This window comes from Pseudomonas sp. MF6755 (assembly GCF_016405635.1).
Classification (GTDB): Bacteria; Pseudomonadota; Gammaproteobacteria; order Pseudomonadales; family Pseudomonadaceae; genus Aquipseudomonas; species Aquipseudomonas haemolytica.
Map to the genome: position 1 here is coordinate 111703 of NZ_JAEKDA010000010.1, position 55446 is coordinate 167148.

Genomic DNA, 55446 nt, shown 5'->3' on the forward strand with positions numbered 1-55446 from the left:
CTTCGGAACAACCGAACGACACGCGATCTGCACGGGAGGCGGTCATGATCAGGGTGCGCTCATCCTTCAGTGCCGGGATGAACCCCCCGGAGTAGCAGGCGGAAATCACGATGATCTTGTCGCGGTTTTTCAACGGTGCCAACACGGCGGCCAGCTCATCGGCGGGCAGGTCGGCCAGTTCCATGCGCGGCTGGTCGAGCACCAGTTCGTGTTCGTGGGTGCCATGGCTGGTCATATAGATGAACACCAGGTCTTCCGGCCCGGTACGTTCGGCCAGGGTTTGTACGGAGCGCCGCAGGCTTTCACGGGTGGCCAGGGGGCGGTCGGCGATATGATCGCGGTGGTTGACCAGGCGCACCTGCCCGCGCGCGCCGAAGCGGGTAGCGAGCAGGTTGCTGACGTAATCGGCTTCGCGCAGGAACACGCTTTGCTTGCCATCACCAGCCAGCACCAAGGTGTACAGCTCGACGGCCGGGGTGGACGGGGGCACGCCGGCCAGGGCGTCATTGAGTAAGCGGCCTTGGTCAAGCACGCCGATTTCCAGTGGGTCTGGCAGCAGCTTGCCATCGGCGTCGCGCACCCGCAGGCCATTGACCCAGGTGCCAGCCTGTACGGCGCCGTCGGCGAGGACGAGTGTGCCGCGGCCCTGGTAGTTGTCGCTGTCGAAGCCACCGATATAGAAGCTGCCATCGGTGAGGTTCAGGCGGCCTTCGCCGGTAAAGCGCCAATCGCTGAACTGGCCGACATAGTGGCTGCCATCGACACCGATCAATTCGCCTTGGCCGGTCAGGGCGCCTTCCTTGAACTGGCCGATCCATACGTCGCCGTCGGCGTTTTCGTAGCGGCCTTTGCCGTTGAGCTGGTTCTGCTTGAATTGGCCGACATAGATATCGCCCTCAGCGCTGTTGAAGGTGCCGTTGCCTTCCAACTGCCCATCGACAAAGCGGCCGCTGAACTGATTGCCGCTGTCGTCATTGCGCTGGCCTTCGCCGTTGGGCTTGCCGTGGGCGAATTGGCCCTGGTATTGGCTGCCATCGGGGAGTTCCAGGCGGCCGAGGCCGGAGTACTGGTCGTCCTTGAATTCACCGCGATAGGTCATCTGCCCCTCTTTGAGGGTGCCTTCGCCGTTGCGTCGACCGTTCTTGAAACCGCCGACGTAGCTGCTGCCCGCGGTAGTCAGGCTGCCCTGGCCATCAAACAGGCCCTGCTGGAACTCGCCTTTATAGACTTCGCCATTACTGCCATGCCATTCGCCCTGGCCGTGCCACTGGCCTTTGTCGAACTGGCCGGCGTACCAACTGCCGTTGGGGTAGTCCACGCGACCCTGGCCTTGCAGCAGGCCGTTGACCACATCGCCCCGATAGCGGCCGCCATCGGGCAGGCGCGCATCGGGCGGCAACAGCGATTCACCGTCTCCGCAAGCGGTGAGCAACAGGGCAAGGGCGAGGGGGGCGAGTGGGCGCATAGCGGGATCCGGGTAATTGAGCGCCGAGTATGCCGCAGCCGCAGGATTCATACATAAATTTACATACACTGTGGCAAGGTTTATCGCCTCACCACAGTCGGGGCCTTACACGAAGCAGAGTGATAACGACTCGGCAATGTAAGCAGGTTTCTCCTGGCCTTCGATTTCCAGGGTAGCGGTGGCTTTGAACAGCCATTGCCCCGGTTTTTTCTCAGTGACGTCGGTAAGGGTGACGTTCAGGCGGACCTTGGAGTCAACCTTCACCGGCTGGATAAAGCGCACGCTGTCCAGGCCGTAGTTGACTGCCATCTTCAAGCCTTCGGGCATGATCAGGATGTCTTCCATCAGCTTGGGCATCAGCGACAGCGACAGGAAACCGTGGGCGATGGTGCTGCCGAAGGGCGTCTTGGCGGCTTTGACCGGGTCGACGTGGATGAACTGATGATCGCCAGTGGCCTCTGCGAACAGGTTGATACGGGCCTGATCGATGGTGAGCCATTCGGAACGTCCCAGTTCCTTGCCGACATAATCTTTGAGCTGCGCTACGGGTACATAGGGCATTGCGTCTCTCCTTGGTTCATCGTTTCTTATCCGCCCGGGCAGGGGCGTTTTTTATGGGTTACAGAGAACCAATGTAGATCATCATGAGCGCCCCGCACGGTCAAGTGACCCTGCGGCTGGCGAATGCCGGAGCATAGCGCTGGCGTGTTTATAATGCCGGCGAGCTTTGAGGGGGGAGAGAACGCATGCTGTTACGGGGCCTGACCTGGCTGGTGCTGTTTCAACTGATCGGTACGGCGATCAATCATTTGCTGTTGCCGGTGCTGCCGGGGCCGATCATCGGCCTGTTGCTGATGCTGGGCTTTTTGGTCTGGCGCGGTGAGGTCGGCGAGCCTCTGAGCCTGGCGGCGGGCAGCCTGTTGCGTTATCTGCCGCTTCTGCTGGTACCGCCGGCCGTGGGCGTGATGGTGTACGCCAAGGATATCGCCGCGGACTTCTGGGCCATCGTCGGTGCCCTGGTGTTGTCATTGGTGATCGCCATGGGCTTTGTCGGCGTGTTGATGCAGCAGATGGTCAAGCGCAAGGAGAAGGATCAATGATCCTCGACTGGCAGGGCGCCTGGACGGCGGTCATTCACCATCCGTTGTTCGGCATCGGTGTCACATTGGGCGCCTATCAGTTGGTGTTGGCGGGGTTCGAGAAAACCCGCTGGATTTTCCTGCAGCCGGTGCTGGTGTCCATGTTGCTGGTGATTGGCGTACTGCTCACCTGTGGCCTGAGCTACGCCGAATACCGTAAGAGCACCGAGATCATGGGCATCCTGCTCGGCCCCGCGACCGTGGCCCTGGCGGTGCCGCTTTATCTCAACCTGCGACGAATTCGCCAATTGTTCTGGCCGATTTTTACTACGCTGGTGGTAGGCGGGGTGTTGGCCACTGGCCTGTGTGTATTGCTGGGGTGGTGGTTCGGGGCCGAGCACATGATGCTGATGACCATGGCGCCCAAGTCGGTGACGTCGCCGATTGCCATGCTGGTCGCCGAGCAGATCGGAGGCGTGGCGGCGCTGGCGGCGGTGTTTGTGCTGATCACCGGGGTGGTCGGCGCGATGATCGGCCCGGCGTACTTGTCGCGCCTGGGTGTGCACAGCCCCGAGGCACGCGGTATGGCATTGGGCATGACCGCACACGCCGTCGGCACCTCGGTGGCCCTGCAGGAAAGCGAAGAATGTGGCGCCTTTGCGGCGCTGGCCATGAGTCTGATGGGCGTGGCCACGGCGGTCTTCCTGCCGCTGGCCGTGTCGGTAATTGTTTAACCCAGGTTTAAGGAAACCTTTATGAGTCTGGCGCTGTTCCCGCTCAATACTGTGCTGTTCCCAGGCTGCACCCTCGATTTGCAACTGTTCGAGGCGCGTTACCTGGACATGATCAGCCGCTGTATGAAAAAGGGCGAAAGCTTCGGCGTGGTGTGCATCCTCGACGGCAAGGAAGTCGGCATGGCCCCGGACGGCTACGCGTTGATTGGCTGTGAAGCGCTGATTCGCGACTTCAAGCAACAGGACAACGGCCTGCTCGGGATTCGTGTCGAAGGCGGGCGGCGTTTCCGCGTGCGTGACGCCGGCGTGCAGAAGGACCAACTGCTGGTGGCTGAAGTGCAGTGGCTGGAAGAGCCGCCGGACCGCGCGCTGGAAGAAGAGGACGCCGACCTGCTCGCGTTGCTCCAGGCCCTGGCCGAGCACCCGATGGTCGCTTCGCTGGACATGGGCGCCCATGCCGACGGCCAGCGAGTCCTGGGCAATCAGTTGGCCTATTTGCTGCCCTTCACCGAGGCCGACAAGATCGACTTGCTGCAACTCGATGATCCGCAGCAACGGCTGGATGCGATCCAAATGTTGCTCGATGAGTTGCAGGGCGAGCTGTTCACCTAGATTCGGATTTGCCTGACGGAGTTTTCAGACTTTGCTTGGTCGTCTCAGCTGCGCCACCTGCAATATTTTCTGATCACACAACAATGATCGGGGATGACCATGATTCGTCTGACACCATCGGAGCAAGTCGCCTGGGACGCGTACTTTGTCAGCGTGACCACGCAATTACTCCAGCAGGATGCAAAACGGGGCCCGGAATACATCGCCGAGCGCGCCGCCGAAGTGGCCGATGAGATGCTCCTGGAGCGACGCGAACGCTGTGTTGAGCGCCGCTCCGCTACCGTGGATTGGATCGGCCCGGCCAAGGGTCAATAGGCGTACCTGAGCAGTGCGTGGGGCGTGCCGGTAAAGGCGATAAAGCCGAGCACGGCTACCACGGCGGGCAACACCAGCCACCAGGCTTTTTGCGACATCGCCGGCAATGGGCTGCGGTATTCGCTCGCCCTCAGGCTGAACGCACACACGGTCATCGCCAGCAGCGTGCCGGCCAGGATGTCCGTGGGCCAATGAGCACCCAGGTAGACCCGCGACAGCGCAATGAAGGCGGCGGGAATACAGCCCAGCAACATCCAGGTCAGGCGTAGGCGCGTGGGTTGGCCGCGGCCGGCCAATACCGCGAGCGCCAGGAAGAACGCAAAGGCACCGGAGGCATGGCCGCTGGGCATGCTGAAGCTGGTCAGCGGGTCTGTGAGGATTTCCGGGCGGCCACGGGCGAAAAACAGCTTGGTGCCTGTGTTGATCACCGCCGCGCCGGCGAGCGTGGCGCCGACAAACACCGCATGGCGCCATTGCCGTGCCACTAGCAGCAAGCCAGTGAATATCGCGCTGGCGAAAAACATCTTCTTGAACTCACCCAGTTGGGTGACTCGCACCATCACCTCGTCCAGCCACGGGCTGCGATGTTCCTGCACCAGTGCGCTCAGGCCCTGGTCGAAGTCGTTGAGGTGGGGATAGCCGATAAACAGCGCAATCAATAAGACCAGGCTGGCACAACCGATCCACAGGGTGGCGCGACGATGGCCGCGTAGGCTGCTGTGCAGGCTCAGCCCCAGCAGGACCGCGAGGCAGGCCGCGACAATGGCTGCTTCCGGCCAGAAACCTTCTGGCAGTGGCAGGCGCAAAGCGGCACCGGCGGCCCAGCCTGGCATCAGGTAAGCCACCGACCAGCCTGCTGCGGCAATGATGCTCACGGCGGCAAAACGCGGGAAGGGCATGTCGCACATGCCGGCGACCATTGGCAGCATGGGGCGCAACGGGCCGATGAAACGCCCGACCAGCAGGCTGGCGATCCCGTACTTGTGGAAGTAGGTTTCCGCTCCATTCATCCATTCAGGATGGTGGCGAAGGCCGGGCAGGCGCCGGATGTTCTGATGGAAATGCCGGCCCAGATAGTAGGAAACCCCATCGCCCAATAAGCCGCCGAGGAAACCCAGCAAAAGGGTTTCACTCAGTGACAGCGCACCGCTGCCGGCCAGCGCGGCAATCGCAAACAGCAATACCGTGCCGGGTACGATCAGCCCGGCAATGGCCAGGCACTCCACGCACGCGACGATAAACACCGCCACTGCCAGCCATTGCGGGTTCAGGGTCAGCCAGCCGGTGATGCTATCGAGCCATTGGCCCATACAATCCACTCCATGTATGCAATACATAATCTGAAACGGTGAAGATCAACTGTGGGAGCAGCCGTCTCAATCAATTCAACGTAAGAAATAATCGCGGCCTTCGACCTGCCCCCGGCGCAGCGGGTTCCGTGTGCAATAGGGCGCATAGCCCGCATCGACAAAGCGGTACATCAGGTGCTCATCACGCCCACTGGGGATGCCCAGCCGTGTGGTCTGGATGATCTGTGTAGGCTGCTGGCCCACATCTTCGACATACAGCCGCTCCTGGTCGAAGCGCTTGGCGTCCCACATCGGCACCTTCAGGCCCAGCGCCTTGCACAGCAAGGTCTGGCCGGCGCACAGCTTTTGCGTGGGGCGTGGGCTGCCATCAGCGTTCGGGTTGTTCAACAGCATCTGGGCCAGGCTGGCCGGGCCGGAGATTTCATCAACCCACGGGTAGGCCGATTTGATCAAGACGGTAGCGTTTAACCTGTGATTTTCTGAGGTTCGTTTCATCACTGGGATCATACCGAAAGCTCCGGCTTTTCTCACAGCGTATGCGGCATGCGATGGATCATGACGGCTCCACTTGACCAACTACTCCGATCAATGACAATGACCGAAATATTAGGAGTGGTCATGAAATCAAATCGGATTTTGGTAGGGGTCTGGGCCGCCGTTGGTGTGGGGGTTGTCGTTGCGATTGGGGTGCTCGGTGCTTATGGGCACTACCTTGGCCCAGTTTCTCGGAACGCAACAGACTGGGGAAGCTTCGGATCAGTGATGGCGGGGGCGTTCACCCTACTCAGTTCGTTCGCGACCATTGGAACGTTACTATTTCTTTACCTTCAACAATTGAAGGGTGAAGAACGCCAGATTTTACTGGACATAGAAAATCAGGATAAACAGCAAAAGCACGACATTGTTGTCGAAAAGCAGTTGGCTGCTTTGACATTTGAACAATATCTTAATCATCGAAAGGTTTTTATTGAAAGGCTAAATGAACAATCCGTATTTTTTAGGGGGGATATAGGCTTCGCTGATCCTGATAGGGTCTACACGGCAATGTTTGCTAAAAACAGCCCTAGCCATTGTGAGTATAAGGTAGAGATCGGCAAACCGGAAAATGCCAAAGCCTATGATCTTACGGACTGTCTAGCAATTTACGCCTCCATTAGCGAGCTATTAGAAAATTACCGCGACATGGAAAAACACCTAGTTCTTGTCCAGAAAATTGTTCACCTGCAAGGCTGTCTCGGAATTACTTATGTCGGGGCACATAAAGAAGGTGATATTTTCTTTATGGGTCTGAATGCAGGGCTGAATATATACGACATATCAAAAACATTGCAGAGAATAGAAAGGGTTCTCAACTCAATTCTTTTTTTTACTGGGAACGAAAAGGCTGCCTCAATTCAGCATAAAGGGCAAAGCTCACTTATTCGTGATGGGCTTTATAAAACTCTAACGGAATATCACCGGGCGAAAGGCGGGATTGAACTGCGATTTCGAATTGAGGCTTTACCTTATCTTCACGAACTTTATGAGATTAGCCAGATCCACTTCATAGTTACGGAAAGAATTCTCGAGAAAACCTATTTTGCACTGGCGACCATGCTTGGCAATTATTGCGAAATAGAAAAACTTGCAGATTTCGACTACGCGGATGAATTAACAACTATTATCCTTCGCGAAATTGAAACGGCAAAAAAGCAATACGCTGATAACCCTGATGAAATGAGAATTTTAAACAGAGCCGACAGTTGTCTCTGGGCGGCAATGAACCACCTTGGAGTAACTGAATAAAAAATATCGGGTAACGCTATTTACGGATTTGATCAAGACGGTAGCGTTTAACCTGTGATTTTTTGGGTGTCGTTTCATCACTGGCATCATACCGGGAGTAATCGCGGCAAGACATGGAAACAGGGCTTGAAAGTCGGGCACTATGCCACCATGTAGGCTTGATCACTCAGTCAAGGGATACGACCAGCATGTCTAGTAGAATTGACGAAATTCTCGCCAAGTTACTGAAGGCGAACCCTACGTCTATCAAAGATATCAATGACCAATACGATTACGAGGATGCAAAGGGTGGAGGTAAGCGAGACGCTTCCCTCGTCTCGTGCGGTCAATGTGGTGATTACAATGAGCTTCAATACATATACGACACTAAGCTAAAACCGCTGGTCAACAGGTTCAAAATCACCGAAACGCAAGCCCTCATCGCCTTGGAAGAGTGCTGCTCAGAACTGAAAAAACCCCGTAATCGTGAGGATTTCTACGAACTGCTGGGCAAAAAACTAAATCTGGAAATCAAGTAATAGGGAAACGGCCCGTCTATGCGACTGATCATGTGTGGATGGGCTTTAATCATAGGGAGAATAGTATGGCTTACGTTCAGCTAAATCACGACTTTACAAAGTTCATTGATCCGGAATTATACGCAAGTGTTTTGGATAAAAAAGACGATGGAGATTGTGTTCTTCGACTTCAACTGATTTGCGAGCGATTTTTAAACGTATATTTAAAAGAGCGGATTGCACCCGAAAATATTGAATTCTTCACCAGTGGGCAAGGCAAGGGAGCTGAAATCCTCCGACATTTTAACGAAAGACTTACAACTGCTGTCGCATCTGGGCTACCCGCCGAACTGGCCCGACCGCTGAAACACCTGAACAAAATAAGAAATAATTTCGCACACAATCTTGATTATGAAATCAAGGATGTGGACATGAATAAATATTTTGAACTAGTAGACTTATTCACAGTTGACGTTGGGACGCCCCATGGGTTTGAAGGCAACGTAAAAGACTTTCAAATCCACGGCGATGGGAAAATCACAAAAGCCACCGATAACTTCCAAGCCGGATTTACGGCGGCAACCTATGCCTTGATGACAAAAGCGGGGATCTGGCTAGTCAATGATTTGAATAGACGCGGACAGTTGAACGTTGGCGGTCCACTGCAATAGCGTTTGCAGTCAAGACGGTAGCGTTTAACCTGTGATTTTCTGGGTGTCGTTTCATCACTGGGATCATACCTAACCCCCCGGCTTTTCTCACTCCGTGAGTATTGGCCCGGTTGCGAACGCCCGGCCAATGATGCGTTAAAAGCTCCTAGGCTTCGATCAGGGTGGTTTGATGTGCGGGGACTTGTACCCGTGCAGAAAATCGCCGGGATACGCGATGTGTGGCACGGCATCCGTAGGGTTGGGTAGAATCAACGCAAGGTGCCATTGCAGGGCCACTACTCAACGATCTCTAAGGATGGCGAATGAAAAAAATAATTTTTGTGCTGGTTGCTGGATCACTACTGACTGGCTGCGTAACGCAAAAGCCACCGCTTTCTGATAGCCAATACACTGCATTTGCTACTCAATTGATAGGCATCCATAAATGCGTTGCCAGCGGAAACATGCCACCAGATACAGGTGCCCGTGGTCAGCAATATTCGATGGCAAATCTTAACACTTGGCAATTCGACCAAAATTATTTCATGAGCCGAGCTAAGCAGATAGCGGATTCGGTCAACCCGTCGCAAGGTGATTGCAACACATTGGCGATGAATATCATGCAAAGAAAAAATCAGATCGAGGCACAAAATCAGCAGGCCGCACAGGAAGCACAAGCGTGGCAAAACCTGCAAAATCAACAGGAACAGAATAAAACCACTTATTGCAATCAAATAGGCACGCAGACTATTTGCAATCGATACTAAAACAAGGCGTGCAGCGGCTCGCCTATTCTGGTGGTCGCTTTGCTTGGAAAGTCAAAATAAAGGGCCTAACACCTAATAAAGTAAATGTCGTAAAAATGGGGAATTTCAATAATCTATTGCCCTGTTATTTCCTAATAACGGGTTATTGACATTTGAAATTTAAAAAGCCGATTTGATCAAGATCAATGATCTCTTAAAACGGACCACGGAAAACGTAAAAAGCCCATGAATGAGCCTTTTTTTGTTTTTTCTCTTTAAATCAAGGTTTTTAAATTTTCATCATATCGACCATATCTCGATAGTCCTTTTTACGGTCGTTAAATGTAGCCATAAACTCAATACCATCATCTTTATAAACCGGATTAGATAATGATGGCCTAGTGGCCTTTTTCTGCTTGCTGTCTTCTTCTTGATAGTCATATGGCTTTGAACCAACGATCAACGTGAAATAGCCAATATTGACAGTCATTTTTTTGATCAACTTTCTATTTTTTACAAGTGAAATCGAAACCCTAAACTCTGTGCGGACTTCTTGAAATTTGAAAAAGTCGTCAGGCTCTAACATTCCTTCAAAAACTATTCTCAATACTGGATCAATCTCTATGCCGTTTGATGACGGTGTTTTACGGGTTATTATTCTCGTAAGCTTCTGGCATTTGGACAAAGATGAAACCGGCTTAAATTTATGTGTCCTAGTGAGCTTTATAGATGCCGCATCGTAATCATACTGATCAAGATCAATGATGTGAAATTTCTTATGGGTAGCGTCTTGATATTGAGAAGATGCGAAATAGTCTTTCAATAAATATTGCACATTAGACAACGTAGATTTGTTATCTGTGATCAATAGGTGTTTTGTGCTTATATCAACTACATGAACACCAATAACCGCTTTTGCATGACCGTGTTGAAACGTTTTATCTTTACCAAAAGTCGCATTCATGCAAAAAGCTTGGCTACCTAATTCGACCGGGTTAAATTTAGTATTATTCATAAATCTCCTTTTCTAATTTGTTACTTAAAATTAGAACACAGAAAAAGATAATGTCAAATTAAAGGGCCACACTATTTTCATGAATGGGCTTTATTGTCTAACCCTATTTTTAAATAATATTCGACCTTAAATATATTTTCAATTTACTATTGACACGCAATTAATGGCTTATCTAAGCCAAAATACAACCATCACAAAAATGACAAAACTTAAAAATTTGCAAGATATTCCAAAATAAAATTGTCGATATTTTATTGAAAAATAAATTGTCAAAATAAAGGGCCTAACATCATCAGGCACAAAAAAGCCCCGGTTAGGGGGCTTCATGGTGTCGCTAGATTTTAAATCTTTTCGGCTTTGAGTTTGTCGATCAAAGCTTCGAACGTATCAACCTCGTTTTTCTGCATCAGGTCAGCCAAAAACAAAGCGTAGGTTTTAAATCCTTTATCTTTCATGGCTTGACTGGCAATGCCTTGCTTCGCCTTCTTCAAGATAAATTCAACGCCGTCAATCTGCACTTTCCATTTATCGCTAGGCTCCTTGGGTGCCTTTGGTACGTCCTCGCTCACGCTTTTAGGTGTTTTAGCGGGGGTTTTGATTTGGTGAAGGGAATGCACCACATCAACAAATTCAGCCACTGAATAGCCGTATTTGTCGCGAAGGGTTTCAAGCTCTTCAACAAATTCGATGACTTTTGCTTCTTCTTCATTTTCTCTTAGGTTCTTGATTTGTTCTTCAAGCTGTTTTTGCTGTGCGAGTAGATCAAGCAATTTCGACATTTTTCTTTTTTCCTTCAAGAATAAGATTGATCATCGGAGGACAAATAAACCAGAAAACGGCTGAACTCTATATTGATACGCTCGTAAAATTCTTGCCAATTGGCATCAACCAATTCAGCGATGGAACTACGACCATGTTCAAGGTTTTCTTGATCTTCAATTTCAGACGCTTCAAGTTGAAGGGTGTAAAGAATGACATAAAGGACATAGGGCTTTAATGCTGCCTTCAAAGCTGCTTCAACGCCGAATAAGCCAAGATCAACCGGCTTCTTAATCTCCAATATGTCGATGCAATATCGATCAAAATAAAGACAGTCTGATGGCTTGTCGGCCTTCGATCCTCTCCACCACTCATCACTTAAAGCACTATGGATAAGTTGTGTATTTACAAAAATCTCACCAATTTTCAAAATATTGTCCATTGCACATGGTTATGGAAAATGGATTTTAAAATCAATCCTTGAAAATGTCAAAATAAAGGGCCTAAGCTCTTACCAGAAAGGTTTTTGATTTTAGATCCACCAGATGAGCTTTTGACGTTCTGCCCTACATCTTATATATAGATTTACGAAGTAAATATCTTTTCTTTTGTGAAAACGTTCGAATAAGCCCGCAAGAATAAGGAAATCTTAAAAACCCCAGTTAACGCTCCTTATTTATTTACCCCCTTTCGGTTAACGCTCCTTATTTTTTAAAGTGGTTTATCTTTTAAAATATGGATAATTTCAAAGCATGATAATACGGTTAACAGCATTTGTTATTTTTTTACTGCCTTAATCTTGTAATTAGTTTTTTTTGTGGTTAATTATAAGTATAACAAGGGTGAAAAATAACCATGAAATACATTTTAAAGGAAAGCGGTAAAGAAAAAGAGGTGTTCAAACTTAAAGGTTATGTATCAGTTCCACGCGTTTTCCTAGCTCTTCCATTGTTCAACACAATAAACGCTCACAAAGAGCCGAGAGGCTTTGAAATAGCTAAAAACCACAATGCTAAAAACATTCATATTGCTTCAACGTCGCTGACTATATTCAATGATTTTGAAGTATTTCTTTTTATTTTGCGAAAAGTATACAACAGCAAAATCAATGAATTTGAATTTACTCTTGATGAAATAATGAATGACTTTGATGTTAAAACATCACATAGAACAATGTATTTTTCGATCTTCAAGCAGTCAATTAGAAAACTCAATAAGATCAATATTGAGTATGAAGAAGAAACAGAAGATGGAACGAAAACTGTTTTTCTAAACTTCATTACCGGCGAGCTGACTAAAAAAGGCGGAAAGATTGAAGTATCAAAACGTTTTATTGATTTTTTTGGTAGCCTAAAAGAGTTGTACGAGATCGACACGAAGATGCTGAGCTTATTAACTAATGAGTATCAGCGAATTCTTTATGTGTTGTACGTTTGTAATAGACGCAACAAAACAAACTATTTCAGCGTTGACATGTTAAAAGAACGTTTCCGCATCAGCGATAAAATGCCTTGTAAAACGTTCATAATGAAAATAAGAAAGGCCAATGAAGCACTCCAAGAAATGGGCCTAATTGAAGGTTTTAAAGAAGATAAAACTAATCGAGTAACTACAAGATTTTTAGTCGACTACAGTTATAAGTCGCTCTACAAAGATTTTAAAGAAAAAAAGGCAATTGCTGAAAAAAAGAAAGCGGCAAGCATCGAAAAGAAAGCCATTAAAGGGTCGAATTCAGACGATTTTGATCGTGAGCTGAGTGAAGATTTTTACGAAGAAATTGAAGAGCCAAAAGCACCAAATGAATTAACAGATGATGGAGACGAAGAATGGAGATGAAAAAAGAAGAACAGAAACCGCAATTGCCCGGCTTTATAGTAGAAGCTTTGATAATGAGAATTGAGGCACTTATTCACCTAATAAAAAGCGACGTGATTAGATCGTCTATATCTGCAAAATTGGGCGAAATAAAGGACATTAAAGCTTTGTATCAATTGTTATCGTTAGCACAAACATCTATTGAAAATAGTGAACTGATCGAAAATAAGATCAAGGGGGGTCTAGTTTTCAATCCGTTTACTGGTGAGTTAATAAGTGAGCTTGATTACCACTACGCCATGGAAGATATGATCGAAATGATGAAAGGAGTTGTTAACAATCCAGCACCAAAAATGAACCCAAAACCGCCAACGGTTTAACATCGATCAGAGGGCAAATGAATGTAAGAAATTTAATCACCGCTTTAACGCTTTTATTATCAGTCAACGCTTCTTTTGCTGATGACCCTGCATGGTGGAGCGATAGCAAATGCAGAGAGCAAAGAAACAAGGATTACGCTTCGCTAATGTTGCACGGTTTTAAATCTCACGATGCTATTAAAAAGATAGATGAACAATTCAAAATTTGTGTTTGTTCGTCGGGCGATGAAACGAGGGTCGCAGTTCAGTCACTTGCGGATAATCATGAAATTGAAATGATGAGTAACGATGGAGTTATAACCGTCCCTATTAAGTATGATCGAGATTTCGGAATGATGGCCTATAAAGGCCAATGTTATCTCAATATTGGAAAGCCGGGACTATGCAAAAATTCGGCGTTTATGGGTGAAGCAAAACAGTCATTTAATGTATATGAAACATACGACGAAAAAAATAATGTATGTGCTTTTGATTTCGACAAACAAAATAAATCAACGAGGGGATAATATGAACGAAGAATATTGCAGAGCAATGCTTGAACATTTCAGCATTAGAATATATTCATTACAAAAAGAATTCGACGCTTACAAGAATGACCAGATGATCCCAAGCGATGAAAGAAAAGCCGCAATGTTCGACCGCTATCACCGCATTAGGGCGTTAAAATTAGAGTTGCTTTACTTGAAATTGATTTGAAATAAGCAACGATCCCAGTTGGTGAATGTTCATGATGAAATCTAAGAAAAAACAAACGCCATAAGGCGTTTTTTTAATCTGGTCTTAACTGCTGCCTTCTTCTTTTTTCGTTTTGATAAGCTTCGTTTTCGGAACTGCTTTGACTGTTTTTAGCTTGTGCAGCAAGAACACGCATCTCAGAAAGTTTTTCATTCATCGAACCTGCGGCGTCATGCACTGCGAATACATCAGCAGTCTTAACAAGTCCATCGGCTATACCAACGGCCCCGATTTTTCCAAGCCTTTTGGCTTTCGTATCATCGTCAGCATTTACAGGACGTATAAAGCTTTTTAATTTAGGATCTTCAAGATGATCCACCGCTTTTTTAACAGGTGTTGTAGGATGTGGCTTTTTAGCTGGCTTATTAGTCGGTGAAGATGTAACGCTAATCGCTTCAATCGGCTTCTTAAACGCTGGATTTTCAAGCTTCAATTTTTCAAGCTCTGCTTTATCGTTGGCGTTAGGTGTAAAACCACTTAATGAATACCCTTTTTGGTCTAGTCCCATCATCTGGAATTGTAGCCACGCATTACGCTTAAAATCGTGCGTTCCTGTTAAGTGCAGGGTTTGGGGTTTGCCGCTCTCTGTGAGCTTCTGCAAGCCCGCTTTGATCGCCATTGGGCTGGTGGTGTTGAAAGTGGCCGTGCCATCGCTGTATTCAAAAGCTTTCTTGTTCGTCCCTTTATAATAGAAATCATGACCATCAGGGGTATCGAAGCGAGTATCTAGGACGCGATTAGATTTCTTGATCCTTTTTTCGGTGATGCTTGATTGCTCATCATGAAAATCCCCGCCGATGCTTCCATAATCACGCACAGGAGCCGTTTTTACTCCAAGACGTGCAAGCGTGTCACCAAACTGGGGATCGTCGCCAAAACGGGCTTTTAGAGCTTTGTAGGACGCTCCCACCTCGGAGGCTTTGAAGATCTGGCCGTCCTTCTCCAGGGAATAGGCATTGTTGCCGTTGGTGATCAAGGTGAAGCCATCAGCATCGAGAAATTCGAGGAACTCGCCAGCGGTCATAGCCTTGTCAGTTACAGCGTTTACGGCCTCTTTAAATTTTTTCTTCTCGGATTTAATGCCGCGATTTTCAAGCCTGTATTCGTTCGATGGTTTTGGACTTGTAGGCATTCCGGGATTTAAAGACTTTCTATTTTCAACGACTTTTAACCCGTATTCTTCTTCAATTTCCTGACAGGCTTTTTCAAAGAAAGCATAATCATTATGCTGATTGTAAAGATTTCCTTTGTTGTCTCTCTTATTCCATACAAGATGAACGTGAATTTCATCGGTGTCAGTATGAACAGCCCAGCGGTGTTTTCGATTATCTAAATCAAGAACGTTCCGCCAAACGGTTAAAGCCAAATCACGGGCCATTTCAGGCGAAACTTTATCATCAGTGTGAAAGCTGATGATTTCATGTACTGCTTCTATTTCCTGAGTTCGGCCAGTTTTAGATTGGTACTTGTTGTTAATCTGTCTGAATTTCTTCGCTCCGAATTCCGCATATTCTTTCATGCTGGTGTTATCGAATTTTGCTTCACTACCGCCAACCAACTCAGCCTTTTCTAAAATGTAATTCATTGTGCGAGTGGTCGCCGCATTGTCAGGGAGTTTGCTTTTTACGTCCCTGATCATTTTGAACCTCTTTTTTTGATTACTGCTTTTTTCGTTTTAGTTGCAACGAAGTCATAGAGCTTTTCAAAGCGGTCAGATACTTGTTCAAGTGTTTTTCTGTCTTGCTCTGTGAACCTGCCGCCAGCGTTCACCTTCCTCGCCATCTGGTTAACATTGTTCCCAATGCTTTCGAGCATTTTTTCGATTTTTGAAAAAGAAGCGAGAAGATCGTCGTTAGTGATTTCGATTGTTTGACCAAAGCCATCGTTAACGATTTTTTTGATTACTGCTGTTTTAGTCATTGAAAGACTAGAAGCGAGTTCGTTGAATTTTTGCATGTCTTCTTTTGAAATTCTTATCGATACTTTATCTTGTGCCATGTGTCTCCTGATCGGGGTTTATTTTAATTTGGTGAACAAAGGCCGTGGCCTATTGCTCATGTGCTGCGTTTAACTCTCTGTTGTTTCATCGTCGAATTCACCAAAATCAAATTCGTCGTCTTCGTATAATTCACCTTTAATCACATCCGTAAGGTGCTTGCAAAACTCTTCAGCAAAATACGCACTATCAGCATAAAGCGTATTCTTGTGGACGTAGTGTTCTGGTCTGGTAATTTCTTTAAGCATTTCCATCAAGACGAATGCAATGTCGCGGGCATCTCTATGCTTAATAACTTCTTCAATTAGTTTGTAACTGGCTGGTGATTTTCCTGAATGGATCACATAGCTATAAATACTTTCCATTATTTTTGTTCGTGTTGTCATACTTTCCTTATGTTAAGTTTATTTTGAATAATGGGCCATTGCCCATTGTTCAGGGTGCTACTGTTTTAATCTTCGAGGTTGTCCCATCTTCTTTGTATCTCGTCAGTCTCTCTGCAATTTCTGCAAAGCGAATGGCCGTTCCAAGTGTCTTCATCGCAACGAACACAATTTCCTACATCATCACCTTTATATTCGTAGCTGCTTTCATTGTCGTCATCATTCATAATATTCCTCATGGTTAGGTTTTTGATTTTTCTTTAATGTCCGAAGGCATTAAAGGGGGCTTGCTTTTGCTTTTACATTTTCAAACGAAGTGCGAAAATCAAGTAGGAAACGGAATGAAAAAGCATGAAGTGTTTTTCATGACCGACAAATTTAACGAAGTTAAATGTCGGACGTTTCCATTGCTTGCCTATCTTTTATCGAACTCATATAAATGTTGTATCATATATTTTAATGTTTTCAATAGTGTCCGACATATCTGTATGACAAAAAAGTGTCCGACAATTTTTAAAAGTGTCCGACATAATACGTTTGATGATCAGACCTTTTATGTTCTCTTTTACCGTTTGATTTTTAGACTTCATAAAAAAAGGCCATCAAATAAATGACAGCCTCTTGAATACGTTTGATGGTTAGATTTTTTCGGGCGGCTTATGATTTAGGATTTCTTCAAATTCTCTAAATGATTGCTCGCTGAAGCTTTTGGCGATATATACATTTTGAATAATTCCATCATTTATAAATCGCTTCACGCCATTTTTAAAGATGATGGCATAATCTAAAAGCTCGAAATCAATATTGATGGTTTTTATAATGTCATGTAGCAAAAGGTTTATTTTTGCACGGGTTTCATAGGTGCCATTTTCTTTAAGTTCTTCAATGGCATTATCTACGTTAGTGTTATAGGCGTTTAATTGTGAGATCTGAGCTTGTAGCTCAGTGCGTTCAATTTCTAGGGCTTTATTGGCTGTTTCTGCGTTCTTAGCGGCTTCGATCATAAAAGCGGGAAGATCGCCAGTTTCAATAAATGATTTTTGAAAGCTTTCAAGAAGCTTTTGATTTTTCTCGATCTTGGTTTCAATCGCTCGGATCTGCTTGATTAGCTGTTCAAGCGGATTATTTTCGTTCAATACGTCCGCAAGATTGATTTCTTGAATAGCGTTCAACATGACAGCTTCGAAATCGTCATAACGCAAACGCTTCAAAATACATTCGCGTGTAAATTTTCCTTTTTTACAAACAATGTAATTGATCGACTTCGGAACCTTTGCACGTTTATCAATACCGGGATTGAGTAAATGAACGGGGCCACCACAATCGACACATTTTAAAAGGCCGGTGAATAGGTTTGTGAATAGCTTCCCCTTGCGACCTTTACGGGTCGAATTTGCAGCGGTGATGCGTTGGCATTGCTCAAAGGTTTCAACGCTCACAATCGCTGGAAAATAGTCGTGGATTGGATCACCTGCAGGGATTAGATCACGTTTCCCGATGCCTTGTTTTTGTGGTTGGTAAAATCCGAAAGTTGCCGGGTTTCTCAATATTTTTGAAATGATTGAGGGTTCCCAGTATTCCGCACCTTTGAAGGTCGGAATATTTCGCTCATTCAAGATGTTTTTTATTTTTAGCGAACCATTACCATTTTGGAAAAGTTCGAAAATTAGGCGGACGGTTTCAGCTTTTTCAGGATTTAGGACGTATCGACGGCGTTTAATCTGTTTACCCTTGGTTTCGTCCATTAGGTAAAAGGTTTCCGTATCAAGCCACGCCGGGGCCTGTGCGGTCATTGCTACGCCATGACTGGCGGCTAGTTTTCTTTTTTCTTCCCAGTTCGACAGACCTTTGTCGCTTTTGTTTTTACTTTCACCATGCGAACGGGCTGCATCAATGGACAAATTGATGATGGTGAAAACGTCATTTACATCTTCAATTATTTTTTGTTCATTGTTGCTGATGATCGCCAGCTTCAACCCTTTTGAAATGATCGCATTGACCTTCAAGATGGCATCAATGGGGCCGCGACGGGTCAGCCGGTCGATGTTTTCCAGTGCGAACACATCACCGGGCGAAAACTTCCCGGCGTCTAGGTCAGTGAAAAACCGAGCAAGCTGCCTTTGCTCCGCATCGTCGGAGAACGACGAACGCCCAATGTCTTCAATTGAATGACTTTCATCGAGCGAAAGCCCATATCTTAGGGCAAAATCAGCGATCAGCTTTCGCTGACGTTCAAGCGAAAAGCCCTTCAATTGCTCGCTTGTGGACATACGAAGGTAGGAGATTAAACGTGCCATTTGCTGCCGCCTGTAAGATCCGATCTTGCAGGTATTATACGTCCGACTTGATCAATACGGCATTGCCCGGGCCATGGGCGCTGAAGTTCAGCGAATCACCACCACGGGCGTAGTACATGTAGATATGGCCGCCATCCAGAAACAAAGCCTTACGCTTTTCTGTGTAGCCGAGGGACGCATGGCTGCCTTTTTCGGCCACGTAATAGGCTTCTGTTTCAATAATGCGTGCCGAAAGCCAACTATCGCCGACACGATGGCGTATGACTTTTCCAAGCAACTCGCGCGCGAGCAGTTGTGCATCACGGTCGAAGAAGCAGTCAGGCAGGGCGCTCGCGGGGAACTGGGGGTTAAAACCGGACATGGCGTTCAGGGTTATTACGGCTAAATGTGACGGAATAATAACAACTCCCACCTTAATTACGCCTGAACCTCAGGTTTTTACAGTTCATTTCGACCATCCGCCCCTCACCGCTGTCAGTCGGGCGGCGTCACAGCTATAATCTGCCGCTTTCCTCTTTGCCAAGACTCCCTGACCATGACTGAGTCCGTTCTTGACTATATGACCCGCCTGGGTCGCGCTGCCCGTCAGGCCTCGCGGTTGATCGCCCGTGCGAGCACTGCGCAGAAGAACCGTGCGCTGCTGGCGGCTGCCGATGCTCTGGATGCTTCGCGCTCCGAGTTGACTGCTGCCAACGAACTGGACTTGGCCAACGGCCGCGCCAATGGCCTGGAGCCAGCGCTGCTGGATCGCCTGGCGCTGACCCCTGCACGTATCGACGACATGATCGAAGGCCTGCGTCAGGTGGCCAAGCTGCCTGACCCCATCGGTGAAATCCGCGATATGCGCTACCTGCCGTCCGGCATCCAGGTAGGCAAGATGCGCGTGCCCCTGGGCGTAATCGGCATCATCTATGAGTCGCGTCCGAACGTGACCATCGACGCTGCGAGCCTGTGCCTCAAGTCTGGCAACGCCACCATCCTGCGTGGCGGTTCCGAGGCGATCAATTCCAACCGCGCCATCGCCGCCTGCATCCAGCAAGGCTTGGCGGTGGCCGAGTTGCCGGCCGAAGTGGTGCAAGTGGTGGAAACCACCGACCGCGCCGCCGTGGGTGCCTTGATCACCCTGCCGGAATTTGTCGACGTTATCGTTCCCCGTGGCGGCAAGAGCCTGATCGAGCGCGTCAGCCGCGATGCCAAGGTGCCGGTTATCAAGCACCTGGACGGCGTGTGCCACGTGTTTATCGACATCGCCGCCGACCTCGACAAGGCGATCCGCATCGCCGACAACGCCAAGACCCATCGCTACGCACCGTGCAACACCATGGAAACCCTGTTGGTGCACGTCGGCATTGCCGAGCGCGTGCTGCCGCCGCTGGCTGCCATCTACCGTGACAAGGGCGTGGAACTGCGCGGCTGCGAGCGTACCCGTGCATTGCTCGGTGCCGACGTGATCGAGGCGACGGAGCAAGACTGGTACACCGAGTACACGGCGCCGATCCTGTCGATTCGCATTGTCGACGACCTGGACCAGGCCATCGAACACATCAACACGTACGGCTCCAAGCATACCGACGCCATTGTTTCCGAGCATTTCAGCGATGCCCGGCGTTTCCTCAACGAGGTAGATTCTGCTTCGGTGATGGTCAACGCCTCGACGCGTTTTGCCGACGGCTTCGAGTACGGCCTCGGGGCGGAGATCGGTATCTCCACCGACAAGCTCCACGCACGCGGCCCGGTTGGCCTCGAAGGCTTGACCAGCGAGAAGTACGTGGTGTTCGGTGACGGGCATGTGCGCACTTGATGGCTAAACGCATCGGGCTGCTCGGTGGCACCTTCGACCCCGTGCACATCGGCCATTTGCGCAGCGCCCTGGAAGTCGCGGATGCGCTCGGGCTGGATGAGGTGCGCATGATGCCCAACGCGCGGCCGCCCCATCGCGACACGCCGCAGGTGTCTGCGCAACAGCGCCTGGAAATGGTACGCCTGGCTGTAGACGGTATAGCGCCGCTGGTGGTGGATGATCACGAGTTCAAGCGCGATAAACCGTCCTACACTGTCGACACCCTGGAACTGATGCGCGCCGAGTTGGCCGCAGATGACCAGTTGTTTCTGCTTTTGGGCTGGGACGCATTTTGCGGCCTGCCCTCTTGGCACCGCTGGGAAGAACTCCTCCAGCATTGCCACATCCTGGTTTTGCAACGCCCGGATGCTGACAGCGAACCGCCGGATGCCTTGCGCAACCTGCTGGCTGCGCGGTCGGTAAGTGACCCCTTGGCCCTGACCGGGCCGAACGGGAATATTGCATTCGTCTGGCAGACCCCGCTTGCGGTGTCCGCCACCCAGATCCGTCAACTGCTGGCCAGCGGGAAGTCGGTACGTTTCCTGGTGCCTGACGCGGTCCTGGCCTACATCGATGCGCACGGGCTTTACCGTGCGTCGAACTGAAAAGGCGCGCTTGAACGCACGACTCGTGCAGCAAGCGCCCGAACATACGAGCAAAACGAGTTTTATATGACGAACAAAGACGTAAGCAAAGTTAAGCGCAAAGGCACCTTCAAAAGCGCGCCGCTGCCGGTTGAAGCCCACGTTGGCCCGGAACTGGCTGGCGAAGAGCTGGTAAAAGTGGCCGTGGCCGCCCTGGAAGACGTTAAAGCCCAGGACATCCAGGTGCTGGACGTACGCGACAAGCAAAGCATCACCGACTTCATGATCATCGCCACCGGTACCTCCAACCGCCAGATCGGCGCGATGCTGGACAAGGTTCGCGAAGCCGTCAAAGCCCAAGGCGTCAAGCCACTGGGTGAAGAAGGCAAGGGCGACAGCGACTGGGTGCTGCTGGACATGGACGACGTGATCGTTCACATGATGACTTCCAACGCTCGCCAGTTCTATGACCTGGAGCGTCTGTGGAAAGGCGCCGAGCAGAGCCGTGCCGCCGATGGCAAGCACCACAGCCCGGAAGTGGGCCACGCGCACTTCGACAAGCTCAACAAAGACCAGGAATAAGGAACGGCTGTGCGCCTGCGTCTGATTGCAGTCGGTTCACGCATGCCCAAGTGGGTGGAAGAAGGCTGGCACGAGTATGCCAAGCGTCTGCCCGCCGAGCTGTCGTTGGAACTGGTGGAGATACCGCTCAATACCCGGGGCAAGAATGCCGACGTGGCGCGCTTTATCCGTCAGGAAGGCGAAGCCATGTTGGCGAAGGTCGGCCCCAACGAGCGCATCGTCACCCTCGAGGTGCACGGCAAACCCTGGAGCACCGAGCAACTGGCGGTGGAACTGGACCGCTGGCGCCTGGATTCGCGCACGGTCAATTTCATGGTCGGTGGCCCGGAAGGGCTGGCGCCGGAAGTCTGCGCGCGGGCCGACCAGCGCTGGTCGCTGTCGGCCCTGACGTTGCCGCACCCGTTGGTAAGGATTCTGATCGGTGAACAGCTGTATCGCGCCTGGACAGTCCTGTCCGGGCACCCTTACCACAAATAGTCTGCGCCGCCCCCGATGACCCAGCCGATCCGCATCAAGGACCACGAGAAAGACGCACGTCTGGTACGCGCGCGGGTCGTGTTCGGTGCCATTTTGGTGGTGGTGTTGCTGGGCGTGCTGATTGCGCGCCTGTATTTCCTTCAGGTGATCCAGTACGACTATCACTCCACGCTGTCGGAAAACAACCGGGTGCATGTGCAGCCGATTCCGCCGACACGCGGGCTGATCTTCGACCGCAATGGCGTGGTGGTTGCGGATAACCGTCCCAGTTTCAGCCTGAGCATGACCCGCGAGCGTTCCGGCGAATGGCAGCAGGTGCTCGATGTGATCGTCGAGGTGTTGCAACTGACGCCGGAAGACCGGGTGATCTTCGAGAAACGCATGAAGCAGGGGCGCCGGCCATTCGAGCCGGTGCCGATCCTGTTCGAGCTGACCGAAGAGCAGATTGCCCGTATTGCAGTAAACCAATTCCGCTTGCCGGGTGTGGAGGTGGTGGCGCAGTTGGTGCGGCACTATCCGCAAGGGCCACACTTTGCCCACTCGGTCGGTTATATGGGGCGGATCAACGAGAAAGAGCTGAAAACCCTCGACCCGGTCAATTACAGCGGCACCCATCATATCGGCAAGACCGGCATCGAGCGTTTCTACGAGCCCGAGCTGCACGGCCAGGTGGGTTACGAAGAGGTCGAGACCAATGCGCGCGGCCGCGTATTGCGCGTGCTCAAGCGCACCGACCCGGTACCGGGCAAGGACATCGTGCTGAGCCTGGACATCAAGTTGCAGGAAGCGGCCGAGATGGCTCTGGGTGGGCGGCGCGGCGCGGTAGTGGCTTTGGACCCGAAGACCGGCGAAGTGCTGGCGATGGTCAGCCAGCCGAGTTTCGACCCTAACCTGTTCGTCACCGGGATCAGCTTCAAGGCCTATGCCGAGCTGCGCGATTCCATCGACAGGCCGCTGTTCAACCGGGTGCTGCGTGGCTTGTACCCGCCAGGTTCGACCATCAAGCCGGCGGTGGCGATTGCCGGCCTGGACTCCGGCGTGGTCACCGCCTCCAGCCGTGTCTATGACCCGGGCTACTACATGCTGCCCAACTATGACCACAAATACCGTAACTGGAACCGCTCCGGTGACGGCTATGTCGACCTGGATACCGCGATCATGCGCTCCAACGACACCTACTTTTACGACCTGGCCCATAAGCTTGGGATTGATCGCCTGTCTGCCTACATGGGCAAGTTCGGCCTCGGTCAGAAAGTCTCCCTGGACATGTTCGAAGAATCCCCCGGCTTGATGCCGTCGCGGGAATGGAAGCGTGCGACCCGCCGTCAGGCGTGGTTCCCGGGCGAAACCCTGATTCTCGGGATCGGCCAGGGCTATATGCAGGCCACGCCGCTGCAACTGGCCCAGGCCACGGCGCTGGTGGCCAACAAGGGCATCTGGAACCGTCCGCACCTGGCCAAGACCATCGAAGGCGAGAAACCGCTGGATGAAAACCCGATTCCCGACATTGTGCTGCGCGACCCGTCCGACTGGGCCAAGGTCAACCACGGTATGCAGCAAGTGATGCACGGCGCGCGCGGTACCGCACGCAAAGCAGCAGCCGGCGCGCAATACCGCATTGCCGGCAAGAGTGGTACGGCCCAGGTGGTCGCGATCAAGCAGGGCGAGAAATATGACCGTTCCAAGGTTCAGGAGCGTCATCGTGACCACGCCTTGTTCGTCGGCTTTGCCCCGGCCGAGGACCCGAAAATCGTGGTGGCGGTGATGGTCGAGAACGGTGAGTCCGGCTCCGGCGTCGCCGCGCCTGTGGTGCGTCAGATCATGGATGCCTGGCTGCTGGCTGACGATGGCAAGCTAAAGCCCGAGTATGGCGGCCCCCCTTCAAGCCCCGAGGTTACGGCCCGTGAAGAGTAATTTTGACCGCATCCTCTCCAGTGAGGACGTGATGCGTCGCCGTGCGACGTTACTGCAACGCCTGCACATTGATGGGCCGTTGCTGATCCTGTTGCTGACCCTGGCGGCCGGCAGCCTGTTCGTGCTGTATTCGGCCAGCGGCAAGAACTGGGACCTGCTGATCAAGCAAGCGTCTTCGTTCGGCCTGGGCCTGTTGTCGATGGTGGTCATCGCCCAGCTTGAGCCGCGCTTCATGGCCCGCTGGGTGCCCCTGGGTTATGTCGCCGGCGTGTTACTGCTGGTGGTGGTGGATGTCATGGGCCACAACGCCATGGGCGCGACGCGCTGGATCAACATCCCCGGGGTGATTCGCTTCCAGCCGTCGGAATTCATGAAGATCCTCATGCCGGCGACCATTGCCTGGTACCTGTCCAAGCGCACCTTGCCGCCCCAACTCAAGCATGTGGGCATCAGCCTGATCCTGATCGGCGTGCCCTTTATTCTGATTGTGCGCCAGCCTGACCTCGGCACCTCGTTGCTGATTCTCGCCGGCGGCGCTTTCGTGCTGTTTATGGGCGGCTTGCGCTGGCGCTGGATCCTCAGCGTGCTGGCGGCCGCCGTGCCTGTAGCCGTGGCCATGTGGTTCTTCTTCATGCACGACTACCAGAAACAACGGATCTTGACCTTCCTCGATCCGGAGAGCGACCCGTTGGGCACCGGCTGGAACATTATCCAGTCCAAGGCGGCCATCGGTTCCGGCGGCGTATTTGGTAAGGGTTGGTTACTGGGTACCCAGTCGCACCTGGACTTTTTGCCTGAAAGCCACACCGACTTCATCATCGCGGTGATGGGCGAAGAGTTCGGCCTGGTGGGCATTTGCGCACTGTTGCTGATTTACCTGCTGTTGATTGGTCGCGGCCTGGTGATCACTGCCCAGGCGCAGACGTTGTTCGGCAAATTGCTCGCCGGCAGCCTGACCATGACTTTTTTTGTTTACGTTTTCGTCAACATCGGTATGGTCAGTGGCCTGCTACCGGTGGTTGGGGTGCCGTTGCCATTCATTAGCTACGGCGGAACTTCGCTGGTGACATTGCTGTCAGCGTTTGGGGTTTTGATGTCGATTCATACGCATCGCAAATGGATCGCACAAGTTTGAATAAGGTGAAGATGTCAATGCAAGTAATGCGCGGCTGGGCGACTCGGCATGCGACCTGGATGGGCCTGATTGGGCTCCTGGGGGCAACGCAAGAGGCGCAGGCCGGTGACTACGATGGTTCACCCCAGGTCGCCGAATTTGTCGGTGAGCTGACCCGCGACTACGGTTTTGCCGGTGAGCAACTGATGGGCGTGTTCCGCGAAGCCCAGAAAAAGCAGGCGATCCTCGACGCCATCTCCCGCCCCGCCGAACGTGTGAAGCAGTGGAAGGAGTATCGCCCGATGTTCCTCACCGACGCCCGCGTAGCCCGTGGCGTCGACTTCTGGCGCCAGCACGAGGCGGTACTGGCCCGCGCCGAGCAGGAGTACGGGGTACCGGCGCAGGTCATCGTCTCGATCATTGGCATCGAAACCTTCTACGGGCGCAACACCGGCAGCTACCGGGTGATCGACGCCTTGTCGACCCTGGGCTTCGATTACCCGCCCCGCGCCGAGTTCTTCCGCAAGGAGCTGCGTGAGTTCCTGCTGCTGGCCCGCGAAGAGCAGGTCGACCCGCTGACCCTCAAGGGCTCCTACGCCGGGGCCATGGGCTTGCCGCAATTCATGCCGAGCAGCTTTCGCGCCTACGCGGTGGATTTCGACGGCGACGGGCATATCAATATCTGGAGCAACCCCGACGATGCCATTGGCAGCGTTGCCAGCTACTTCAAGCGCCATGGCTGGGTGTCCGGCGAGCCGGTGGTGATTCGCGCCGATGTCTCGGGTGAGCGCGCCGACGAAGGCCTGACCCAAGGTATCGAACCGGTCAAGACCGTCGGGGAGTTGCGAGCGCTGGGCTGGTCGAGTCAGAATGCGCCACGCGATGACATGCCGGTAACGGCATTCCGCCTGGAAGGCGCAAACGGCCCGGAATACTGGATGGGCCTGAAGAATTTCTACGCAATCACGCGTTATAACCGCAGTGTGATGTACGCCATGGCCGTGCATCAGCTGTCAGAAGAGCTGGTCCAAGCACGGGGCAACAAGTAATGCGGGTATCGCCGTTCAAAAAACCGCTCAAGCTGGTGGCGTTCACCGCGTTGTGCCTGCTGGTCGCCAGCTGCTCCACCAGCCCTAACCGTGCGCCTGCCAAGAAGGCCGGTGGCGCGGTGGTTCGTGCCCAGCCGGGCCTGGACATCAACCGCGCCCACAAAGATGGCGCGCCGTGGTGGGATGTGGATGTGTCGAAGATCCCGGATGCCACACCGACCCTGCACACCGGCCCGTACAAGGCCAACCCCTATACCGTGCTGGGCAAGAATTACTTCCCGCTGCAGGAATCCAGGACCTACGTGCAATCGGGCACTGCGTCCTGGTATGGCACCAAGTTCCATGGCCAGAACACCGCCAACGGCGAAGTGTATGACCTGTATGGCATGAGTGCGGCCCACAAGACCCTGCCGCTGCCCAGCTATGTGCGTGTGACCAACCTGGACAACAACCGCACGGTGATCCTGCGGGTCAATGACCGTGGGCCGTTCTATTCGGACCGGATCATCGACTTGTCCTACGCCGCCGCGAAGAAACTCGGCTATGCCGAAACCGGTACCGCACGGGTGAAGGTCGAAGGTATCGACCCGGCCCAGTACTGGGCCCAGCGTGGCAAACCGGCGCCGTTGATGCTCAACGAACCGCAAACCCCGCAACCGCAAGTGACGGCCTCGACCGGCAAGATCGAACAATGGACGCCACCACCCGCGCAGCATGCGCCGGATACCGTAGTGGTTCCTCATGCAGCACCGGGGGCTTCTACTATTGGTGGGCAGTACCTGCAGGTCGGCGCTTTCGCCAACCCGGATGCGGCAGAACTGTTAAGGTCCAAGCTCAGCGGCATGGTCAGCGCGCCAGTCTTCATCAGTTCCATCGTGCGTAACCAGCAAACCTTGCACCGTGTACGCATGGGCCCGATCGGCTCGCCCAGTGAGGTGGCGCAAGTGCAGAACAGCGTACGCCTGGCTAACCTGGGGCAACCCAGCGTGGTCACCGCAGAATAAGCAGTAACGGTTTGATGGCTCAGGTGCGCATGCGCGCTTGAACCCTGGTTGTTGGCTCGTGAACAATAAAAACCCAGGGGCAAGGGGTGAGCGGGCAACCGAACACGTGACAGTCTGGAAGCGGGCTGTCTGAATAGTTTTGCCCGCGAGGGCAAGTTTCCATAAGCAATTTCGAGAGACGGATGAACATCACCACCTTAGCCAAACGTACGTGCCTGCTTATCTCGCTGATCATCACCCCGGCCGCCTGGGCGGTTGAAATGGTGCCGGCCTCCCCGCAACTGGCCGCCAAGTCCTGGGTCCTCATGGATGCCGCCAGTGGCAACGTGCTGGTCGAGAGCAATGGTGACCAGCGCCTGCCACCGGCCAGCCTGACCAAGCTGATGACCGCCTACATCGCGACCCTGGAAATCCGTCGTGGCCAGATCGGCGAAAACGATCCAGTGACCGTCAGCGAAAACGCCTGGCGCACAGGCGGTTCGCGGATGTTCATCAAGGTGGGCTCGCAAGTCACCGTGAGCGACCTGCTGCACGGCATCATCATCCAGTCCGGTAACGACGCCAGCGTCGCCCTGGCCGAGCACATCGCCGGCAGCGAAGATGCGTTCGCCGACGTGATGAACAAGACTGCCGCCGACCTGGGCATGACCAACAGCCACTTCATGAACCCGACCGGCCTGCCGAACCCTGAGCACTACTCGTCGGCTCACGACATGGCTGTGCTGGCGCGCGCAATCATCCGTGTTGACCCGGTGCACTACGCGATCTACTCCCAGAAGGAGTTCTTCTGGAACAACATCAAGCAGCCTAACCGCAACCTGTTGCTGTGGCGCGACAAGACCGTCGACGGCCTGAAAACCGGCCACACCGACGAAGCCGGCTATTGCATGGTGTCGTCCGCCGTGCGTGATGGCCAACGCTTGATCGCCGTGGTATTCGGCACCAACAGCGAGCAGGCCCGTGCGGCCGAGACGCAAAAACTGCTGACCTACGGCTTCCGCTTCTTCGAAACCCAGACCTTCTACCAGAAGGGTGCTGAGCTGGCGACCGCGCCGGTATGGAAGGGCGCCACCTCGCAAGTCAAGGCCGGCCTGGCCGACGACCTGACCCTGACCATGCCTAAGGGCCAGCTGAAAAAGCTTGCTGCCAGCATGACCCTGAACCCGCAATTGGTTGCGCCAATCGCCAAGGGTGACGTGATCGGTAAAGTCGAAGTGAAGCTGGACGACAAGGTTGTGCACAGCGCCGACCTGATCGCACTGGACGCTGTCGACGAAGGTGGTATCTTCCGCCGCGTATGGGATAGCATCCGTCTATTCTTCTACGGCTTGTTCAACTGATTGTGTGCACCTGCAAAGCCCCGCGTTGATCCGACGCGGGGCTTTGCCCGTCGCCACGGCTTACCGCTTACGAGGCCGTTACGCCATGACCGATAAAGAAGTAAAGGCGCCAAAGATCGAATTCCCGGTGACGGATTATCCCGTCAAGGTGATCAGCGATACCGGCGTGGGCCGCAAGGACAAGATTCTCGAGATCGTGCGCAAACATGCCACGATCAACGACAACCGCGTGGACGAGCGTCAAAGCTCCACCGGCAAGTACACCACGATCCAGTTGCACATCGTTGCGACCGACCAGGACCAGCTCTACAACATCAACAGCGAACTGCGGGCTACCGGCTTCGTGCACATGGTGTTGTGATGTCACAGGTCCTGGGCTTTCGCGAGCTCGGCCGGATGGCCTACGAGCCGGTCTGGCACGCCATGCAGCGCTTTACCAACGAGCGCGGCACCTCGGCCCCGGATGAAATCTGGCTGGTGGAACACCCGCCGGTCTTCACCCAGGGCCAGGCCGGCAAGGCGGAGCATCTACTACTTCCGGGTGATATTCCGGTGGTGCAGGTCGACCGAGGTGGCCAAGTGACTTACCATGGGCCCGGTCAGCTGGTGGCTTACTTGCTGCTGGACGTGCGCAAGCTGGGGTTTGGCGTGCGTGACCTGGTCAGCCGCATGGAGGCTTGCCTGATCGAGCTGTTGGCCAGTTACGGCGTGACCGCGACGGCCAAGCCCGATGCACCCGGTGTGTACGTGGATGGCGCGAAAATCGCCTCTCTGGGGCTGCGCATTCGCCACGGTTGTTCCTTTCACGGCCTGGCCTTGAACGTGGACATGGACCTGGCGCCGTTCCGGCGCATCAACCCGTGCGGGTATGCCGGGCTGGCGATGACCCAGTTGAGCGACCATGCAACATCCATAGAATTTGCCGAGGTAAGTGCCCGGCTGCGCGCGCAGCTCGTCAAACACCTCGACTATGCAGAGCAGACGACCCTGACGGGCGGAATCGATTGATATGACTACTGATGTTGTGCAAACCATGATCCCGACGCTGGACATCACTGAGCGTCCAGCCCCGGCCCCGCGTGTCAAGGTGGAAGCCGGCGTCAAGCTGCGCGGCGCCGAGAAGGTTGCACGCATCCCGGTCAAGATCATCCCGACCACCGAACTGCCGAAGAAACCTGATTGGATTCGCGTGCGCATCCCGGTTTCGCCGGAAGTCGACCGTATCAAGGCACTGCTGCGCAAACACAAGCTGCATAGCGTGTGCGAAGAGGCTTCCTGCCCGAACCTGGGCGAGTGCTTCTCCGGTGGCACCGCCACCTTCATGATCATGGGTGACATCTGCACCCGTCGTTGCCCGTTCTGCGACGTGGGCCACGGTCGTCCGAAGCCTCTGGACGTCAACGAGCCCGAAAGCCTGGCCATCGCCATCGCCGACCTGAAGCTCAAGTATGTGGTGATCACGTCGGTAGACCGCGACGACCTGCGTGACGGCGGTGCCCAGCACTTTGCCGACTGCATCCGCGAGATCCGCAAGCTGTCGCCAAACGTGATGCTCGAAACCCTGGTGCCGGACTACCGTGGGCGTATGGACGTCGCGTTGGAAATCACCGCTGCCGAGCCCCCGGATGTGTTCAACCACAACCTGGAAACCGTGCCGCGCCTGTACAAGGCTGCGCGTCCGGGTTCGGACTACCAGTGGTCGCTGACCCTGCTGCAGAAATTCAAGCAGATGATGCCGCACATTCCGACCAAGTCTGGCTTGATGCTCGGCCTGGGCGAGACCGACGAAGAAGTCATCGAAGTCATGAAGCGTATGCGCGAACACGACATCGACATGCTGACTCTGGGCCAGTACCTGCAACCGTCCCGCAGCCACTTGCCGGTGCAGCGTTTCGTGCACCCGGACACCTTCGCCTGGTTCGCCGAGGAAGGTTACAAGATGGGCTTCAAGAACGTGGCGTCCGGCCCGTTGGTGCGTTCCTCGTACCACGCCGATGAGCAGGCCAAGCTGGTCAAGGCTAGCCTGGTTTCCTAAGTGTGCCGTTGTAGGAGCGAGCTTGCTCGCTCCTACAGGTGCCGTCGCATTTCCCCTCTTCTGTTTGCAACCATCAGTGGCTAGAGTGCCTGGGTAATCCAGCCACGGAGAACCATGGATGACCACTCAACTCGCCGCTGCCGTACCCGCCCTGCCTGCCAAAGGTGTAATCGGCCTGATCGCCCCTGCTGGCCCTGCTGCGCTGGATGTTGAAAAAGCCGGGCAATGGATGTGTGCCCGTGGCTACGAACTGCGCATTTACCCCGGGGTATACGAACGCGACGGCTACCTGGCCGGCAGCGATGAAGTGCGCCTGCGCGATTTGCACGCCGCCTTCGCCAACCCCGAAATCGATGCCATCCTCTGCCTGCGCGGCGGCTACGGCACGCCGCGTTTGCTCGACGCGCTGGACTTTGACCTGTTGCGCGCCAACCCCAAGCCATTCGTGGGTTACAGCGATATCACCGCCTTGCACCTGGCGATCAACCGCTATGCTGGCTTTGTGACGTTCCATGGGCCGATGCTCAATGCTGACCTGCTTGGCGGCAAGCAACAACCCACCGAGTTATCCTTGTTCAGCCTGCTGCGTGGCCAACTGGGCGCCGGCAGTGTGCTTGTGCACCCGCTGGCCTACCCGTTGACCACCATCGAGCCAGGTATTGCCTGCGGGCGTTTGCTGGGCGGTAACTTGTCGATGATCGCGGCGGTGATGGGCACGCCGTACGAAATCGACGCCGAAGGCATCATCCTGTTTATCGAAGACGTTAATGAGCCGCTCTATCGCATCGACCGCCTACTGACTCATTTGCGCCTGGCGGGCAAGCTGGCCCAAGTCGCCGGCGTTCTGGTGGGGGATGTGGCCGGTGTGGATAACGTTGCACTGGAGCGGTTGCTGAAGCAGACCTTCGAGCCGCTGTGCATTCCGGTGTTGTCCGGCTGGCGCAGTGGGCATTGCGACCCGAACCTGACGTTGCCGATGGGCGCGTTGGTGCGCCTGGATGCGGGGGAGCAGCGGGTGGTGCTGGAGCAGGATGTGGTCTTTAAATAGTTGTCGCCTGTCAGGCCGCTTTCGCGAGCAAGCCCGCTCCCACATTTTGAAATGCATTTTAAATGTGGGAGCGGGCTTGCTCGCGAAAGCTATAGCCGCCCTAAAGCGATCTATCGGCTCTGCAACGACTCCAACAGCTTCACCGTCGGATATCCATCTGCCGGCCAACCCAACGACTGCTGCGCCGCCCGAATTGCTTTACGCGTATTGGCGCCGATGATCCCGTCCGGTTTGCCTGCGTCGTAACCCTTGGCGCTGAGCGCCGTTTGCAGGTCGACACGTTGCGAACGACTCAGCGGCAGCTCATCTTTTGGCCAATTGCCCCGAATCACGCCGCCGCCGCCAAACCGCTCCGACAGCAGGCCAACCGCCAGTGCATAGGACGACGAGTTGTTGTACTTGAGAATCGCGCGGAAGTTATCCAGCACCAGGAACGCCGGGCCACGGTAGCCGGCCGGCAACAGCAAGGCGGCGGACAGTTGCTCGACATTGGCGGGCAGGCTCACGCTGGGCGGCAGCTGGATTCCCAGTTGCAGCCATTCAGCGACGGTTTTGCGTGTACTGCCATCGGCCAGGCTGTAATCGAAGCCCGAGGGCAGCCGCTGCACTTCAACACCCCACGGCTGGCCTTTCTGCCAGCCGGAGCTTTGCAGGTAGTTTGCGGTGGAGGCGAGGGCGTCACCCGGGCTGTTCCAGATATCGCGGCGACCGTCACCGTCGAAGTCCACGGCGTAGGCGTTGTAGACGGTTGGGATGAATTGGGTCTGGCCCATCGCGCCGGCCCAGGAGCCTTTCATCTGCTCGACCTGGATATCGCCATTCTGGATGATCTGCAACGCCGCCAGCAACTGCGCCTGTGCAAATGCGTGACGACGGCCCTCATAAGCCAGGGTCGCCAGGGAGCGGATCACTGAATTATTGCCCTGGAACTGGCCAAAGTTGCTTTCCATGCCCCACACCGCGACCAGCGCCTGGCGATCAACACCATAACGCGCCTCGATGCGTTGCAGGATATCGGCGTACTTGATCAGCGAAGCCTGGCCATTACGCACGCGTAGCGGCGACAGGGCGCCATCGATGTATTCCCACACCGGGCGGGAAAATTCAGGCTGGCTGCGGTCGGCGCGAATCACCGCCATATCGGGGGTGACGCCGGCAAAGGCATTATCGAAGACGGCCGCCGGGATCCCGGCTTGCAGGGCCTGCGCACGAAAGCCAGCCTGCCATTCGGCAAAGGTCTGGGTCGGCTGGATGTCGAGATTGTCCACCGCCAAAGGGGCAACTACGGCAGGTGCGACAGCCGGTGCGGTCTGGAGCTTGGGCAGGGGTTGAGCGTCCGCGGCGGTAGGTTTTTCCGCGCAGGCGACAAGCAGAATGAGGCTGGAGGCAGCGATCAATTGGCGAAGGTGCCAATGACGAGAAAGACTAGAGGGCATGCACAGGTCCAGAGGTTACAAATCAGGTACAGACCTTATCATGCCAGAGGGGCGCTTGCCTTCAGGCAGCCAGAAAGTAAGAAGCCTCCCAGCTATTAGACTGGAAGGCTTCGCGGCGGTAGCTGCCTTTGCCTTTGCCGGCGCGTTCCTGGCGGCTACGGAACAATGGCTGGGCGATGATGGATTTGGCCTTGTTGGGGCCATGCTTGGATGGCTTTTTGCTCATGGTCGAATTTCTCGTTTGGGGGGGAGGTGGAGCGGGGAAATGATCTGCCGAAGTTGAGCGGCTGTAAAGCCCGACGACGTGTAGGAAAGGTACGCGGTAAAAATGTGGGAGGGAGCAAGCCCCCTCCCACATTGGATTTATGGTGTTTTTAAAAAGCTGGGTTATTCGGCGGGCAATGACAGGCGCTGACCAGCCATCAACAGCGACAAACGGCTCAGGCTCATCCAGGGCGAACCGGTGGCCTGGCCCTTGATCTGCGCGTCGATGCGCTGCGCTTCCAGCAATAGCTGCGCCCAGCGTTGCGCCGAATGCCGTTGCAGGGCTTTGCTCATCAGCGGTTTGCGCTTGTCCCACACCGGAGGGCGGGCCTGGCTGAAGCATTTGTCCAGCGGTGTGCCTTGGCTGTATTGCAGGGCAATGTTCGCCAGCACTCGCAACTCCCGGGCCAGGGCCCAGAGAATCACTGGCGGTTCCACGCCTTCGCCGCGCAGACCTTCGAGCATGCGCAGGGCGTGGGCGGGTTCACCGTTGAGGATTGCGTCGACCAGCCCGAACACATCAAAGCGAGCGCTATCAGCCACTGCGCCTTGCACGGTTTCGACGGTGATCTGCCCATCCTCGGCCATCAGCTTGAGCTTTTCGATCTCCTGGGCGGCGGCAAGCAGGTTGCCCTCGACCCGGGCGGCGATCAGCTCTACCGCATCTTGTGTCGCCGCCAGCCCCGATTGTGACAGGCGCTGGCGAATCCACTGCGGCAGCTGGTTGCTGTCCACTGGCCAGATCTGGATGAACTGGGTTTGCGGGCCTTCTACCAGCGCCTTGCCCCACTTGGTTTTCTGCGCGCTGCCGTCGAGCTTGGGCAAGCTGACCAGCAACACAGTGTCTTCGGCAGGGCGCGAGCAATATTCCATCAACGCCGCCGCACCTTTGTCGCCAGGCTTGCCCGAGGGCAGGCGCAGTTCCAGCAGGCGCTTTTCGGCAAACAACGACATGCTGGCACCGGCCTGCAACAGCGTGCCCCAGTCGAAACTGGCATCGGCGCTGAAGACCTGGCGTTCATCGAAGCCTTGCTGGCGCGCGGCGGTGCGGATAGCGTCGGCCGCTTCCTGGCACAGCAACGGGTCATCGCCGCTGACGATGTAGACAGGCGCGAGGCCACCTTGCAGGTGTTTGGCGAGTTGGGCGGGGGCGAGTTTCATAGGCGGGTCGAACGGGGCGCCAGGGGCGCCCCGTCTGGCTTACTCGACAGGGACTTCAACAGGCGATTGTTTCGGCGTGTTGTCTTCATACTCTTGCGCGGCTTTCAGGGCATCGGCGTCAGCCTTGGCCTTGTTGTCGGCAGTTTGCTGCAGGGCGGCCAGCTTTTCCGGGGTCAGCATTTGCAGGCGAGTCATCATGCGCTGGATCAGCTCACGACGCATTTCCTTGCGCACCTGGATGGTCTCGGAGTCCGAACCTACCAGGTTGTTGCCATCGTGGCTCACCACTTTCTGCACCTGGATCTTGTCACCCATCAGCGGCAGGTTGTCACGGCCTTGCACTTCGAAGTTGAGCGCGGTGTTCAACTCGATGTCGGACGCACGGCCGGCACTGGCGTAGCTGATATTGCGCTGGGTTTCTTTCTCATCCGTCAGGATCAGTTTGTAGGTCGCGCCGTTGTAGACATGCACGCCGCTGTTTTCCAGGGTCTGGCGCAGCTGGGTGACGGTCTCGCCGTAGGCGTTGCGGGCGCTGACGTCGAGCTCTTTGAGCGACAACTCATTGGTACCGGTACCGCGCAGCTGGAAGCCGCAAGCGCTCAACAGCACGGCAAGGCCCATAACCAGCAGATTGCGTTTGATCATTTTGTTGCTCCCCTTGAAACCATGTGGGCCTTCTCGAGGCCCTAAAGGTTTAGTTCGGCGCAGGGCCCAAGCCCCGCGCCAGATCCGATTTAGCTGGCGACGATGTTGACGAGTTTGCCGGGCACCACGATCACTTTGCGGATCGTCAGGCCTTCGGTAAAGCGCAGCACGTTCTCGTTGATACGTGCAGCCGCTTCCACGTCTTCGCGACTGGCGCTGGCCGGCATGTCGATCTGGCCGCGCAGTTTACCGTTGACCTGGATAACCAGTTGCAGCGTGTCCTGTACCAGGGCGCTGTCATCCTGCACCGGCCAGCCGGCATCGATGACGGCACCGCTGTGGCCCAGGCAGCTCCACAGTTCGTGGCTGATATGCGGCGTGATCGGCGCGAGCAACAGGGTAACCGTTTCCAGGCCCTCCTGGATCAGCGCGCGATCTTGTTCAGTAGCCTGTGGGGCTTTTTCCAGCACGTTCATCAGGGTCATCACCTGGGCGATGGCGGTGTTGAACTTGTGGTTCTGCCCTACGTCCTGGCTGGCCTGGCGGATGGCCAGGTGGGTGCTGCGGCGAATGGCTTTCTGCTCGTCGTTCAAGGCCGCGACGTCCAGTTTGCCCGGCAAGCCCTGGCTGACATGGGCATGGGCCAGGCGCCAGACGCGCTTGAGGAAGCGGTGCGAGCCTTCGACGCCGGAGTCGGACCATTCGGCGCTCATGTCAGGCGGCGAGGCGAACATCATGAACAGGCGGCAGGTGTCGGCGCCGAACTGGTCGATCATCGACTGCGGGTCAACGCCGTTGTTCTTGGACTTGGCCATCTTCTCGGTGCCGCCGATTTCCACCGGCAGGCCGTCGGATTTCAGTTTGGCGCTGATGACCTTGGCTTTGCTGTCGCGTTCGAGCTCGACGTCCGCCGGGTTGAACCAGGTGTAGGCACCATTGGCTTCACGACGGTAGTAAGTCTCGGCGATCACCATGCCTTGGGTCAGCAGGTTCTTGAACGGCTCATTGGAGCTCACCAGGCCTTCGTCGCGCATCAGCTTGTGGAAGAAGCGCGCATACAACAGGTGGAGAATGGCGTGTTCGATGCCGCCGATGTACTGGTCCACCGGCAACCAGTGGTCAGCCGCGGATTTTTCCACCAGGCCGCCTTCATAGTGCGGGGAGGCGTAGCGGGCGTAGTACCACGAGGACTCGACGAAGGTGTCCATGGTGTCGGTTTCACGCTTGGCCGGTGCGCCGCATTTCGGGCAACTGCACTCGTAGAACTCGGGCATGCGCGCCAGCGGCGAGCCAGCGCCGTCCGGCACCACGTCTTCCGGCAGGACGACGGGCAGTTGATCTTCCGGCACCGGCACGTCACCGCAGGTATCGCAGTGGATGATCGGGATTGGGCAGCCCCAGTAGCGTTGGCGGCTGATGCCCCAGTCGCGCAGGCGGAACTGGGTGCGTGAGGCACCGAGGTTTTTCTTGATCAGTGCGACTTCGATGGCGTCGAAGGCGCCGGCGAAGTCCAGGCCATCGAACTCACCTGAATTGATCAGGGTGCCGTGCTCGCCGTAGGCGTCTTGCCACGGGGCCGGGTTGGTGTCGCCCGAGCTGGTGCGCACGACCGACTTGATCGGCAGGTTGTACTGGGTGGCGAATTCGAAATCGCGTTCGTCGTGGGCCGGCACGGCCATGACGGCGCCGTCGCCGTAGTGCATCAGCACATAGTTGGCGACCCACACCGGCAGCTTCTCGCCGGTCAGCGGGTGTTCGACGAACAAGCCCGTCGGCAGGCCTTTTTTCTCTTGGGTGGCGACGTCGGCTTCAGCCACGCTGCCGCCTTTGCATTCAGCGATGAACGCCTGCAGCTCAGGGTTGTTCCGGGCGGCCAGGGTGGCCAGCGGGTGTTCGGCGGCGACGGCGACGTAGGTGGCACCCATCAGCGTATCCGGACGGGTGGTGAAGACTTTCAGCGCACCGGCTTCGCCGATGGAATCGACGTTGTACGGGAACTGCACTTCCATGCCCTTGGACTTGCCGATCCAGTTGCGCTGCATGGTCTTGACCTGTTCAGGCCAGCCCGGCAGGTCGTCGAGGCTCGACAAGAGCTCATCCGCGTAGGCGGTGATCTTGAAGTAGTACATCGGGATTTCGCGCTTTTCGATCAGCGCGCCGGAACGCCAGCCGCGGCCATCGATGACCTGCTCGTTGGCCAATACGGTCTGGTCGATCGGGTCCCAGTTCACAGTGCCGCTTTTTTTGTAGATCACACCTTTTTCGAACAGGCGCGTGAACAGCCATTGTTCCCAGCGGTAGTAATCCGGCTTGCAGGTGGTCACTTCGCGGGACCAGTCCACCGCCAGGCCCAGGCTGCGCAGCTGGGTCTTCATGTAGGCGATGTTTTCGTAGGTCCACTTGGCGGGCGCCACGTTGTTTTTCATCGCGGCGTTTTCTGCCGGCATGCCGAAGGCGTCCCAACCCATGGGTTGCAGGACGTTTTTGCCGAGCATGCGCTGGTAGCGAGAGATCACGTCGCCGATGGTGTAGTTACGCACGTGCCCCATGTGTAGCTTGCCGCTGGGGTAAGGGAACATCGATAGGCAGTAGAAAGTCTCCTTGCCTGGCTGTTCACTGACTTCAAAGGACTTTTGCTCGTCCCAGAAGGTTTGGGCGGCATTTTCTATTTCACGGGGCTGATATTGTTCGTGCATGGCTACTTTTGAACTGGATAAGGGTGGCCTAATCCTCTTCTGTGCATTGTCCGGGTTGTTCGACACCAAAAAGCGGCGCGTCCGTGCCCAAACCCTGCGGGAAGTGGAGTTACAGGAAGCGCCGTAGCATACATGACCCCACTCTATCGAGGGAAACCCTGATTGCGCGGCAAGGGCCGTCTGTCGCGGCGCCGGGCAGGTGCAGCAACGGGGGCTACGCTGTTTATTGGGGAGCAAGTATTTCTTCAATGAGGTGAGGGGATGGTTGAATCGCAGCGAACTTTAACGAAACCGCAGTTGTATGAGGGACTGATCGACCGACTGGGTCGGGCATTGGATGCTGCAAGAACCGCAGGCCGATTGCGTGATGAACGGCCTTTGGAGCTGGAGTTGCGAGGCTTGAGCCAGGCAGAACTTGAACTGATCAAGACCTACCTGGAATTGAATCACCACCGCGCCTCTCCTGGGCAGGCCTCCCCGCCTGCTCAAGAGCCTCCTCGTTCGGCCAAGGTGATCTGGCTGAAGGATCTGGCGGCCGGCCGCGGCCCGGAGAAAAACCGGTCCGTACGGTGCAAGTGAAGCACAGTGCTATCCGTTAATTTTCTCGAAACAGGCTGGTAAAGATTGTCGCTAAACCCCGTTGCATCTAGGCTTCGGGCATCTTTGGAGATGCCCGATGCCTTTTCGCTATTTCATTAAACAACTGTTGTTGCCTCCCGGCATTTTTTTGCTGTTGCTGGCGTGTGCCTGGTGGTTTCGCCGGAGTCGCCCACGCCTGGCCGGGTGGTGCTTTGCCTTGGGGCTCGGCGGCATGTGGTTGATCAGCCTGCCGGTAATGGTGCAATGGGGTGCCCGTGCCCTCGAAACTGAACCGCCTTTGGCCCGTGAAGACTGGGCCACGCTAGCCCAGCGGGCCGATGCGATTGTGGTGCTGGGCTCTGGGCGCGAGCGTGGAGATATCGCATGGGGCAGCGACCAGCCCACCGGCGTTGGCTTGGAGCGTGAGCGTTATGCGGCGCGTCTGGCCAAGGCGTCCGGGTTGCCGGTGCTGACCAGTGGCGGCTTGCATTACGGTACGCCGCCCAGTGAGGCCGAGTTGATGGCCGTGTCGATGCAGGATGATTTCGGCGTCAGCGTGCGCTGGAAAGAAGAACGTAGCCGCACCACCTGGGAGAACGCCCAGATGAGTGCCGAGATTCTGCTGCCTCAAGGCATCAAGCGCGTGATAGTGGTGACCCAGGCCTGGCACATGCCGCGCTCGGTGTGGAGCTTTGAGAAGGCCGGTTTCACTGTGGTGCCCGGGCCGGTGGGCTTTCTGGGCGTAGACCACGGCCGGCCGCTCGGCGGCTGGATGCCGGAGGTCAAGGCGGTGTGGCAGAGCGGGCAGTTGATCAATGAGGCGGTAGGGCAGGTGGGGTATCGGGTGTTTTACCGCTGATTCTGCTGATTAAAATGCAGATTAATGTGGGAGGGGGCTTGCTCCCGATAGCAGTGTGTCAGTCAGTACATTTGATGCTGACACTCCGCTATCGGGAGCAAGCCCCCTCACACATTGTATTGTGTTTGTCCCGTTAGACGGTTTTGGACATCCGGCCGGCCAGCAGCGCCCAGCCAAATAGCAGCACGCACACAATGATCAACGGCCACGAACGCCATTGCAGGTACGGTGTGAGGTTATGCATCGGTACCACTTCGCCGTAGAGAATGCCGCGCTCGAATTGCGGTATCTGCGCGGTGATCTGCCCAAACGGGTTGATCAACCCGGTCACGCCATTGTTGGTGGCGCGGATCATCCAGCGGCCAGCCTCCAACGCACGCATCTGCGCCATTTGCAGGTGCTGCAACGGGCCAATGGAGCGGCCGAACCAGGTGTCGTTGCTGATGGTCAGCAGCAGGTCGCTCTGGGCCGACAGGCCGGCGGCGAATTCCGGGTACACCACCTCATAACAAATGAACGGCGCGATTTGATAGCCCTTGGCCTGGAGCATGGCCTGGTCTGACGGGCCGCGGGCGAAGTCCGACATCGGCAGGTCGAAGAAGGCAATCAGCCCGCGAAGCATGTCCTGCAGTGGCACGTACTCGCCAAACGGCACCAGCTTTTGCTTCAGGTAAGTGCCGTCTCCTTCCCCAACCACGGTGATGCCGTTGAAGTAGCGCTTCTGGTGGTGCAGTTCCTGGCGAATCGGCACCCCGGTGATCAGCGCGGTGTTCCGGTCGGCGGCAAACTTGCCCATCATGCCCAGGTAGCCCTCGACGGACTCCTTGAGCACCGGCACCGCGGTTTCCGGCCATACCAGCAGGTCAACACGCTTGGAGCTCAGGCTCATGTCGCGGTACAGGGCCAGTTGCGCATTGAGCTGCTCGGGGTCCCACTTCATGCTTTGCTCGACGTTGCCCTGGATCGCGGCCACGCTCAGCGGCGCGCCGGAGGGCGAGGTCCAGGCGTGATGCTTGAGCGCCAGGCCGGTGGCCCAGGGCGCGACCAACAACACCAGGCCAGCGCCAATAAAGGCATTGCGCTTGCCCGCCAGCAGGCGGGGCAGGTTGCACAGCAGCGCAGCGGTCAGCGCCAGCGCGAAGGAGATCAGCCACATCCCGCCCAGCGGCGCGAGGCCGGTCAGCGGGCCGTCGAGTTGACTGTAACCGGAGTACAACCAGGGGAAACCGGTGAGGAACCAGCCACGAAACGCTTCCTGGCCGACCCACAACGCCGCGAAGGTCAGTGCATCTGCCAATGGCGCTTCATTGCGGCGCAGCCAGCGCGCCCACAACCAGGCGGGCAGGGCAAAGAACCAGGCAATGGCGGCGGTGAACAGCAGCATCAGGAACCCCGCCAGCAGCACCGAAGCGCCGCCGAAGTGGTGGATGCTGTAGTAGATCCAGCTGGTACCGGCACCAAACAGGCCGAAGCCGAAACACCAGCCACGGCCCAGGGCCTGGCGCGGTGTCAGCTCCCGCAGGCCGATATAGAACAAACCGACCGCTACCAGTGCCAACGGCCAGATATCGAACGGCGCCAGCGCCAGGGTAGTGATGGCGCCGGCCACCACGGCCAGCAAATTACCGGGCCAGCCGGGGCGGGTCAGACGGCGCATATCAATCCTTAGCGGGCAATAGGTGTCAGGCGAATCAAGTGAATACGGCGGCTGTCAGCATTCAGGATGCGGAAGCGATAGGCGCCAATCTCGGTGGTTTCGTTACGCTTGGGCAAATGCCCGAACGCACTCATCACCAGGCCGCCGACCGTGTCGAACTCATCGTCGGAGAACTCGCTGTCGAAGAACTCGTTGAAGTTCTCGATCGGCGTCAGCGCCTTGATCAGGAAATCACCGCTGGGCAGCGGCTTGATGTAGCTGTCTTCTTCGACGTCGTGCTCGTCTTCGATGTCGCCGACGATCTGTTCCAGCACGTCCTCGATGGTCACCAGGCCCGCCACGCCGCCGTATTCGTCGATCACAATGGCCATGTGATTGTGGTTGGCGCGGAATTCGCGCAGCAGCACATTCAGGCGCTTGGATTCAGGTACGAAGGTGGCCGGACGCAGCAGGTCCTTGATGTTGAAGCTGTCACCGTTCTCCTTGAGGATCAGCGGCAGCAGGTCCTTGGCCAGCAGGACACCCATGACGTCGTCATGGCTTTCACCGATCACCGGGTAGCGCGAGTGCGCCGAGTCGATCACGGCCGGGAGGAATTCCCGTGGGGTCTGGGTCGCCTTGATGCTGATCATCTGCGAGCGCGGGACCATGATGTCCCGTACTTGCAGGTCAGCCACCTGGATGGCGCCTTCGACGATGGCCAGCGCTTCGCTGTCCAGCAACTTGTTCTGGTGGGCCTCGCGCAGCAGCTCCAGCAGCTCCTGGCGGTTTTTCGGCTCGTGGGCAAAAGCCTGGGTCAGTTTACCCAGCCATGACTTCTGCCCGTTGCTCGATCGGTCTTCGCTCATAGCGATTACTCTAAATCCTTTGATATGACAGTTGAGTGTTGATCAGTTTTCGTCGTCTGCGTATGGGTCGCGGTGACCCAGTTCTGCAAGCAACGTTCGTTCCAGTGCTTCCATTTCTTCGGCTTCGTCATCGTCTATATGGTCGTAACCCAAGAGATGCAAGCAGCCGTGGATGACTAGATGGGCCCAATGGGCCTCAAGTTCCTTGTTTTGTTCCTTCGCCTCACGCTCGACCACTTCGACGCAGATCACCAGGTCGCCCAGCAACGGGATATCCAGCAGCTCATCCGGTACGTCGGCGGGGAAGGACAGCACATTGGTCGCGTAGTCCTTCTGGCGCCAGGTGTGGTTCAGGTCGCGGCCTTCGGGCTCGTCGACCAGACGAATGGTCAGTTCCGAGTCAGCGCTGCGCTGGCGCAAGGCCAGGGTGCACCATTGACGGAACTGTTCTTCGCTGGGGGCGGGCGCGTCGGTGGCCAGCTGCAGGTCTAGCTCAAGCATCGCGGCGAACGTCCTTGGCCGGTGCGTCGTCCTTATGGTCGAAACGCTCATAGGCCTCGACAATGCGCTGCACCAGCGGGTGGCGTACGACGTCCTTGGGCATGAAGTGCGTAAAGCTGATGCCCGGCACGTCCTTGAGCACCTCGATCACCTGGGCCAGCCCGGACTTGGTGCCCTTGGGCAGGTCGACCTGGGTGACGTCACCGGTGATCACGGCCGTGGAGCCGAAACCGATACGGGTGAGGAACATCTTCATCTGCTCGACGGTGGTGTTCTGGCTTTCGTCGAGGATGATGAAGCTGTTGTTCAGGGTACGGCCACGCATGTAGGCCAGCGGGGCGATCTCGATCACTTGGCGCTCGATCAGCTTGGCCACGTATTCAAAGCCGAGCATCTCGTAGAGTGCGTCGTAGAGCGGGCGCAGGTACGGGTCGATCTTCTGGGCCAGGTCGCCGGGCAGGAAGCCAAGCTTTTCGCCTGCCTCGACTGCCGGACGCACCAGCAGGATGCGCCGCACTTGCTCGCGTTCCAGGGCATCGACCGCACAGGCCACGGCCAGGTAGGTTTTGCCGGTACCGGCTGGGCCGATGCCGAAGTTGATGTCGTTGCCGAGGATTTCCTTGACGTACTTCTGCTGATTCAAGCCGCGTGGGCGAATCATGCCTTTTTTGGTACGCAGGGCCACGCTGGCTTCGGCCACCGGGTTATTGGCCAGGTCTTGCACGGCGGATTCCTGCAGGTACAGGTGCACCGTTTCCGGCGACAGCTCACTACCCTTGGTTTCGCGGTAGAGGCGGCGCAGCAGGTTTTCTGCAGACGTGGTTTGTTGGGGTTCACCAATGAGCTCGAACTGATTGCCGCGGTTGCGGATCTCGATGCTCAGGCGTTGTTCGATCAGGCGCAGGTGCTCGTCGAACTGTCCGCACAGGTTGGCGAAACGGCGAGCCTCAAACGGCTCGAGGAGAAAGCGATGGGGTTCTGCTATGGGTGCGTTCAAGGTTGCTTTTAGCCGCCCTTTGGCTGTTTAGGTGATAGAGAGGATAACGCCACGCGCCGGTGTGCGAAAGCACTTAAATGGGCTGAGTGTGGCGTGGATCCCATGTGGGAGCGGCGGTGCGACGATTCGACTTGCTCGCGAATGCGGTGAATCAGTCGGTATATGCATCGACTGACACACTGCATTCGCGAGCAAGCCCGCTCCCACATTTTGATCTCCATCAGACAGAAATACCGATGGGTTACTAGACCAACGACCCACGCAACGAGTGCGGTTGCGCGGCATCGATGTGTACATCGGCAAACTGGCCAATCAGGGTTGGAGTATTGCAGCGGAAGTTGACGATGCGATTGTTCTCGGTGCGCCCCTGCAATTCACCCGGGTCTTTCTTCGAGTAATCCGTGACCAGGATGCGCTGGATCGAACCGACCATCTGTCGGCTGATTTCGAAGCCCTGCTGGTTGAGGCGGTGTTGCAGCGCGTTCAAGCGTTCCTTTTTCAGCTCCTCCGGGGTTTCGTCCACCAGGTCCGCCGCCGGTGTGCCCGGGCGCTGGCTGTAGACGAACGAGTAGGAGAAGTCGAAACCGACGTCCTCGATCAGCTTCATGGTCTGTTGGAAGTCTTTTTCGGTTTCGCCCGGGAAGCCGACGATAAAGTCCGAACTGATGCAGATGCCCGGCACGGCGGCGCGCAATTTGCGCAATTTGGATTTGTATTCCAGCGCTGTGTGGTTGCGCTTCATCGCCGACAGGATGCGGTCCGAGCCCGATTGCACCGGCAAGTGCAGGTGCTTGACCAGCTCCGGCACTTCGGCGTGGGCCTGGATCAGGCTGTCGGAGAACTCCAGCGGGTGCGAAGTGGTGTAGCGGATGCGCTCGATGCCATCGACGGCGGCGACCACGCGGATCAACTCTGCCAGGTCGGCCAGGCGCCCGTCATGGGTCAAACCACGGTAGCCGTTGACGTTCTGGCCCAGTAGGGTCACCTCACGCACGCCGTTTTCGGCCAGGTGGATGATTTCCGACAGCACGTCGTCAAACGGGCGGCTGACCTCTTCACCACGGGTGTAGGGCACCACGCAGAAGGTGCAGTACTTGCTGCAGCCTTCCATTACCGACACGTAGGCGCTTGGCCCGTCGATGCGCGGCTCGGGCAAATGGTCGAATTTCTCGATTTCGGGGAACGACACGTCCACCTGGGGCAGCTTGGTGATGCGTGCGGCGTCGATCATGTCCGGCAGGCGGTGCAGGGTCTGCGGGCCGAAGACCACATCGACATACGGTGCGCGGTCGCGAATCGCGGCGCCTTCCTGGCTGGCCACGCAACCGCCGACGGCGATCACCATGTCCGGGTTGGCCAGTTTCAATTCACGCCAGCGGCCCAGCTGGGAATACACACGGTCCTGGGCCCGCTCGCGGATCGAGCAGGTATTGAGCAGGATCACGTCGGCATCTTCGGCGCGGGCGGTGACTTCCAGGGCCTGGTGTTCGCCCAGCAGGTCGACCATGCGCGAGCTGTCGTACTCGTTCATCTGGCAACCGTGGGTTTCGATATAAAGCTTCTTGGCCATGGGAATCGTCAACTGGTGGTAAAGAACCGCGCATTATAGGGGTCATGCCCATCGGTTCCTAGCGCTGTGCATCGGGTGCCATGCTATAGTTCGCGCCCTCTTTTATATCCCCATGTGTTCCCCGCCCACCATGACCAAACGTGAAGCTCCAATCTACAAGGTGATTTTCCTCAACCAGGGCCAGGTGTTCGAAATGTACGCCAAGCAGATCTATCAAAGTGATCTGTGGGGCTTCCTGGAAGTGGAAGAATTCGTCTTTGGGGAGCGCACCCAGCTGGTCGTCGACCCGGGCGAAGAAAAGCTCAAGGCTCAGTTTGAAGGCGTGGTGCGCAGCTTTGTGCCCATGCATTCGATTGTGCGCATCGATGAAGTCGAGCGCCTGGGCACGCCAAAGATCAGCGAGGCGCGGGGCACGAGCAATGTCATGCCGTTTCCGATGCCGATGCCTGAGAAGTAGGGCGTTAGACCGAGGTGTGCCCATCGCAGGGTTCAGCTGAAATCAGGGCAAGGGTGAGAACGGCGATCGCCCATCGGCACTCTGCAATTCCTGCAGGTAATTACGGAAGATTTGCCCCAGCACCTGGGTAGCCACTTCAAGCTCATCGCGTTGCATGTGCTCGGCGACTTCGTCGGCGGTGTCCAGTGCGTCTTCGGCGCCGTTGACCGCGGCCATTTTCAGCACGATGTACGCCTGGACGTTATTGGCCGGCACGCCTTCGCCGCGAAAGAACATATTGCCCAGCTGGAATTGCGCCTGGGCATGGCCCTGCAACGAGGCTTTCTCGAAGTAGCTCAACGCTTTGTTGAGGTCGAGGGCGGGGTTCTTGCTGTCATGGTAGTACTCGCCCAACTCGTATTGCGCCTGCGCATCCCCATCGTCGGCCTGTTTCTGGCACGCGCTCAGGGCTTCGGCCTGGCTGTCTGGCTGGGTATTGAGGGTGCAACGACCCATCGCTGGGATTAACAACGAGTTGCCGCCTGCTTGGGCATGTGCCAGCAGCGGCTGAAGGAGCAACAGGCAGCCCAGAACCAGGGTGCGGCCGGTGCGTTTCATGGGAATCGACTTACCTCTGACGGGGCACGCGGACCCTCGGGGAGTCCAATAAGCGCGCATTATGAAATAAGCAGGCCTCTGCTTACAAAGTCTTTACTCGTTTTTCTGCTGCTTGGGCAAGTTATCTGCCGGTTTGCAGGACAATTCTCGAAAAATGCAGGAAATCTCTGTAAGCAAAGTAGCAAATCTGACGCTGCCCGGGGCAGCGTCAGAGGTAGCCGTCACTTATTTCAGGGCGGCGAAGGCGCGTTCGGCGGCATCGAGGGTCAGTTTCAGCTCAGCATCGCCATGGGCGATCGAAGTAAAGCCAGCCTCGAAGGCGCTTGGTGCCAGGTACACGCCGCCTTCCAGCATCAGGTGGAAGAAGCGCTTGAACAGGTCGGCATCGCTACCCATCACGTCATCAAAGGTGACGATATCGTCGGCACCACTGAAGTACAGGCCGAACATACCGCCGGCCTGGGTGGTGACAAACGGGATACCGGCGGCGTCGGCGCGTTGTTGCAGGCCGTCGAGCAGGCGGGTGGTGTAGTCGGTCAGCTCGGCGTGGAAGCCCGGGCGGCTGATCAGGCGCAGGGTGGTCAGGCCGGCGGCCATTGCCAGCGGGTTACCTGACAAGGTGCCAGCCTGGTACACCGGGCCCAGCGGCGCGATGTGCTGCATGATTTCGCGCTTGCCGCCAAAGCAGCCCACCGGCATGCCGCCGCCAATGATCTTGCCGAAGGTGCTCAGGTCCGGCGTGACGCCGTAGTAAGCCTGGGCGCCACCGAGGGCAACGCGGAAACCGGTCATCACTTCGTCAAAAATCAGCACCACGCCGTGCTTGTCGCACTGCTCGCGCAGGCCTTCGAGGAAGCCCGGGGACGGCGGTACGCAGTTCATGTTGCCAGCCACCGGCTCGACGATGATGCACGCCACGTCCTGGCCGACTTCGCTGAGCATCTGCTCGACGGCGGCAATGTCGTTGAACGGCAGGGTCAGGGTGTGTTTGGCGAAGGCCGCCGGTACGCCAGCCGAACTCGGTACACCTTGAGTCAGCAGGCCGGAACCGGCTTTCACCAGCAGGCTGTCGGAATGGCCGTGGTAGCAGCCTTCGAATTTGATGATGCTGTCGCGGCCGGTGAAACCACGGGCCAGGCGGATAGCACTCATGGTGGCCTCGGTGCCGGAGCTGACCATGCGCACCATTTCCATCGACGGCACGATGCTGCACACCAGATCGGCCATTTCGGTTTCCATGGCGGTCGGTGCGCCATAGGACAAGCCGTGTTGCAGTTGCTGGCGCACAGCCTCCAATACATCCGGATGGCTGTGGCCAAGGATCATCGGGCCCCAGGAGCCGACGTAGTCGACGTAGCGCTTGTCATCTTCGTCGGTGACGTAGGCACCCTCGGCATGCTTGAAGAACAACGGCGTGCCACCCACGCTCTTGAACGCACGCACGGGGGAGTTCACACCACCGGGGATGTGTTTCTGGGCATTGGCAAACAGGGTTTCGGAACGGGACATGATCGGGCTCTCTAAACTGAATATTTAAGAAGGTCGTTGAAGGCGCGGGCGCGGCGCGTGACTTCCTGGGTGGTCTCGGCGCCGAACAGGCCGTGTACCACCGCCAGCAGGTCGGCCCCGTGGGCTACCAACGGTTCGGCGTTGTCCAGGGTGATACCGCCGATCACGCAGATCGGCAGCTGCAAGCGCGTGCGGGCCTGGGCCAGCATTTCAACGGTGGCGGCGGGTGCGCCGGGTTTGGTCGTGGAATTGAAGAAGCGGCCGAAGGCAACATAGCTGGCGCCTTCCTTGGCGGCCTGTTCGGCCAGTTCGATCTGGTCGTGGCAGGTCGAGCCGATGATCGCATGACGACCCAGCAATGAGCGGGCCGGGGTCAGTGGGCCGTCGGTCTGGCCCAGGTGTACGCCCACGCCCAGGCGCGCGGCCAGTTCAGCGTCGTCGTTGATGATCAACTGGGTCTTATAGCGTGAACATAATTCGTGCAGTTTCTCCGCTTCACGCAGGCGGCGTGCTTCGTCGCTGCTTTTGTCACGGTACTGCAACAGGGTCACGCCACCGTCCAGCGCCGCCTCGACGTAGGCGAGGAATTTGCCGGCCAGGAGTTGGCTGTCGGTGATGGCGTAAAGGCCACGTAGTTTCATCGGGCAGGTCCCTTGATGTTACGAGCAGGATGTACGAGCAGGGTATTACGAGCAGAAATCCAACGGCAGCCGGCGCGGCACAAACTGGCCCTGGCCGAGTTGTTCAGCGTCACGCAGGGTGCGCCAAGTGTAGTTGAGAGCCGATTGCACGGCGCTGGCCAAGCCCTCGCCCTGTGCGATGCGCCCGGCCAGTGCACTGGCCAAGGTGCAGCCCGAACCGTGATAACTCCCGGGCAAGCGCTGGCAGGTAAAGGTGCGGCGCGTGCCGTCGCGGCTGTACAGGCGGTTGTGCACTTCGTGCTCGTCACCATGGCCACCCGTAATCAGCAGGTGCTTGATGTACGGCAGCAGCTTCTCGGCACATTCGTCCGCCGTGCCGTCAGGCAGTTCGGCCAGGATGCGCGCTTCAGGCAGGTTGGGCGTGGCGATCAACGACAGCGGCAGCAAGCGCTCACGCATCGCGTAGCCGACTTCGTCCTTGCCCAGGCTACCGCCGCCGCCGGCGCGCAGCACCGGGTCACAGACCACCGGCAAGTGCGGGTGCGCCTGCAGCAGTTCGACCACGGTGTCGACCATCGCGGTAGAACCGAGCATGCCCAGCTTGACCGCCGCGACCTCGGAGTCGCCGAGCACGGCATTGGCCTGGGCCATTACCCACTCGCGGTCAAGCACGCGGAAATCACTGACATTGACGGTGTTCTGCACGGTCAGGGCGGTGACGGCCGTAGCGGCATGGCAGCCCTGAGCGAGCAGGGCTTCGATATCTGCCTGCAAGCCGGCGCCACCACTGGGATCGTGGCCGGAGAGACAGAGGACAACGGGGCGAGAGCTGTAGATATTCATGGTGCGCGAGCTTACCACCAAACGCTTTTTGCGTGGCCGTCTGGCGATGGTTGAAGTGTGCGCCTGGTTACGCTGTTTTTCTGCCGGATGAAGCCTGTTGGAAATTCGCTGAAAGCGTTGATCTAGAGCCTTTCGAAAAATTATTTCAGTAGTGTCCTATGGCCTTTACTGGCTATGCTAAAGTGCATTCAAACAACTTACTGTATCGCCGGTGTACGTCTTCTCAAAAGGAATGGGGGCTTTTGACATAACCGGACAGGCCACGCTGGGGCTCTATGCGCTATTTGCTGATCTTTATATTGTGCGGGCTGCCGATGCTCGCCAGCGCCGTCGAGTTCAACCAGGACACGCGAAGCCTGCCGCTGGGCCAGGTCATGCAAGTGCTCGAAGATCCCACCGACGCCCTCACCATCGCTGATGTCAGTTCCCCCGCCTACGCCGCCCAATTCAAAACCCATGATAAAGCCACCCTCAATGCCGGCTATTCACGCTCGGTGTTCTGGCTCAAGGTCAACCTGCATTACACCGCCAAAGATCCCCGTGCACCGCGTACCTGGTTCCTTGAACTGGCTTACCCGCCGCTCAATCGTCTGGACCTGTACCAGAACGACGGCACCGGTACTTACCGGCTGACCGCCCGCACGGGCAGCGCATTGCCTTTTTCCAGCCGGGAAGTGCGCCAGAGCAACTACCTGTTCAAGCTCAACTTCGTACCTGACCAGCAACAAACGGTGTTCCTGCGTTTGCAAAGCCAAGGTTCGATCCAGGCCCCATTGACGCTGTGGGCGGGCACTGCGTACCTGGAAGAACAGCCGCTGCGCCTGTATGTGCTTGGGGCTATTTACGGTGTGTTGTTGGGCATGTTGATCTACAACCTGTTCATTTACCTGAGCGTGCGCGACACCAGCTACCTGTATTACATCCTCTATATCGCATCGTTCGGCTTGTACCAGCTATCGGTCAATGGGGTCGCGGTGGAGTACTTCTGGCCGACCAACCCGTGGTGGGCGAATGCGGCGGTGCCGTTCCTGATCGGGTCTGCAGCCTTGTTCGGCAGCCTGTTCGCTCGCAGCTTCCTGCATACCGCGCAGCACAGTCGCTGGCTCGACCGGGTCCTGCTGGCGCTGGCGGCCTGCGGTGGGGTGGTGATGGCGCTGGCGCTGCTGACCAGCTACGCGGTGGCCCTGCGCCTGGCCACCGGGCTGGCGCTGGTATTCACCGTGACCATCTTCGTCGCCGCGATCAAGGCCTGGTACTGCGGGCAACGCATGGCGCGCTATTTCATCTTCGCCTGGACGGCGTTCCTGCTCGGAGGCGTCGTCAATACCCTGATGGTGCTGGGTTACCTGCCGAACGTGTTCCTAACCATGTATGCCAGCCAAATTGGCTCGGCCGTCGAGGTGGCGCTGCTGTCACTTGCCTTGGCTGATCGCATCAACGGCATGCGCGAGCAGCAGGCGCAGATTCTCTTCGACGCCAGCCAGAAGCTCGAAGCGCTCAACCAGCAATTGGCCCGCAGTAATCGCCTCAAGGACGAGTTTCTTGCTACGCTGACTCACGAATTGCGGACGCCGATGAACGGTGTGATTGGCTCTTTGGAGCTGATGCAGACCGTGCCTCTGGGCAATGACCTGGCGCAGTATCAGCAAACCGCCGCCGGTTCGGCACGGGACATGATGCGCATGGTCAACGGTATCCTCACCCTGACCGAACTGCAGGCCGGGCGTCTGGTGGCCCAGCCCCAAGTGTTCAGCCTGCGTGGCACGCTTGATACCTTGCGGCAGCAGTTCGCCCCCAGCGCCCAAAGCAAAGGCCTGGAATTTTCCATCGACGTTGCGGATGAGCTGCCGGACCGAGTGATCGGCGATGCCGAAAAACTGCTCCAGTGTCTGGATTGCCTGCTGGACAATGCGTTCAAATTTACCCACGTCGGTGTAGTACGCATGCGAGTGGTCGGTGTGCCCCAAGGGGAGGGCGCATTACACCTGAGCTTTATTGTCACCGACACCGGTATCGGCTTCGCCTTTCTCGACGAGGCCACGCTGTATCAACGCTTTTTCCAACTCGATGGATCGATGACCCGTGAGTACGGAGGCCTGGGCATTGGCCTGGCGATTTGCCGGCAGTTGATCGAATTGTTGGGCGGGCGCCTGACCCATCATTCGGAGCCGCGCAAAGGCAGCCGCTTCCAGCTGGAAGTAGACGTCAGGCCAGTGCCATCGGAGCTCAAGGCTGGCGGGCAGGCGCTTCAGGCGCAACGTGCGCCCCAGGATTGCACGGTGCTGCTGGTGGACGAAAACAGCGTCGGCCAGTTGGCCGTGCGTGGCATGCTGCTCAAACTCGGTTACCGGGTCAAAGCCGTGGATAACGGCCCGGCGGCACTGGCCCAGTTGCAAGGAAATAGCTTCGATGCCGTGCTGCTGGATGTGCCTGAAGGCGGTTTCTCGTTGTGCTGTCAGATTCGCGCTTTGCCTGGGTGTGGTGAGTTACCGGTTATCGCCCTGAGCACCTCACCCAATGGGCCGGAACGCGAACGCTGCCATGGCATCGGCATGACCGACCGCCTGGCCAAGCCTGTGCGTTTCGACGCTTTGCAGGCAGTGCTGGAACGCCGTGTGCTGTGCTCAGCAGAGGGTGAAAGCGCCGAACATTCGGCGGGTATGCCACTTTTTTAAGGCCGGGGACGGTGCTTAACTGAGTTTCAGGCCATCATTTCACGCGGCCTTTTTTCAGGAGGCCCGTCATGAACCTGCACGCGTTTGCCGAAACCCACGACGTCACCAACCAGCCACCGTCCCTGGACGGCACCAACCTGTATCGCATCGATCTGCCCCTGCAAGAGTGGTCGCGTCGCTTCGGCGCTGGCTGGGCCGAATCGCGTATTGATGCCTACGGCGCGCTGGCGGGTGGGCCACTGATGGAAGCCGGGTTCCTGGCGAACCAGAACAAGCCAGTGTTCAGCAGCCATGATCGTTATGGCCATCGCATCGACCTGGTGGAGTTTCACCCGGCCTATCACGAGCTGATGCGCACCGCCGTCGAGCATGGCTTGCCATCGCTGCCGTGGGCTCATTCGCAGTCCGGTGCCCATGTGGCGCGTGCGGCGATGACCTACCTGCACAGCCAGGCCGAAGCCGGCACCGGTTGCCCGCTGACCATGACCTTCGCCTGCGTCCCGGCCCTGCGCTTGCAACCGGACCTGGCGGACCTGTGGCTGCCGAAAATCCTCAATACCCAATATGACCCACGCAATGTCGGCATCGCCCACAAGGCCGGCGCCACCATTGGCATGGCCATGACCGAGAAGCAGGGCGGCACCGACGTGCGTGCCAACACCACCCGCGCTTATCCCGTTGGCGCGGGCGGCCCCGGCCAGGCCTATGAACTGGTGGGCCACAAGTGGTTCTGCTCGGCGCCGATGTGCGATGGGTTCCTGACCCTGGCCCAGACCGACAAGGGCCTGACCTGTTTCCTGCTGCCCCGGCACCGCCCGGATGACACGCGCAACGAGTTCTATATCCAGCGTTTGAAGAACAAACTCGGCAACTGCTCCAACGCCTCCAGCGAAGTGGAGTTTCGCGGCGCCCTGGCCTGGATGGTCGGCGAAGAGGGCCGCGGTGTACCGACCATTATCGAAATGGTCGCCATGACCCGTTTCGATTGCATGGTCGGCTCCAGCGCCTTGATGCGCCAGGCGCTGACCCAGGCCAGCCATCACTGCGCCCACCGCTTGGTCGGTGGCCGCGTGCTCAACGAACAGCCTCTGATGCAAAATGTCTTGGCCGACCTGGCCCTGGAAAGCGAAGCGGCCCTGGCCTTGAGCCTGCGTATGGGCCGCGCCCTGGATCATCTTGACGATGAACAGGAGGCCAAGTTCGCCCGGCTGGTCACGGCGGTGGGCAAGTATTGGATCTGCAAGCGTGCACCCGCGATGATCAACGAAGCTGCCGAATGCATGGGCGGTGCCGGGTATGTGGAGGACAGCATCCTGCCGCGCCTTTACCGTGAGGCGCCGGTGAACTCGACGTGGGAAGGTTCCGGTAACGTGCAATGCCTGGACGTGCTGCGCGCGCTGTCGAAAGAACCGGGCGTGCTGGAGACGCTGTTTGTCGAGCTGGGCGATGGGCACGGCGACAAGCAGTTGGCGCGGCATATCGAACAATTGAAGTCGGCGTTTATGGACACCCAGGATATTCAGTACCGGGCACGGCAACTGACCGAGGATATCGCCGTGGCATTGCAGGCCAAGTTGTTACTGGAAGCGGGGAATGCGGCGGTCAGTGATGGGTTTATCGCCAGCCGGTTGGGTGAATCGTCCGGTCGGGTGTATGGCACTTTGCCGCGTGGGGTGGATGTAGAAGCCATAGTCGCGCGCTCAACCCCGCCATCTCGCTGAATAAACACGGTCAACTGTGGGAGGGGGCTTGCTCCCGATAGCAGTGTGTCAGCCAAGGATTCAGTGACTGGCACACCGCTATCGGGAGCAAGCCCCCTCCCACATTTTAAGGTGCATTCCAATCCTGTTGTTTCGGTGAGGCCGGGATACAGGCAAGATAAAGGCCTGCAAGTCAGAACACAGGATGCTTACCGTGACCGAAGCTTTTGTTGTCGTTCAAACCGCCGAAGAAGCCGTGGACCGGCTGGCGGCCCTGCATGAGCGTGCTACCGGCGCACTCAATCAAGCCCTCAAGCAATACCTCAAGGACCGCGTCGAGCCCGACGCTGAGCAACGCGCACTGTTTCGCTACCCGGAACTGCGCCTGACCTACCACTGCCACGGTGAAGTCCCACAGACCACCCGGGCGTATGCCAAGGTGCAACTGCCGGGCACCTACAGCGTCACCGTGACTCATCCGGCCGCGTTCCGTAAGTACCTGCTCGAGCAACTGGTGCCGTTGATGCACGACTTCACCGTGACGGTGGAAGTGGGCGTCAGCCAGCAGAACATCCCATACCCCTACGTGGTGGAGCAGGGCGACGAACTGGCTGGCTCCGGCGTAACCGCCGCGACCCTGGCCCGTGTCTTCCCCAGTACCGACCTGTCCGCCGCCACCGATGGCATTGCCGATGGCCTCTACGATTGGGAAAACACCGACCCGCTGCCCCTGGCGCTGTTCGATGCGGCCCGCGTGGACTTTTCCCTGCGCCGCCTGGTGCACTACACCGGCAGCGACTGGCGCCATGTGCAGCCGTGGATCCTGCTGACCAACTACCACCGCTATGTTGACCAGTTCATCGTGCATGGCCTGGAGCAACTGCGCAGCGACCCGCGTTTTATCCGCATGGTATTGCCAGGCAACGTGGTGATCGACAAGAGCATGGACCACGGCGAAGCCTCGGCGATTGCCGCAGGTGTGGTCTGGCACCGTTACCAGATGCCGGCGTATCACCTGCAAGCCACCGATGGCCACGGCGTGACCCTGGTGAATATCGGCGTCGGCCCATCCAACGCCAAGAACATCACCGACCACCTGGCCGTACTGCGCCCGCATTGCTGGCTGATGATCGGCCACTGTGGCGGCCTGCGCCAATCCCAGACCATCGGTGACTACGTGCTGGCTCACGCCTATATGCGCCGTGACGGGATTCTCGACCGCGTGGTACCGCCGAACATTCCGATCCCGGCCTTGGCCGAGGTGCAGTTGGCACTTCAGCAGGCAGCGGCGAATGTCACAGGCGAGAAAGGCGAAGAGCTTAAAAAGCGCCTGCGCACCGGCACCGTGCTGACCTACGACGACCGTAACTGGGAACTGCGCTGGGCCCAGGAACGTCCGTTGATCAACCTGTCCCGTGCCGTGGCCGTGGACATGGAAAGCGGCACCATCGCCGCCCAGGGGTACCGTCTGCGCGTGCCCTACGGCACTTTGTTATGCGTATCCGACAAACCGTTGCACAGCGAGATCAAGCTGCCGGGTTCGGCCAACGCGTTCTATGAGCGTGCGGTCAGCCAGCACTTGAAGATCGGCATCGAGGCGGTCGACCTGTTACGCACTGAACTCAACTCGCTGCACTCGCGAAAACTGCGCAGCTTCGACGAGCCACCGTTCCGCTAAGCGGTTGGGATGGTCATTTAGCGGTCAGGCCACTAGCATTGTCGGTCCTGACCGTTAGATGTTCCTTTTGCCATGTCCCGTCCTACCCGTCCTGATTCACGTCGCCCTGGCGTGAAACCTCCACATTCCGCTGCGCGTCGTGTCGCCAAGGCACCACCGGCCGAGCCGAAGTTGATCCTGTTCAATAAACCGTTCGATGTGCTGACCCAGTTCAGCGACGAAGGCGGGCGCGCGACCCTCAAGGACTTTATCGACATACCCGGCATCTACCCGGCGGGGCGCCTGGACCGTGACAGCGAGGGCCTGCTGCTGCTGACCAATGATGGCCAGCTACAGGCGCGCATTGCCGACCCCAAGCACAAGCTGGCGAAAACCTACTGGGTGCAGGTAGAAGGTAAGCCGACGGAAGAACAGCTGCAACGCCTGCGTGAGGGGGTGGAGCTCAATGACGGCATGACCTTGCCCGCTGAAGCTCGGCAACTGGATGAGCCCGACTTATGGCCGCGCAACCCGCCGGTACGCTTCCGCAAAAGCGTGCCGACCCACTGGCTGGAACTGGTGATTCGCGAAGGG

The 55446-nt window shown here is 56.5% G+C and carries 57 protein-coding genes and 1 pseudogene (2 of these 58 cut by a window edge); 32 read left to right on the top strand and 26 right to left on the bottom strand.

Annotation, left to right across the window (positions count from 1 at the left end):
- On the bottom strand, positions 1-1465 hold the 5' portion of the coding sequence (locus JFT66_RS15115) for a C13 family peptidase (RefSeq protein WP_198859546.1). 254 nt of this gene lie to the left of the window's left edge; only the first 1465 of its 1719 coding nucleotides appear in the window; its start codon is at positions 1463-1465; its stop codon lies off the left edge, out of view.
- A gap of 105 nt (positions 1466-1570) precedes the next feature.
- Positions 1571-2026: a MaoC family dehydratase gene (locus tag JFT66_RS15120; RefSeq protein ID WP_034117724.1), complete on the bottom strand. Its 456-nt coding sequence runs from the start codon at positions 2024-2026 to the stop codon at positions 1571-1573.
- A gap of 185 nt (positions 2027-2211) precedes the next feature.
- On the opposite strand from JFT66_RS15120, the gene JFT66_RS15125 reads away from it, so the two are divergent.
- From JFT66_RS15125 to JFT66_RS15140, 4 genes are all read left to right on the top strand, one after another.
- Positions 2212-2565: a CidA/LrgA family protein gene (locus JFT66_RS15125; RefSeq protein WP_153839463.1), complete on the top strand. Its 354-nt coding sequence runs from the start codon at positions 2212-2214 to the stop codon at positions 2563-2565.
- Positions 2562-3278: an LrgB family protein gene (locus JFT66_RS15130; RefSeq protein ID WP_034117726.1), complete on the top strand. Its 717-nt coding sequence runs from the start codon at positions 2562-2564 to the stop codon at positions 3276-3278. Before JFT66_RS15125 ends, JFT66_RS15130 begins: the two co-directional genes overlap by 4 nt.
- A 21-nt stretch (positions 3279-3299) precedes the next feature.
- Entirely contained in the window at positions 3300-3890 is a 591-nt protein-coding gene (locus JFT66_RS15135; RefSeq protein WP_198859547.1) for an LON peptidase substrate-binding domain-containing protein, read from the top strand.
- Positions 3891-3989: 99 nt separating this feature from the next.
- Entirely contained in the window at positions 3990-4205 is a 216-nt protein-coding gene (locus JFT66_RS15140) for a hypothetical protein (RefSeq protein WP_034117926.1), read from the top strand.
- On the opposite strand, the gene JFT66_RS15145 is transcribed toward JFT66_RS15140, so the two are convergent.
- Both JFT66_RS15145 and JFT66_RS15150 read right to left on the bottom strand, forming a co-directional pair.
- Positions 4199-5515 carry a bifunctional DedA family/phosphatase PAP2 family protein gene (locus JFT66_RS15145; protein WP_034117728.1) on the bottom strand — a complete coding sequence of 439 codons (1317 nt, stop codon included), beginning with the start codon at positions 5513-5515 and terminating at the stop codon, positions 4199-4201. The two genes, JFT66_RS15140 and JFT66_RS15145, sit on opposite strands and share 7 nt — an antisense overlap.
- A 75-nt stretch (positions 5516-5590) precedes the next feature.
- Complete coding sequence (locus JFT66_RS15150; protein ID WP_269836384.1) at positions 5591-6022, bottom strand: DNA-3-methyladenine glycosylase; 432 nt, start codon at positions 6020-6022, stop codon at positions 5591-5593.
- A gap of 111 nt (positions 6023-6133) precedes the next feature.
- Between JFT66_RS15150 and JFT66_RS15155 the strand changes: the two genes are divergently transcribed.
- From JFT66_RS15155 to JFT66_RS15170, 4 genes are all read left to right on the top strand, one after another.
- Positions 6134-7300, top strand: a complete 1167-nt coding sequence (locus tag JFT66_RS15155; protein WP_153367493.1) for a hypothetical protein — start codon at positions 6134-6136, stop codon at positions 7298-7300.
- Positions 7301-7488: 188 nt separating this feature from the next.
- A complete protein-coding gene (locus JFT66_RS15160; protein WP_198859548.1) occupies positions 7489-7818 on the top strand; it encodes a hypothetical protein in 330 nt (109 codons plus the stop codon).
- 65 nt (positions 7819-7883) lie between these two features.
- Entirely contained in the window at positions 7884-8468 is a 585-nt protein-coding gene (locus JFT66_RS15165) for a hypothetical protein (protein ID WP_020301969.1), read from the top strand.
- A 302-nt stretch (positions 8469-8770) separates the two neighbouring features.
- Positions 8771-9214, top strand: a complete 444-nt coding sequence (locus JFT66_RS15170) for a hypothetical protein (protein ID WP_073452766.1) — start codon at positions 8771-8773, stop codon at positions 9212-9214.
- Between the two features lie 268 nt (positions 9215-9482).
- Here the strand turns inward: JFT66_RS15170 and JFT66_RS15175 are convergent, their stop codons facing one another.
- From JFT66_RS15175 to JFT66_RS15185, 3 genes are all read right to left on the bottom strand, one after another.
- Entirely contained in the window at positions 9483-10208 is a 726-nt protein-coding gene (locus JFT66_RS15175; RefSeq protein ID WP_198859549.1) for a hypothetical protein, read from the bottom strand.
- A gap of 341 nt (positions 10209-10549) precedes the next feature.
- A complete protein-coding gene (locus tag JFT66_RS15180) occupies positions 10550-10987 on the bottom strand; it encodes a hypothetical protein (RefSeq protein ID WP_020301966.1) in 438 nt (145 codons plus the stop codon).
- A 14-nt stretch (positions 10988-11001) separates the two neighbouring features.
- Positions 11002-11409: a hypothetical protein gene (locus JFT66_RS15185; protein ID WP_073452772.1), complete on the bottom strand. Its 408-nt coding sequence runs from the start codon at positions 11407-11409 to the stop codon at positions 11002-11004.
- Between the two features lie 413 nt (positions 11410-11822).
- On the opposite strand from JFT66_RS15185, the gene JFT66_RS15190 reads away from it, so the two are divergent.
- Genes JFT66_RS15190 through JFT66_RS15205 form a run of 4 tightly spaced genes read left to right on the top strand, consistent with a single transcriptional unit; the run spans position 11823 to position 13858 of the window.
- A complete protein-coding gene (locus JFT66_RS15190) occupies positions 11823-12803 on the top strand; it encodes a RepB family plasmid replication initiator protein (RefSeq protein ID WP_198859550.1) in 981 nt (326 codons plus the stop codon).
- Positions 12794-13162 (top strand): hypothetical protein, encoded by a 369-nt coding sequence (locus JFT66_RS15195; protein WP_096143416.1) that lies wholly within the window; start codon positions 12794-12796, stop codon positions 13160-13162. Before JFT66_RS15190 ends, JFT66_RS15195 begins: the two co-directional genes overlap by 10 nt.
- Positions 13163-13179: 17 nt before the next feature.
- Positions 13180-13668, top strand: a complete 489-nt coding sequence (locus tag JFT66_RS15200; protein WP_198859551.1) for a hypothetical protein — start codon at positions 13180-13182, stop codon at positions 13666-13668.
- A gap of 1 nt (position 13669) precedes the next feature.
- Positions 13670-13858, top strand: coding sequence for a hypothetical protein (locus tag JFT66_RS15205; RefSeq protein ID WP_032904864.1), 189 nt, complete (start codon positions 13670-13672; stop codon positions 13856-13858).
- Positions 13859-13931: 73 nt separating this feature from the next.
- Here the strand turns inward: JFT66_RS15205 and JFT66_RS15210 are convergent, their stop codons facing one another.
- The 5 genes and pseudogenes from JFT66_RS15210 to JFT66_RS15230 all read right to left on the bottom strand — a co-directional run.
- A complete protein-coding gene (locus tag JFT66_RS15210; protein ID WP_153367503.1) occupies positions 13932-15536 on the bottom strand; it encodes a relaxase/mobilization nuclease domain-containing protein in 1605 nt (534 codons plus the stop codon).
- A complete protein-coding gene (gene mobC / locus JFT66_RS15215) occupies positions 15533-15895 on the bottom strand; it encodes a plasmid mobilization relaxosome protein MobC (protein ID WP_153367505.1) in 363 nt (120 codons plus the stop codon). The genes JFT66_RS15210 and mobC overlap by 4 nt, the downstream gene beginning before the upstream one ends.
- Positions 15896-15964: 69 nt before the next feature.
- Positions 15965-16258: a hypothetical protein gene (locus tag JFT66_RS15220; RefSeq protein WP_153367507.1), complete on the bottom strand. Its 294-nt coding sequence runs from the start codon at positions 16256-16258 to the stop codon at positions 15965-15967.
- A 656-nt stretch (positions 16259-16914) separates the two neighbouring features.
- A complete protein-coding gene (locus JFT66_RS15225; protein WP_198859552.1) occupies positions 16915-18573 on the bottom strand; it encodes a recombinase family protein in 1659 nt (552 codons plus the stop codon).
- Positions 18574-18616: 43 nt separating this feature from the next.
- Positions 18617-18934 (bottom strand): annotated as a pseudogene (locus JFT66_RS15230) (DNA-3-methyladenine glycosylase); the annotation flags it as partial.
- Between the two features lie 174 nt (positions 18935-19108).
- Here JFT66_RS15230 and JFT66_RS15235 point away from each other — a divergent pair.
- The 13 genes from JFT66_RS15235 to JFT66_RS15295 all read left to right on the top strand — a co-directional run bounded on the left by JFT66_RS15235 (position 19109) and on the right by JFT66_RS15295 (position 31560).
- On the top strand, positions 19109-20374 hold the full coding sequence (locus tag JFT66_RS15235; protein WP_034117730.1) for a glutamate-5-semialdehyde dehydrogenase: 1266 nt from the start codon (positions 19109-19111) through the stop codon (positions 20372-20374).
- On the top strand, positions 20374-21018 hold the full coding sequence (gene nadD, locus JFT66_RS15240) for a nicotinate-nucleotide adenylyltransferase (RefSeq protein WP_198859553.1): 645 nt from the start codon (positions 20374-20376) through the stop codon (positions 21016-21018). The genes JFT66_RS15235 and nadD overlap by 1 nt, the downstream gene beginning before the upstream one ends.
- Before the next feature lie 66 nt (positions 21019-21084).
- Positions 21085-21579 carry a ribosome silencing factor gene (gene rsfS, locus JFT66_RS15245; RefSeq protein ID WP_003176298.1) on the top strand — a complete coding sequence of 165 codons (495 nt, stop codon included), beginning with the start codon at positions 21085-21087 and terminating at the stop codon, positions 21577-21579.
- A gap of 9 nt (positions 21580-21588) precedes the next feature.
- Positions 21589-22056, top strand: coding sequence for a 23S rRNA (pseudouridine(1915)-N(3))-methyltransferase RlmH (gene rlmH / locus JFT66_RS15250; protein WP_003176297.1), 468 nt, complete (start codon positions 21589-21591; stop codon positions 22054-22056).
- Between the two features lie 15 nt (positions 22057-22071).
- Entirely contained in the window at positions 22072-23970 is a 1899-nt protein-coding gene (mrdA, locus tag JFT66_RS15255) for a penicillin-binding protein 2 (protein WP_153872567.1), read from the top strand.
- 31 nt (positions 23971-24001) lie between these two features.
- Complete coding sequence (gene rodA, locus JFT66_RS15260) at positions 24002-25105, top strand: rod shape-determining protein RodA (protein ID WP_052224527.1); 1104 nt, start codon at positions 24002-24004, stop codon at positions 25103-25105.
- A gap of 17 nt (positions 25106-25122) precedes the next feature.
- Entirely contained in the window at positions 25123-26133 is a 1011-nt protein-coding gene (gene mltB, locus JFT66_RS15265) for a lytic murein transglycosylase B (protein WP_034117734.1), read from the top strand.
- Positions 26133-27137: a septal ring lytic transglycosylase RlpA family protein gene (locus JFT66_RS15270; RefSeq protein WP_153872569.1), complete on the top strand. Its 1005-nt coding sequence runs from the start codon at positions 26133-26135 to the stop codon at positions 27135-27137. Before mltB ends, JFT66_RS15270 begins: the two co-directional genes overlap by 1 nt.
- A 182-nt stretch (positions 27138-27319) precedes the next feature.
- Positions 27320-28477 carry a D-alanyl-D-alanine carboxypeptidase family protein gene (locus JFT66_RS15275; RefSeq protein ID WP_034117736.1) on the top strand — a complete coding sequence of 386 codons (1158 nt, stop codon included), beginning with the start codon at positions 27320-27322 and terminating at the stop codon, positions 28475-28477.
- An 85-nt stretch (positions 28478-28562) separates the two neighbouring features.
- Entirely contained in the window at positions 28563-28838 is a 276-nt protein-coding gene (locus tag JFT66_RS15280) for a DUF493 domain-containing protein (RefSeq protein WP_034117737.1), read from the top strand.
- Positions 28838-29485: a lipoyl(octanoyl) transferase LipB gene (gene lipB, locus JFT66_RS15285; protein ID WP_153839459.1), complete on the top strand. Its 648-nt coding sequence runs from the start codon at positions 28838-28840 to the stop codon at positions 29483-29485. The genes JFT66_RS15280 and lipB overlap by 1 nt, the downstream gene beginning before the upstream one ends.
- Positions 29486-29510: 25 nt before the next feature.
- A complete protein-coding gene (gene lipA, locus JFT66_RS15290) occupies positions 29511-30512 on the top strand; it encodes a lipoyl synthase (RefSeq protein WP_161793250.1) in 1002 nt (333 codons plus the stop codon).
- A gap of 118 nt (positions 30513-30630) precedes the next feature.
- Positions 30631-31560 (top strand): S66 peptidase family protein, encoded by a 930-nt coding sequence (locus JFT66_RS15295; RefSeq protein ID WP_198859554.1) that lies wholly within the window; start codon positions 30631-30633, stop codon positions 31558-31560.
- A gap of 110 nt (positions 31561-31670) precedes the next feature.
- Here the strand turns inward: JFT66_RS15295 and JFT66_RS15300 are convergent, their stop codons facing one another.
- The 5 genes from JFT66_RS15300 to leuS form a co-directional block, all read right to left on the bottom strand.
- Complete coding sequence (locus JFT66_RS15300) at positions 31671-32996, bottom strand: lytic murein transglycosylase (RefSeq protein WP_198859555.1); 1326 nt, start codon at positions 32994-32996, stop codon at positions 31671-31673.
- Between the two features lie 61 nt (positions 32997-33057).
- A complete protein-coding gene (arfA, locus tag JFT66_RS15305) occupies positions 33058-33222 on the bottom strand; it encodes an alternative ribosome rescue factor ArfA (RefSeq protein WP_003176285.1) in 165 nt (54 codons plus the stop codon).
- A gap of 161 nt (positions 33223-33383) precedes the next feature.
- Complete coding sequence (gene holA, locus JFT66_RS15310; protein ID WP_034117742.1) at positions 33384-34421, bottom strand: DNA polymerase III subunit delta; 1038 nt, start codon at positions 34419-34421, stop codon at positions 33384-33386.
- Positions 34422-34460: 39 nt separating this feature from the next.
- Positions 34461-35066 carry an LPS-assembly lipoprotein LptE gene (locus tag JFT66_RS15315; protein ID WP_034117743.1) on the bottom strand — a complete coding sequence of 202 codons (606 nt, stop codon included), beginning with the start codon at positions 35064-35066 and terminating at the stop codon, positions 34461-34463.
- A gap of 89 nt (positions 35067-35155) precedes the next feature.
- Entirely contained in the window at positions 35156-37762 is a 2607-nt protein-coding gene (gene leuS / locus JFT66_RS15320) for a leucine--tRNA ligase (RefSeq protein ID WP_153872572.1), read from the bottom strand.
- Positions 37763-38023: 261 nt separating this feature from the next.
- Between leuS and JFT66_RS15325 the strand changes: the two genes are divergently transcribed.
- Together JFT66_RS15325 and JFT66_RS15330 are read left to right on the top strand one after the other, a co-directional pair.
- Positions 38024-38341: a hypothetical protein gene (locus tag JFT66_RS15325; RefSeq protein WP_034117745.1), complete on the top strand. Its 318-nt coding sequence runs from the start codon at positions 38024-38026 to the stop codon at positions 38339-38341.
- Positions 38342-38438: 97 nt separating this feature from the next.
- Positions 38439-39200, top strand: coding sequence for a YdcF family protein (locus JFT66_RS15330; RefSeq protein ID WP_198859556.1), 762 nt, complete (start codon positions 38439-38441; stop codon positions 39198-39200).
- Positions 39201-39333: 133 nt separating this feature from the next.
- On the opposite strand, the gene lnt is transcribed toward JFT66_RS15330, so the two are convergent.
- The 5 genes from lnt to miaB all read right to left on the bottom strand — a co-directional run bounded on the left by lnt (position 39334) and on the right by miaB (position 44773).
- On the bottom strand, positions 39334-40857 hold the full coding sequence (gene lnt, locus JFT66_RS15335) for an apolipoprotein N-acyltransferase (RefSeq protein ID WP_153872575.1): 1524 nt from the start codon (positions 40855-40857) through the stop codon (positions 39334-39336).
- Between the two features lie 8 nt (positions 40858-40865).
- Entirely contained in the window at positions 40866-41705 is an 840-nt protein-coding gene (locus JFT66_RS15340; RefSeq protein WP_010206772.1) for an HlyC/CorC family transporter, read from the bottom strand.
- A gap of 42 nt (positions 41706-41747) precedes the next feature.
- On the bottom strand, positions 41748-42206 hold the full coding sequence (gene ybeY / locus JFT66_RS15345; protein WP_034117748.1) for an rRNA maturation RNase YbeY: 459 nt from the start codon (positions 42204-42206) through the stop codon (positions 41748-41750).
- Complete coding sequence (locus JFT66_RS15350) at positions 42199-43203, bottom strand: PhoH family protein (RefSeq protein WP_198859557.1); 1005 nt, start codon at positions 43201-43203, stop codon at positions 42199-42201. Before JFT66_RS15350 ends, ybeY begins: the two co-directional genes overlap by 8 nt.
- Positions 43204-43447: 244 nt before the next feature.
- On the bottom strand, positions 43448-44773 hold the full coding sequence (miaB, locus tag JFT66_RS15355) for a tRNA (N6-isopentenyl adenosine(37)-C2)-methylthiotransferase MiaB (protein WP_198859558.1): 1326 nt from the start codon (positions 44771-44773) through the stop codon (positions 43448-43450).
- A gap of 130 nt (positions 44774-44903) precedes the next feature.
- Here miaB and JFT66_RS15360 point away from each other — a divergent pair, with 130 nt between their 5' ends.
- On the top strand, positions 44904-45230 hold the full coding sequence (locus JFT66_RS15360) for a DUF1820 family protein (protein ID WP_003194436.1): 327 nt from the start codon (positions 44904-44906) through the stop codon (positions 45228-45230).
- 42 nt (positions 45231-45272) lie between these two features.
- On the opposite strand, the gene JFT66_RS15365 is transcribed toward JFT66_RS15360, so the two are convergent.
- The 4 genes from JFT66_RS15365 to JFT66_RS15380 all read right to left on the bottom strand — a co-directional run bounded on the left by JFT66_RS15365 (position 45273) and on the right by JFT66_RS15380 (position 48820).
- A complete protein-coding gene (locus JFT66_RS15365) occupies positions 45273-45827 on the bottom strand; it encodes a tetratricopeptide repeat protein (protein WP_034117751.1) in 555 nt (184 codons plus the stop codon).
- A gap of 225 nt (positions 45828-46052) precedes the next feature.
- Positions 46053-47336, bottom strand: coding sequence for a glutamate-1-semialdehyde 2,1-aminomutase (gene hemL, locus JFT66_RS15370; RefSeq protein WP_198859559.1), 1284 nt, complete (start codon positions 47334-47336; stop codon positions 46053-46055).
- Positions 47337-47347: 11 nt separating this feature from the next.
- A complete protein-coding gene (thiE, locus tag JFT66_RS15375; protein ID WP_034117753.1) occupies positions 47348-47977 on the bottom strand; it encodes a thiamine phosphate synthase in 630 nt (209 codons plus the stop codon).
- Between the two features lie 45 nt (positions 47978-48022).
- Entirely contained in the window at positions 48023-48820 is a 798-nt protein-coding gene (locus tag JFT66_RS15380; protein ID WP_198859560.1) for a hydroxymethylpyrimidine/phosphomethylpyrimidine kinase, read from the bottom strand.
- Between the two features lie 275 nt (positions 48821-49095).
- Here JFT66_RS15380 and JFT66_RS15385 point away from each other — a divergent pair, with 275 nt between their 5' ends.
- From JFT66_RS15385 to JFT66_RS15400, 4 genes are all read left to right on the top strand, one after another.
- On the top strand, positions 49096-51495 hold the full coding sequence (locus JFT66_RS15385; RefSeq protein ID WP_198859561.1) for a hybrid sensor histidine kinase/response regulator: 2400 nt from the start codon (positions 49096-49098) through the stop codon (positions 51493-51495).
- 68 nt (positions 51496-51563) lie between these two features.
- The gene (locus tag JFT66_RS15390) at positions 51564-53216 is read left to right on the top strand and encodes an acyl-CoA dehydrogenase family protein (RefSeq protein ID WP_198859562.1); all 1653 of its coding nucleotides are present in this window, start codon (positions 51564-51566) and stop codon (positions 53214-53216) included.
- Positions 53217-53400: 184 nt separating this feature from the next.
- Positions 53401-54873, top strand: a complete 1473-nt coding sequence (amn, locus tag JFT66_RS15395) for an AMP nucleosidase (protein WP_153872579.1) — start codon at positions 53401-53403, stop codon at positions 54871-54873.
- Between the two features lie 72 nt (positions 54874-54945).
- Positions 54946-55446 carry the 5' portion of a pseudouridine synthase gene (locus JFT66_RS15400; protein ID WP_153872580.1) on the top strand. Its footprint extends 135 nt past the window's final position, so 501 of the gene's 636 nt are visible here — the first part of the coding sequence; its start codon is at positions 54946-54948; the stop codon falls past the right edge of the window.

What these genes read in the sequence shown, in the direction of transcription:
- JFT66_RS15120 (WP_034117724.1), bottom strand. Translation starts at nt 2,026, where the DNA reads ATGCCCTATGTACCCGTAGCGCAGCTCAAAGATTATGTCGGCAAGGAA.
- JFT66_RS15125 (WP_153839463.1), top strand. Translation starts at nt 2,212, where the DNA reads ATGCTGTTACGGGGCCTGACCTGGCTGGTGCTGTTTCAACTGATCGGT.
- JFT66_RS15130 (WP_034117726.1), top strand. Translation starts at nt 2,562, where the DNA reads ATGATCCTCGACTGGCAGGGCGCCTGGACGGCGGTCATTCACCATCCG.
- JFT66_RS15135 (WP_198859547.1), top strand. Translation starts at nt 3,300, where the DNA reads ATGAGTCTGGCGCTGTTCCCGCTCAATACTGTGCTGTTCCCAGGCTGC.
- JFT66_RS15140 (WP_034117926.1), top strand. Translation starts at nt 3,990, where the DNA reads ATGATTCGTCTGACACCATCGGAGCAAGTCGCCTGGGACGCGTACTTT.
- JFT66_RS15145 (WP_034117728.1), bottom strand. Translation starts at nt 5,515, where the DNA reads ATGGGCCAATGGCTCGATAGCATCACCGGCTGGCTGACCCTGAACCCG.
- JFT66_RS15150 (WP_269836384.1), bottom strand. Translation starts at nt 6,022, where the DNA reads ATGATCCCAGTGATGAAACGAACCTCAGAAAATCACAGGTTAAACGCT.
- JFT66_RS15155 (WP_153367493.1), top strand. Translation starts at nt 6,134, where the DNA reads ATGAAATCAAATCGGATTTTGGTAGGGGTCTGGGCCGCCGTTGGTGTG.
- JFT66_RS15160 (WP_198859548.1), top strand. Translation starts at nt 7,489, where the DNA reads ATGTCTAGTAGAATTGACGAAATTCTCGCCAAGTTACTGAAGGCGAAC.
- JFT66_RS15165 (WP_020301969.1), top strand. Translation starts at nt 7,884, where the DNA reads ATGGCTTACGTTCAGCTAAATCACGACTTTACAAAGTTCATTGATCCG.
- JFT66_RS15170 (WP_073452766.1), top strand. Translation starts at nt 8,771, where the DNA reads ATGAAAAAAATAATTTTTGTGCTGGTTGCTGGATCACTACTGACTGGC.
- JFT66_RS15175 (WP_198859549.1), bottom strand. Translation starts at nt 10,208, where the DNA reads ATGAATAATACTAAATTTAACCCGGTCGAATTAGGTAGCCAAGCTTTT.
- JFT66_RS15180 (WP_020301966.1), bottom strand. Translation starts at nt 10,987, where the DNA reads ATGTCGAAATTGCTTGATCTACTCGCACAGCAAAAACAGCTTGAAGAA.
- JFT66_RS15185 (WP_073452772.1), bottom strand. Translation starts at nt 11,409, where the DNA reads ATGGACAATATTTTGAAAATTGGTGAGATTTTTGTAAATACACAACTT.
- JFT66_RS15190 (WP_198859550.1), top strand. Translation starts at nt 11,823, where the DNA reads ATGAAATACATTTTAAAGGAAAGCGGTAAAGAAAAAGAGGTGTTCAAA.
- JFT66_RS15195 (WP_096143416.1), top strand. Translation starts at nt 12,794, where the DNA reads ATGGAGATGAAAAAAGAAGAACAGAAACCGCAATTGCCCGGCTTTATA.
- JFT66_RS15200 (WP_198859551.1), top strand. Translation starts at nt 13,180, where the DNA reads ATGAATGTAAGAAATTTAATCACCGCTTTAACGCTTTTATTATCAGTC.
- JFT66_RS15205 (WP_032904864.1), top strand. Translation starts at nt 13,670, where the DNA reads ATGAACGAAGAATATTGCAGAGCAATGCTTGAACATTTCAGCATTAGA.
- JFT66_RS15210 (WP_153367503.1), bottom strand. Translation starts at nt 15,536, where the DNA reads ATGATCAGGGACGTAAAAAGCAAACTCCCTGACAATGCGGCGACCACT.
- mobC (WP_153367505.1), bottom strand. Translation starts at nt 15,895, where the DNA reads ATGGCACAAGATAAAGTATCGATAAGAATTTCAAAAGAAGACATGCAA.
- JFT66_RS15220 (WP_153367507.1), bottom strand. Translation starts at nt 16,258, where the DNA reads ATGGAAAGTATTTATAGCTATGTGATCCATTCAGGAAAATCACCAGCC.
- JFT66_RS15225 (WP_198859552.1), bottom strand. Translation starts at nt 18,573, where the DNA reads ATGGCACGTTTAATCTCCTACCTTCGTATGTCCACAAGCGAGCAATTG.
- JFT66_RS15235 (WP_034117730.1), top strand. Translation starts at nt 19,109, where the DNA reads ATGACTGAGTCCGTTCTTGACTATATGACCCGCCTGGGTCGCGCTGCC.
- nadD (WP_198859553.1), top strand. Translation starts at nt 20,374, where the DNA reads ATGGCTAAACGCATCGGGCTGCTCGGTGGCACCTTCGACCCCGTGCAC.
- rsfS (WP_003176298.1), top strand. Translation starts at nt 21,085, where the DNA reads ATGACGAACAAAGACGTAAGCAAAGTTAAGCGCAAAGGCACCTTCAAA.
- mrdA (WP_153872567.1), top strand. Translation starts at nt 22,072, where the DNA reads ATGACCCAGCCGATCCGCATCAAGGACCACGAGAAAGACGCACGTCTG.
- rodA (WP_052224527.1), top strand. Translation starts at nt 24,002, where the DNA reads ATGCGTCGCCGTGCGACGTTACTGCAACGCCTGCACATTGATGGGCCG.
- mltB (WP_034117734.1), top strand. Translation starts at nt 25,123, where the DNA reads ATGCAAGTAATGCGCGGCTGGGCGACTCGGCATGCGACCTGGATGGGC.
- JFT66_RS15270 (WP_153872569.1), top strand. Translation starts at nt 26,133, where the DNA reads ATGCGGGTATCGCCGTTCAAAAAACCGCTCAAGCTGGTGGCGTTCACC.
- JFT66_RS15275 (WP_034117736.1), top strand. Translation starts at nt 27,320, where the DNA reads ATGAACATCACCACCTTAGCCAAACGTACGTGCCTGCTTATCTCGCTG.
- JFT66_RS15280 (WP_034117737.1), top strand. Translation starts at nt 28,563, where the DNA reads ATGACCGATAAAGAAGTAAAGGCGCCAAAGATCGAATTCCCGGTGACG.
- lipB (WP_153839459.1), top strand. Translation starts at nt 28,838, where the DNA reads ATGTCACAGGTCCTGGGCTTTCGCGAGCTCGGCCGGATGGCCTACGAG.
- lipA (WP_161793250.1), top strand. Translation starts at nt 29,511, where the DNA reads ATGATCCCGACGCTGGACATCACTGAGCGTCCAGCCCCGGCCCCGCGT.
- JFT66_RS15295 (WP_198859554.1), top strand. Translation starts at nt 30,631, where the DNA reads ATGACCACTCAACTCGCCGCTGCCGTACCCGCCCTGCCTGCCAAAGGT.
- JFT66_RS15300 (WP_198859555.1), bottom strand. Translation starts at nt 32,996, where the DNA reads ATGCCCTCTAGTCTTTCTCGTCATTGGCACCTTCGCCAATTGATCGCT.
- arfA (WP_003176285.1), bottom strand. Translation starts at nt 33,222, where the DNA reads ATGAGCAAAAAGCCATCCAAGCATGGCCCCAACAAGGCCAAATCCATC.
- holA (WP_034117742.1), bottom strand. Translation starts at nt 34,421, where the DNA reads ATGAAACTCGCCCCCGCCCAACTCGCCAAACACCTGCAAGGTGGCCTC.
- JFT66_RS15315 (WP_034117743.1), bottom strand. Translation starts at nt 35,066, where the DNA reads ATGATCAAACGCAATCTGCTGGTTATGGGCCTTGCCGTGCTGTTGAGC.
- leuS (WP_153872572.1), bottom strand. Translation starts at nt 37,762, where the DNA reads ATGCACGAACAATATCAGCCCCGTGAAATAGAAAATGCCGCCCAAACC.
- JFT66_RS15325 (WP_034117745.1), top strand. Translation starts at nt 38,024, where the DNA reads ATGGTTGAATCGCAGCGAACTTTAACGAAACCGCAGTTGTATGAGGGA.
- JFT66_RS15330 (WP_198859556.1), top strand. Translation starts at nt 38,439, where the DNA reads ATGCCTTTTCGCTATTTCATTAAACAACTGTTGTTGCCTCCCGGCATT.
- lnt (WP_153872575.1), bottom strand. Translation starts at nt 40,857, where the DNA reads ATGCGCCGTCTGACCCGCCCCGGCTGGCCCGGTAATTTGCTGGCCGTG.
- JFT66_RS15340 (WP_010206772.1), bottom strand. Translation starts at nt 41,705, where the DNA reads ATGAGCGAAGACCGATCGAGCAACGGGCAGAAGTCATGGCTGGGTAAA.
- ybeY (WP_034117748.1), bottom strand. Translation starts at nt 42,206, where the DNA reads ATGCTTGAGCTAGACCTGCAGCTGGCCACCGACGCGCCCGCCCCCAGC.
- miaB (WP_198859558.1), bottom strand. Translation starts at nt 44,773, where the DNA reads ATGGCCAAGAAGCTTTATATCGAAACCCACGGTTGCCAGATGAACGAG.
- JFT66_RS15360 (WP_003194436.1), top strand. Translation starts at nt 44,904, where the DNA reads ATGACCAAACGTGAAGCTCCAATCTACAAGGTGATTTTCCTCAACCAG.
- JFT66_RS15365 (WP_034117751.1), bottom strand. Translation starts at nt 45,827, where the DNA reads ATGAAACGCACCGGCCGCACCCTGGTTCTGGGCTGCCTGTTGCTCCTT.
- hemL (WP_198859559.1), bottom strand. Translation starts at nt 47,336, where the DNA reads ATGTCCCGTTCCGAAACCCTGTTTGCCAATGCCCAGAAACACATCCCC.
- thiE (WP_034117753.1), bottom strand. Translation starts at nt 47,977, where the DNA reads ATGAAACTACGTGGCCTTTACGCCATCACCGACAGCCAACTCCTGGCC.
- JFT66_RS15380 (WP_198859560.1), bottom strand. Translation starts at nt 48,820, where the DNA reads ATGAATATCTACAGCTCTCGCCCCGTTGTCCTCTGTCTCTCCGGCCAC.
- JFT66_RS15385 (WP_198859561.1), top strand. Translation starts at nt 49,096, where the DNA reads ATGCGCTATTTGCTGATCTTTATATTGTGCGGGCTGCCGATGCTCGCC.
- JFT66_RS15390 (WP_198859562.1), top strand. Translation starts at nt 51,564, where the DNA reads ATGAACCTGCACGCGTTTGCCGAAACCCACGACGTCACCAACCAGCCA.
- amn (WP_153872579.1), top strand. Translation starts at nt 53,401, where the DNA reads ATGCTTACCGTGACCGAAGCTTTTGTTGTCGTTCAAACCGCCGAAGAA.